Source organism: Kitasatospora sp. cg17-2 (assembly GCF_054031055.1).
The window spans coordinates 1-57,671 of sequence record NZ_CM132923.1; the positions used below are offsets into that span (position 1 = coordinate 1).

General features: G+C 73.5%; 41 protein-coding genes and 3 pseudogenes (1 of these 44 running past the window's edge). 12 read left to right on the forward strand and 32 right to left on the reverse strand.

Going from position 1 to position 57,671, the window contains the following annotated elements:
- The first annotated feature begins 1,906 nt into the window (after window positions 1–1,906).
- Both ACW14Y_RS00005 and ACW14Y_RS00010 read left to right on the forward strand, forming a co-directional pair.
- Window positions 1,907–2,485: a YncE family protein gene (locus tag ACW14Y_RS00005; RefSeq protein ID WP_456985396.1), complete on the forward strand. Its 579-nt coding sequence runs from the start codon at window positions 1,907–1,909 to the stop codon at window positions 2,483–2,485.
- A 297-nt stretch (window positions 2,486–2,782) separates the two neighbouring features.
- Complete coding sequence (locus tag ACW14Y_RS00010; protein WP_456985397.1) at window positions 2,783–3,697, forward strand: RICIN domain-containing protein; 915 nt, start codon at window positions 2,783–2,785, stop codon at window positions 3,695–3,697.
- 477 nt (window positions 3,698–4,174) lie between these two features.
- On the opposite strand, the gene ACW14Y_RS00015 is transcribed toward ACW14Y_RS00010, so the two are convergent.
- From ACW14Y_RS00015 to ACW14Y_RS00060, 10 genes are all read right to left on the reverse strand, one after another.
- Window positions 4,175–6,493, reverse strand: coding sequence for a Helicase associated domain protein (locus ACW14Y_RS00015; RefSeq protein ID WP_456988393.1), 2,319 nt, complete (start codon window positions 6,491–6,493; stop codon window positions 4,175–4,177).
- Window positions 6,379–9,657 carry an AAA family ATPase gene (locus ACW14Y_RS00020; RefSeq protein ID WP_456985398.1) on the reverse strand — a complete coding sequence of 1,093 codons (3,279 nt, stop codon included), beginning with the start codon at window positions 9,655–9,657 and terminating at the stop codon, window positions 6,379–6,381. The genes ACW14Y_RS00015 and ACW14Y_RS00020 overlap by 115 nt, the downstream gene beginning before the upstream one ends.
- Entirely contained in the window at window positions 9,657–10,820 is a 1,164-nt protein-coding gene (locus tag ACW14Y_RS00025) for an exonuclease SbcCD subunit D (RefSeq protein WP_456985389.1), read from the reverse strand. The genes ACW14Y_RS00020 and ACW14Y_RS00025 overlap by 1 nt, the downstream gene beginning before the upstream one ends.
- Window positions 10,821–11,216: 396 nt before the next feature.
- Window positions 11,217–12,713 (reverse strand): ATP-dependent nuclease, encoded by a 1,497-nt coding sequence (locus ACW14Y_RS00030; protein WP_456985399.1) that lies wholly within the window; start codon window positions 12,711–12,713, stop codon window positions 11,217–11,219.
- A gap of 685 nt (window positions 12,714–13,398) precedes the next feature.
- The gene (locus tag ACW14Y_RS00035; protein ID WP_456985400.1) at window positions 13,399–14,097 is read right to left on the reverse strand and encodes a helix-turn-helix domain containing protein; all 699 of its coding nucleotides are present in this window, start codon (window positions 14,095–14,097) and stop codon (window positions 13,399–13,401) included.
- Between the two features lie 853 nt (window positions 14,098–14,950).
- Window positions 14,951–16,318, reverse strand: coding sequence for a hypothetical protein (locus tag ACW14Y_RS00040; RefSeq protein ID WP_456985401.1), 1,368 nt, complete (start codon window positions 16,316–16,318; stop codon window positions 14,951–14,953).
- 7 nt (window positions 16,319–16,325) lie between these two features.
- Window positions 16,326–16,952 carry a DNA-binding protein gene (locus ACW14Y_RS00045; protein WP_456985402.1) on the reverse strand — a complete coding sequence of 209 codons (627 nt, stop codon included), beginning with the start codon at window positions 16,950–16,952 and terminating at the stop codon, window positions 16,326–16,328.
- Between the two features lie 285 nt (window positions 16,953–17,237).
- Window positions 17,238–18,227, reverse strand: a complete 990-nt coding sequence (locus tag ACW14Y_RS00050) for a hypothetical protein (protein WP_456985403.1) — start codon at window positions 18,225–18,227, stop codon at window positions 17,238–17,240.
- A gap of 118 nt (window positions 18,228–18,345) precedes the next feature.
- Window positions 18,346–19,101: an AAA family ATPase gene (locus tag ACW14Y_RS00055; RefSeq protein ID WP_456985384.1), complete on the reverse strand. Its 756-nt coding sequence runs from the start codon at window positions 19,099–19,101 to the stop codon at window positions 18,346–18,348.
- Window positions 19,098–20,648 carry a transposase gene (locus ACW14Y_RS00060; RefSeq protein WP_456988395.1) on the reverse strand — a complete coding sequence of 517 codons (1,551 nt, stop codon included), beginning with the start codon at window positions 20,646–20,648 and terminating at the stop codon, window positions 19,098–19,100. Before ACW14Y_RS00060 ends, ACW14Y_RS00055 begins: the two co-directional genes overlap by 4 nt.
- 926 nt (window positions 20,649–21,574) lie before the next feature.
- Here ACW14Y_RS00060 and ACW14Y_RS00065 point away from each other — a divergent pair.
- Complete coding sequence (locus ACW14Y_RS00065) at window positions 21,575–22,276, forward strand: hypothetical protein (protein WP_456985383.1); 702 nt, start codon at window positions 21,575–21,577, stop codon at window positions 22,274–22,276.
- 1,020 nt (window positions 22,277–23,296) lie between these two features.
- On the opposite strand, the gene ACW14Y_RS00070 is transcribed toward ACW14Y_RS00065, so the two are convergent.
- Entirely contained in the window at window positions 23,297–24,007 is a 711-nt protein-coding gene (locus ACW14Y_RS00070; RefSeq protein WP_456985382.1) for an SMI1/KNR4 family protein, read from the reverse strand.
- Between the two features lie 83 nt (window positions 24,008–24,090).
- Between ACW14Y_RS00070 and ACW14Y_RS00075 the strand changes: the two are divergent.
- Window positions 24,091–24,455 (forward strand): annotated as a pseudogene (locus ACW14Y_RS00075) (transposase); the annotation flags it as partial.
- A gap of 15 nt (window positions 24,456–24,470) precedes the next feature.
- On the opposite strand, the gene ACW14Y_RS00080 reads toward ACW14Y_RS00075, so the two are convergent.
- Window positions 24,471–24,764 carry a hypothetical protein gene (locus ACW14Y_RS00080; protein ID WP_456985404.1) on the reverse strand — a complete coding sequence of 98 codons (294 nt, stop codon included), beginning with the start codon at window positions 24,762–24,764 and terminating at the stop codon, window positions 24,471–24,473.
- 580 nt (window positions 24,765–25,344) lie between these two features.
- On the opposite strand from ACW14Y_RS00080, the gene ACW14Y_RS00085 reads away from it, so the two are divergent.
- Both ACW14Y_RS00085 and ACW14Y_RS00090 read left to right on the forward strand, forming a co-directional pair.
- Complete coding sequence (locus ACW14Y_RS00085) at window positions 25,345–25,731, forward strand: hypothetical protein (protein WP_456985380.1); 387 nt, start codon at window positions 25,345–25,347, stop codon at window positions 25,729–25,731.
- Window positions 25,732–25,998: 267 nt separating this feature from the next.
- Window positions 25,999–26,535 carry a DUF6884 domain-containing protein gene (locus ACW14Y_RS00090; RefSeq protein ID WP_456985405.1) on the forward strand — a complete coding sequence of 179 codons (537 nt, stop codon included), beginning with the start codon at window positions 25,999–26,001 and terminating at the stop codon, window positions 26,533–26,535.
- 1,771 nt (window positions 26,536–28,306) lie between these two features.
- Here ACW14Y_RS00090 and ACW14Y_RS00095 read toward each other — a convergent pair.
- The 4 genes from ACW14Y_RS00095 to ACW14Y_RS00110 form a co-directional block, all read right to left on the reverse strand.
- Window positions 28,307–28,579, reverse strand: coding sequence for a hypothetical protein (locus ACW14Y_RS00095; protein ID WP_380300176.1), 273 nt, complete (start codon window positions 28,577–28,579; stop codon window positions 28,307–28,309).
- Between the two features lie 269 nt (window positions 28,580–28,848).
- Window positions 28,849–29,469, reverse strand: coding sequence for a hypothetical protein (locus ACW14Y_RS00100; protein ID WP_456985378.1), 621 nt, complete (start codon window positions 29,467–29,469; stop codon window positions 28,849–28,851).
- A 283-nt stretch (window positions 29,470–29,752) separates the two neighbouring features.
- Window positions 29,753–30,052 carry a hypothetical protein gene (locus ACW14Y_RS00105; protein ID WP_402723929.1) on the reverse strand — a complete coding sequence of 100 codons (300 nt, stop codon included), beginning with the start codon at window positions 30,050–30,052 and terminating at the stop codon, window positions 29,753–29,755.
- A gap of 14 nt (window positions 30,053–30,066) precedes the next feature.
- A complete protein-coding gene (locus ACW14Y_RS00110; RefSeq protein ID WP_456985377.1) occupies window positions 30,067–31,029 on the reverse strand; it encodes an endonuclease toxin domain-containing protein in 963 nt (320 codons plus the stop codon).
- Window positions 31,030–31,307: 278 nt separating this feature from the next.
- On the opposite strand from ACW14Y_RS00110, the gene ACW14Y_RS00115 reads away from it, so the two are divergent.
- From ACW14Y_RS00115 to ACW14Y_RS00125, 3 genes and pseudogenes are all read left to right on the forward strand, one after another.
- Window positions 31,308–31,634 carry a hypothetical protein gene (locus ACW14Y_RS00115; RefSeq protein ID WP_380300160.1) on the forward strand — a complete coding sequence of 109 codons (327 nt, stop codon included), beginning with the start codon at window positions 31,308–31,310 and terminating at the stop codon, window positions 31,632–31,634.
- A gap of 463 nt (window positions 31,635–32,097) precedes the next feature.
- Window positions 32,098–32,843: pseudogene (locus ACW14Y_RS00120) on the forward strand (MBL fold metallo-hydrolase).
- 266 nt (window positions 32,844–33,109) lie between these two features.
- Complete coding sequence (locus tag ACW14Y_RS00125) at window positions 33,110–34,207, forward strand: MerR family transcriptional regulator (protein ID WP_456988397.1); 1,098 nt, start codon at window positions 33,110–33,112, stop codon at window positions 34,205–34,207.
- 489 nt (window positions 34,208–34,696) lie between these two features.
- Here ACW14Y_RS00125 and ACW14Y_RS00130 read toward each other — a convergent pair whose 3' ends face one another.
- The 5 genes and pseudogenes from ACW14Y_RS00130 to ACW14Y_RS00150 all read right to left on the reverse strand — a co-directional run.
- The gene (locus ACW14Y_RS00130; protein ID WP_456985375.1) at window positions 34,697–35,842 is read right to left on the reverse strand and encodes a hypothetical protein; all 1,146 of its coding nucleotides are present in this window, start codon (window positions 35,840–35,842) and stop codon (window positions 34,697–34,699) included.
- A gap of 609 nt (window positions 35,843–36,451) precedes the next feature.
- Window positions 36,452–37,099: a hypothetical protein gene (locus ACW14Y_RS00135; RefSeq protein ID WP_456985406.1), complete on the reverse strand. Its 648-nt coding sequence runs from the start codon at window positions 37,097–37,099 to the stop codon at window positions 36,452–36,454.
- Between the two features lie 31 nt (window positions 37,100–37,130).
- Entirely contained in the window at window positions 37,131–37,727 is a 597-nt protein-coding gene (locus tag ACW14Y_RS00140) for a hypothetical protein (protein ID WP_456985407.1), read from the reverse strand.
- Between the two features lie 1,459 nt (window positions 37,728–39,186).
- Window positions 39,187–39,858 (reverse strand): response regulator transcription factor, encoded by a 672-nt coding sequence (locus ACW14Y_RS00145; protein WP_456988399.1) that lies wholly within the window; start codon window positions 39,856–39,858, stop codon window positions 39,187–39,189.
- A gap of 528 nt (window positions 39,859–40,386) precedes the next feature.
- Window positions 40,387–41,064, reverse strand: a pseudogene (locus ACW14Y_RS00150) (DUF7134 domain-containing protein); the annotation flags it as partial.
- Window positions 41,065–41,288: 224 nt separating this feature from the next.
- Here ACW14Y_RS00150 and ACW14Y_RS00155 point away from each other — a divergent pair.
- A complete protein-coding gene (locus tag ACW14Y_RS00155) occupies window positions 41,289–42,605 on the forward strand; it encodes an alpha/beta hydrolase family protein (RefSeq protein WP_456985408.1) in 1,317 nt (438 codons plus the stop codon).
- A gap of 816 nt (window positions 42,606–43,421) precedes the next feature.
- On the opposite strand, the gene ACW14Y_RS00160 is transcribed toward ACW14Y_RS00155, so the two are convergent.
- The 6 genes from ACW14Y_RS00160 to ACW14Y_RS00185 all read right to left on the reverse strand — a co-directional run bounded on the left by ACW14Y_RS00160 (window position 43,422) and on the right by ACW14Y_RS00185 (window position 50,481).
- On the reverse strand, window positions 43,422–43,655 hold the full coding sequence (locus ACW14Y_RS00160; RefSeq protein WP_380443024.1) for a hypothetical protein: 234 nt from the start codon (window positions 43,653–43,655) through the stop codon (window positions 43,422–43,424).
- Between the two features lie 1,572 nt (window positions 43,656–45,227).
- A complete protein-coding gene (locus ACW14Y_RS00165; RefSeq protein WP_456985409.1) occupies window positions 45,228–46,034 on the reverse strand; it encodes a glutaminase in 807 nt (268 codons plus the stop codon).
- A gap of 59 nt (window positions 46,035–46,093) precedes the next feature.
- Window positions 46,094–46,711, reverse strand: coding sequence for a dihydrofolate reductase family protein (locus ACW14Y_RS00170; protein WP_402725106.1), 618 nt, complete (start codon window positions 46,709–46,711; stop codon window positions 46,094–46,096).
- 75 nt (window positions 46,712–46,786) lie between these two features.
- Complete coding sequence (locus ACW14Y_RS00175) at window positions 46,787–47,629, reverse strand: helix-turn-helix domain-containing protein (protein WP_456985410.1); 843 nt, start codon at window positions 47,627–47,629, stop codon at window positions 46,787–46,789.
- Between the two features lie 255 nt (window positions 47,630–47,884).
- A complete protein-coding gene (locus tag ACW14Y_RS00180; RefSeq protein WP_456985411.1) occupies window positions 47,885–49,030 on the reverse strand; it encodes a TerD family protein in 1,146 nt (381 codons plus the stop codon).
- Window positions 48,931–50,481 (reverse strand): RING finger family 4 domain-containing protein, encoded by a 1,551-nt coding sequence (locus tag ACW14Y_RS00185; protein WP_456985412.1) that lies wholly within the window; start codon window positions 50,479–50,481, stop codon window positions 48,931–48,933. The genes ACW14Y_RS00180 and ACW14Y_RS00185 overlap by 100 nt, the downstream gene beginning before the upstream one ends.
- Window positions 50,482–51,250: 769 nt before the next feature.
- On the opposite strand from ACW14Y_RS00185, the gene ACW14Y_RS00190 reads away from it, so the two are divergent.
- Complete coding sequence (locus tag ACW14Y_RS00190) at window positions 51,251–52,807, forward strand: trypsin-like serine protease (protein ID WP_456985413.1); 1,557 nt, start codon at window positions 51,251–51,253, stop codon at window positions 52,805–52,807.
- A 614-nt stretch (window positions 52,808–53,421) separates the two neighbouring features.
- Window positions 53,422–53,703 carry a hypothetical protein gene (locus ACW14Y_RS00195; protein WP_456985414.1) on the forward strand — a complete coding sequence of 94 codons (282 nt, stop codon included), beginning with the start codon at window positions 53,422–53,424 and terminating at the stop codon, window positions 53,701–53,703.
- 249 nt (window positions 53,704–53,952) lie between these two features.
- On the opposite strand, the gene ACW14Y_RS00200 is transcribed toward ACW14Y_RS00195, so the two are convergent.
- The 5 genes from ACW14Y_RS00200 to ACW14Y_RS00220 form a co-directional block, all read right to left on the reverse strand.
- Window positions 53,953–54,861, reverse strand: coding sequence for a TIGR04222 domain-containing membrane protein (locus tag ACW14Y_RS00200; RefSeq protein ID WP_456985415.1), 909 nt, complete (start codon window positions 54,859–54,861; stop codon window positions 53,953–53,955).
- A gap of 100 nt (window positions 54,862–54,961) precedes the next feature.
- Window positions 54,962–55,348, reverse strand: coding sequence for a VOC family protein (locus tag ACW14Y_RS00205; protein WP_380299921.1), 387 nt, complete (start codon window positions 55,346–55,348; stop codon window positions 54,962–54,964).
- A 375-nt stretch (window positions 55,349–55,723) separates the two neighbouring features.
- Window positions 55,724–56,317, reverse strand: coding sequence for an RICIN domain-containing protein (locus ACW14Y_RS00210; protein WP_456985416.1), 594 nt, complete (start codon window positions 56,315–56,317; stop codon window positions 55,724–55,726).
- A 53-nt stretch (window positions 56,318–56,370) separates the two neighbouring features.
- The gene (locus ACW14Y_RS00215) at window positions 56,371–57,024 is read right to left on the reverse strand and encodes a hypothetical protein (RefSeq protein ID WP_456985417.1); all 654 of its coding nucleotides are present in this window, start codon (window positions 57,022–57,024) and stop codon (window positions 56,371–56,373) included.
- A 394-nt stretch (window positions 57,025–57,418) separates the two neighbouring features.
- Window positions 57,419–57,671, reverse strand: the final stretch of a protein-coding gene (locus tag ACW14Y_RS00220; RefSeq protein WP_456985418.1) for a cellulose binding domain-containing protein. 1,337 nt of this gene lie beyond the right edge of the window; the window shows 253 of its 1,590 coding nt (coding positions 1,338–1,590); its start codon lies off the right edge, out of view; it ends in the stop codon at window positions 57,419–57,421.

The following is a 57,671-nucleotide window of genomic DNA, read 5'->3' on the forward strand; positions in this document are numbered from 1 at the left end:
CTCGGCGTTGACGATGTGTCGCGGACTTCCGGTATCAGTCACACCCTCCCCTCCCGGCCCCTCCCCCTGCACCGGCCGATGGCCGGTCCACTGGTTACTGGGCTGGCAGCCCATCCGGTACCCTGGGGCAGGGCCTGCGGCCCTCGGGGGCCTCGAGACCAGCCGGTCCCGGCTCGAGCCTCCCGGCTCCCGGCGGTGGGCCTCTGCCGCCCTGGCGGCCATCCCCTGACGGCCCCTCAACCACAGACTCGGCCGGGAACCCGAGGCGAATCCGGCAGCGTTTCACCGGCTTCCGCACAGCCCTATCCCACCGGTTCCACGGCGGGCGTCGGAGGAGAACAGACAACCTCGCGGTGACCATCCTTCTACGGATCTATCAGGCCGCACTCGCGACGGGAATCCGAATACCCTCCCTCCCTTTTCGGCGGCAATCCGAAACCCTTCCTTGGCGCAGCGGCAGGGAATCGAATTCAGGCACCCAGAAAAAGGGCCTACGGCCCTCCATGCCGACACGGCGACCGCCCTTCCAGACCGCCCAGGAAATCCCGCACAGCATCACCCAACACCATTCCCGAAGCAGCGACACTCGTTCGAACTGGAAGTTCCCGACTGGCCTACATGCGGCATCCTCAAGATTCGAACAAAATTCGCCAAGATCCAGAAGTCGGCGCGGAGGCTGTCCCCTTTAGCACGATTACGCAGTGGGTGGGCTCGGGGAGTCCCCCGCCAGCCCGAACCAACCACCACGCAGGAGACCCGACATGACGCAGCCCGACCCCTGGAAGCGACGCCGCAAGCCCCGTCGCTGGCCCACCAGCCAATCCCTCGTCAACCGCGCACTGCTCGGCGCCGCTTCCGCCGCTTTGCTGCCCTGCCTCTCACTCTCCTCCTCCAGTGGCTCACCACCCGCTGAACCCTAGGGCACGCCACCTGGACACCCCGCGACAGCGCCACCTTCGCAACGAGCACGGCGACACCAGCTGGCACCCGAAGCCCCGCCCCGTCACCCCACATCGACCACCTCCCGAGCCCGCGCCACACAGCACTCGCCGATGTCCCACACCGTGGCCAACACGTGAAGATTTGACACCCCAGCAATCTCCCAAAAAATCGAACACTCCCACTGGGCCGCCCCAAGTCTGCAAGTTCAATCTGCCTTCATGCCGCTACAGAAATCCGCTCCGCAAAATAGCCGAACGGAGCTATCAGAGGAATTCACCCCGGATACGGGCCCGACAATGCCGCGCCGACCCCGTCGGCGGCCGACACGTCCCGCCACCCCGCAAATAACAACACACAGTCACCAAACCCCGCCCCGCACACCTACTCCGCCATCACCCCGACAGGAACGACCAAAGGTCCAGACAACTCGCTGATAGAGGCCATATCGTGCCCACAACGGCCAACAGGTCACACCCAGCGGCCTTCGCCGGGTGGAGCTTGGCGTGCAGCACGCGGTCCTCCCACCAGAGGTCATCCGGGGTGGAGACCAGCGCAGCCATCTGCTCGCGCCTGGTCGGGGCGGGCAGCATCAGCGGGCCCAAGTCCTTGACGGCGCGGTCCTGTTCGCATTGCGGGCACTCCAGCCGGTCCGGCGGCCTTCTCCCGCAGCTCCGGCTTCGAGCCCTACTTCCCACCGATCGAGCCCCGGCACGTCCAGCACGGGCGCAGCTCGGCGTTCGCCGCCCGGGCCGCCTCCAGCCGCGCCTGGGCCTCCCGCTCCAGGCGCTCCTCGCGGTCCTGGTGGCAGGGCCAGCAGCGGCCACCCGGGGCTTGTGCTGGAGGGTTCACCCAGTGGGGTACGAGGTCCTACCAATTTCGTGGAACGTGCCCTGCTGCCTCTTGTTGATCTTTACGCTGGCGACTGCGCCGATGCACCATGTGTCGGCGGGGAGGGGAGCCGGTCGTGACGGATCTGCGGACGTACCACTACTACGCCCTGCACGAGGCGGACTGGAGTACGAGTGAGTACTGGGCCGTGTCGGCGATCTCCCCGGAGTCGGGCGAGGTGCTGGGCACGCTGACCAGCCGCAACGCGGTCGGAGGCGGGCTGGGGCGGGGCTTCCTGTGCCCGAACTCCCAGGGCACCCACCTGTACGTGGGCCTGAACGACGGCGTCCACCTGGTGGAGACGGACACCCTCACCGAAGTGCTGGACGAGGAGGTGGACCGCGGCACCGGGCAGCTGCTGGACGAGCCGGTGTGGGACGCGGTCATCGACCAGCGGCGCGAGCGGCTCTACGTCGCGGTCGGCACCGGTGACATCGTCGAGATCGACACCACCACCAACACCGTGCTGCGCCGACTGAAGAACGAGGACGTCTACACGAGTATCGCGGTCTCCCCGGACGGCACGCGGCTGTACGCGGGCAGCTCCGACGGCGCGCCCACGGTGAAGGTGCTGGACCTGGCCGACGGGACGGTGACCGCCACCGTCGAGCTGGCCGGTTTCGCGTACGGGAAGCCGGGGTCAGGGTCGTGCTGAGCGAGGACGGAACGCTGCTCTACACCTTCAACAGCTACCGCGAGAACTCCCTGGCCGCGGTGGACACCGCCACGCTGAAGGTGGTGGCCCGAGGGAGCGGGTACACCGCAGCAGTGTGCCCCAGCGGGGACGGGCAGCGCGTCTACGCCGCCATCGGCCCCAGGTACCGCTACGAGGGTGTCGTCCTGGCGGCGCGGACCCTGGAGAAGCTCGGGACCTTCCCCGTGACCGCGGAAGGGGAGCAGTCGGTGCCGGAGGTCGGCGCGATGACGGCCTTACCCCGACGGCGCGGTGTGCGTGGGCACCGTCGGCGGGTTCGTCATCGCCACCCCCGCGGGCGACGGCCAGTGGGAGCACCAGCACGTCACGGCCTCGGGCTCCAAGTGCACCGCAATGGTGGCGGCGGCAACCACCCGCTACCGCGACCCGGTACCCGCGCGGCCCGCCCGCACGGTCGGCGTGATCAAGAAGAGCGCGCCGGCCTACTTCCACCGCGTCGAGTCCGGCCAGATGGCCGAGAACCTCTACGCCGTCAACTTCGAGCCCGGTGAGCGGCTGCCGGAGACCACCGACGTGGTGCAGGGCCGCTACGAACGAGGGGCCCACACGACCGGGTGGGGGGTCTCCTCCAGGGGGGTGGTGGCCAACTACATCTGGTACCCGATGCCCTTCTTCGGCGGCCGCTACAAGTACTTCTACTACGTGCCGTTCTGGGGCATCTACATCGACGGCGACGACATCACCTGGGACGACGCGGCCAGCGCCGCCATCCCCACCCAAGCCGCCCTAGTCGCCCGACACAGCGGCAAGCTCGTCGAGATCGCCGGCACCGGCGCCGAAGGCCTCGCCGACGGAGCCAGGGCGCAGCAGTGGGAGCGCCGCGACGCCGACAACCAGCGGTTCACCTTCGAGAAGGTGGAGGGCGGCTTCTACCGGATCACCGCCCGGCACAGCGGCAAGGTCCTGGAAGTCGCCGACGCCAGCACCGACAACGGTGCCGCCGTGCGGCAGTGGGAGTGGAGCGGCGGCGCCCACCAGCAGTGGCGCCCCGAGCCGGTCGGCGACGGCTGGTACCGCCTGGTCGCCCGCCACAGCGACAAGGTCCTGCAGATCGCCCTCGGCAACGACGGCACACGCAACGGCGCGCCGGTCCGCCAGCAGGAGTGGAGCAACGCCGACCACCAGAAGTTCCGCCTCGACCCCCAGATCTGAACACCACGCTCCGGCAAGGCCATCGCCCTGCCGGAGCCCGCGGTTCAAAACGGGATCGCTCACCAGCACCTACCGATATCGCCCATGCGACAAGTCGTCCACCGCAGGTCAGCGACCGACCCGGACAACCCGGTCAGGCCTCGATGAGACAACCCTCACCCGTCAAACCCCGGCGAGACCCGCCAATCACACCCGACCGGTAACCGACCACGCTCCCAGCCCTGTCCCAGCACCAACGCGCACCGCCTCCACCGGTCCTGCACGGTCCTCGTCCCTGCCCGAGCCGGCACCGGCCCCACCCGCCGCTGGCAGCCGGCCCCTGCTCCTCGAACACGGCTCGGCAGACCGCGTGTGGCACACGTACTGCGCGTACCAGGACACCTTCGGCTGCTGGGTGGTGGTCACTCGTCTCCTTCCAGGGAGCGGGCCGTCCCGGCCCGGGGTGGGCCGGGACAGCGGGCGTTGGTCAGGGGCGGGTCAGCCCGCGACGGTCTCGGCGTGCCGGGTGAGCGCGTCCAGGAGCGCGGCCTGGTGGTCGGTCAGCTTGCCCTCGGTGCGGGCCTTGTCCTGCTTGCGCAGCCAGGTGCCGGGGCGGAACGTCAGGTCGTCGCCAAGGCCGGTGCGGTTCGCCGGGCCGTCCAGGGTGCCGCCGGCGGCGAGGTAGGCGAGCAGGCGGCGGTACGACCTGTTCCAGTCCGGCTCCAGGCGCCACAGCTCGTCCAGGCCGTCGAGCTTCGCCACCTGGTCGCCAGTGAGGTTGTCGGCCTTGCGCTGGCGGCGCATCCACGCGCCCACCGCGTAGCCGTCCAGCTTGGCGGTGGCGGGGACCGCGAGGTGGCCGTGCTGGTGGTGGAAGGCGGCGGCGTAGGCGTGACCGCGTTCCCAGGCGTTGGCGTTCTTCGACCAGATCATGCCCAGCGCGTCCAGCTCGGACACCCGGACCGGGTCGAGCAGGTGCTGGCCGTTCAGGTGGCGCTGGCGGGCGAGCCAGGAGATCAGCTCGGCGTGCTCGGTCTTGTCGGTGGGGTCGAGGTGGCCGTGCTCGATGTGGAACCGGGCGGCGACGGCGTGCATGCGCTGCCACTCGACCGCGCGCGGGTTGAACGCGCGCAGCTTGACGGTCTGGAGGATCCGGGCGGCGTGCTGGCGGGCGTTGATCTTCAGCCACTCGATCGGCGACTCGGCCGGGGCCGGCTGCTGCTCCCCCTCGCCGCCGGGCTCGGCGGCCTTGCCCTCGGCCGGCTTGGCCGCGGTGGTGTGCGCGGTGCCCTGCGAGCGTGCGCCGCGCAGTTCGGTGATCCGGCCGACCACCCGGGCGTCGTGCGCGGCCAGGGCGCGCAGGACCCGCCAGATCGTGCGGAACGAGCTGGCCTCGATCTCGGTGTCGGCCTCGGCCTTCACGGCTTCGCCGGCGTCGTGGACCTCGGCCGGGTCCGCGGTGGCGGTGTCGTCGCCGACCTCCGGCGTCGGGAGGTAGACCGGGATGACGACCCAGGAGACCTTGCCCTGGCGGTAGGACTGGCGCAGCGCGCGGCCGACGGCCTGGACGATGTCGATGACCGAGCTCTTGGGGTCGGCGAAGCAGATGGCGTCCACGGCGGCGACGTCGATGCCCTCGGTCAGGAGTCGGCTGTTGCAGAGGATGCCACACTCCTCGCCGTCCTCGCCGGTGTGGGCCTTGAACTCGGTGAACGCGGCCCGGCGGTCCTTGAGGCGGTCGGTGCCGGCCACCGCCTTCGCCCAGATCCGCTCCGGGCGCTCCGCGTCCTCGAGCAGCTCCGAGGTCTCCAGCAGGGTGTTCGCGAACTCTCGGGCCGCGCTGACGCGGGAGTGGAAGGTGATGACGCGGCGCAGGCCGAGGTCGGCGACCGCGCGCAGCACCGCGATCTGCAGGGCCAGGCGCAGCAGTTCCTCGTTGCTGCGCTGGGAGCGCAGGTCGGCGACGGCCGGGAGGTTGAGGAGCTCGCGCAGGTCCTCGTCGGTGACGACGGGGACCAGGACGCGGTAGTCGGCGAGGTAGCCGTGCTCGATCCCCTGTCCGAGGGTCCAGGTGAACACGGTCCTGCCGTAGATGCTCTCGTCGTCCATGGAGCACAGTGCGGGCAGCGCCTGGCCGTCGGCGTTCGTGAGGTCGGCCAGGCCGTCCTTCGCGCGCCGGTCGTCGGCGATCCGCGGGGTCGCGGTGAAGTACAGCCGGCGCTTCGCCGGGACCTGGTCGTCGGCGTGGACGGCCGCCCACGCCTTCCCTTCGGCGCCGGCCGTACGGTGCGCCTCGTCGATCACCACCAGGTCCCACTGCGCCAGGCCGAAGTCGCGGTGGGCCTGGACGATGCGCTCCAGGCTCGCGTAGGTGGCGTACACGGTCGCCGGCTCGCCGGGCTTCGCGGCGGCGACCAGGTCCGCGATCCGCGGCGCCTGCGTCGACACCTCCGCACGCACCCGCCCGCCCGCCTCCGCGCTCTCCAGCGCCTCCTCGCGCGAGCACGCCGCCACCGCCAGCCCGCGGCGACCGCCCCGCAGCGACCACGCCTCGGCGGTCTGCTCCAACAGCTCGATCGTCGGCACCAGCACCAGCACCCGCCCCCGCGCCGCCAGACGCCGGGCGCAGCCGGCCGCAATGAGGGTCTTGCCGGAGCCGGTCGCGGCCACGACGGTGGCGCGGCCGCCGTCGCGAACCTCCTTCACCGCGGCCGCCACCGCGTCTTTCTGGAACCAGTGCAGCGGCAAGGGGTTGAGCGCCCCGGTCGGCTGCTGCGGGACCGGCTGCCCGGCGTCGGCGCGGAACGCGGCCGGCACATCGGCCTCGGTGGTGGTCTCCACGGCGGTGCTTCTCCTTCGCGGGCTGGGACGGCGGGTGGCCCGCTTGACGACGGGACGAGACGTCGACCGCCCCGATCGGTGTGGGGGTCTCGCCTCGTCCTATCGTGTAGGAAGGTCAGAAGGCCGGGGCGGTGGCCATGGCCTTCACGGTCGAGCCGTCCTGGCTCTTGCGGACCTGCATCTGACTGGGGATGCGCCGTCGCAGATCCGCGACGTGGCTGACCACCCCGACGGTGCGGCTGTAGGAGCGCAGTTCGTCGAGCACGTCGAGGACCTCGTCGAGGGTGTCGTCGTCGAGGCTGCCGAAGCCCTCGTCGATGAACAGGGTGTCGAGCGCTGCCGCCGCCGGCCTCCTGGGCAACCACGTCCGCCAGGCCCAGGGCCAGCGCGAGCGAGGCGAAGAAGGACTCGCCGCCGGACAGGGTGGTGGTGTCGCGGGTCTGGCCCGTCCACTGGTCGAGGATCTCCAGGCCGAGGCCGGAACGGCCGCGTCCACTGGTGCGCGCGTCTGTGTGGGACAGCGCGTAGCGGTGGGAGGACATGCGTTCCAGACGGGTGTTGGCCGCCCGCGCCACCTCCTCCAGCCTGGCTGCCAGGACGTAGGCTTCCAGGTGCATGCGGTACTGGTTGTCGCCCGAGGTGCCTGCGGCCAGCTCCGCCAGGTGTTTGGCGACGTGGTGCTCCTCCAGCAGTGGGGCCAGGCGGGCGATGTGCCGGGTGAGGTCGTCGATGTGGCAGACCAGCGCCTCGCTGCGGGCGCGGCTGGCGCTCTCGGCGATCGCCGCCGCTTGCGCGCGGTCGGCGGCGGCCGTCAGCGCCGCCTCGGCGGCCTGCTCGTCGGCTGGTTCCGTGGCGGCGGCCTGTGTGAGGTCCGGGTCCTCGAGTGTCGCCGCGTGGGTGGCCTGGGCGGTCCGCCAGGCGTCCAGTTCGCTTTCCATCGCTGCCAGTTCGGCGCCGGGGATCATGGCCTGGCGGGCGGCCTCGGCGGTGGCGAATCCCGCGGCGGTGATCTCGGTCGAGGCGGCACGGTGCGCGCGGTCCAGGCTCACCGCGCTCGCCGCGACCTGTTGGATCGCCGCCCGCGCCACCGCGATCGCCTTGGCCTCGGCGATGAGTCCGGCGCTGCGGGCGGCGATCGTCGGGGACCCGGCCAGAGCGTCGGCCAGGCGCTGGGTCAGGATCTCCTGTTCGGTGTTCTGGGTCTCCTGGCGGCCCATGTAGTCGCCGATGCGGCGGCCCAAGGCGGTGAGTTCGGTTGTCCGGGTCGTGTGCGTCTCGTCGAAGGCGCGCAGTTCCTCGGTGGCGGGAACGGCGTCGGCGGCAGTGGCCAGGAGGCCCTTGTGGGTTTCCTGGGCGGCGAGGTGGCGCTGCTGCAGCTCTGCCGTGGCCTGCCCGTCGGCCAGTTCCTCGGCCGCACCGGCCTCGGCCGTGAGCCGCACCAGGTCCTGTTCGGCGTCCTTGCAGGCCTGGTCGGCCTGCTGATATGCCTGCTCCGCGCGGGCCTCGTCCGCTCGGCTCGGGTGATCGGCGGCAGCCGTCGCCGGCCGGGGATGGACGGGCGAACCGCAGACCAGACAGGGCTCCTGGGGACGCAGCCGGGCAGCGAGTTCGCCGGCCATGCCGTCGATGCGCCGGTCCCGGATCTCTCGCGCGTGCGCGGCGCTGCGCACGACGGCGTCCGTCAGCTCGTCGACGCCGGCCTGGGCCCGGGCCACCTCGGTGGCCAGTTCGTCGCGGCGGCGGGCCGCCGCGAGTTGCTGCTGGAGGGCGGGCAGGGTGGCGGCGAGACTGTCTGCCTGGAGCTGAGCCAGGTGGGCGCGCTCGATCCGCGCGGTGTGCTCGGCGCGGCGGGCGTCCGCTTGGCCGAGCCAGGCCGTGATCTCGTCGTGGTCGGTCTGGGCTTCGTCGAGTTCGGCTTCGAGCGTGGCGAGGGAGGCCGCCAGTTCGTCGAAGCGCCGTTCGTCGTGGCGCAGGGCGTCGAGGCGGCCCAGCTCGTTCTTCAACTGGTCCTCGGCGGCGGTGAGGTTCTCCTCAGTGTCCTCGCGCCGCGGTTCGGGCAGTCGCGTCCTGGCTTGGGCTTCTGCCTCGCGGGCCTGTTCGTGGTCACGGTCCGCGTCGTCGAGGGCCCGGACGAGGGGCCGGACCCGCTCGGCGCTGCGACCGCGTTCCAGGTCCGCCTGCAGGCTCTCGAAGTCCGATGCCTGCGCCTGCAGGGCCGTGAGGGCCTGGGCGGTGGTGCGGTGGCGCAGCTGACGCTCCGCCAGGACGCGGACCTGTGCGGTGTGGCTCTCCTGGATCCGGTGATGGGCTCGGGCGTCCCGCAGTGCGCCGGCGGCGGCCTGCTGGGCCTGGGCGGCGCCGTCGTGCACGGCCCGCGCCCAGGCGAGTGCGGCGGGGTGGGCGGCGTCGATGCTGTCCTGGGTGGGGGTTGGTTCCTCGACCGGGTCGGTGATCGCGGCGCCGGCGGTGTCCTGGATGCGGTCGATGTCGCGCAGGACGGCGCGGCGGGCGTCGTCGCAGTGTTGACCGCTCTCCTTGGCGTGGTCGGTGAGCCAGCGTTGGATGGTGCGGAAGCGGTGGGTGCCGAAGAGGCGGCCCAGGACGGTGGCGCGCTCCTCGGCCTTGGCGCGCAGGAACTTCGCGAAGTCGCCCTGTGGCAGCAGGACGACTTGGCAGAACTGCTCGCGGTTCATGCCCAGCAGGGCTTCGACCTCGCGGGCGACCTCCTGGTGGGCGGCGGTGACGGGCCTCCACAGGGGCCGGCCGAGGCTGTCGTCGCCGTCTTGTTCCTCCAGCCGGGCCTTGGCCTGGGAACGCGTGGTGCCGCTCCCGTCGCGTCGGGCGCGTTCCTGCTGAGGGGTTCGCACGATTCGCAGGCGCCGCCCCGCCATGCTGAACTCCACCTCAACCTGGGTGGGTGTGGCGGGGTCGGCGTGGTGGCTGCGCAGCGCCGTCTGGTGCCGCTCCCCCGGCACGTTGCCGTAGAGGGCGAAGCAGACGGCGTCGAAGACGGTGGACTTCCCCGCGCCGGTGGCGCCGTGCAGGAGGAACAGCCCTCCTTGGGAGAGGGTGTCGAAGTCGATGCTCTGCCGGGTACGGAAGGGGCCGAAGGCCTGCAGGACGAGGGTGTGCAGGCGCATCAGCGGGCTTCCTTCTCGGTGTCGTCGTGGCGGGCGAACTCGACTGCCCGGCGCAGCAGGTCGTGTTCGGCCGGGGTGGGAGCGAGGCCGCCCCGGACGTGGTCGACGAACCCGGCGGTGATCTCGAGCGGGGTGCGGTGCCGGGTGCGTTCGGTGTAGGTAGCGCTGTCGCGGGGGCCGCCGTCCTCGGGAAGGAAGGTGAGCTGGACCGTGTGGGGGAAGCGAGTGCGTAGGCGGTCCATTGCGTTGATGGGGCGCTGTGGGTCGGTCAGGACGACGTGCAGCCACGCGTCGTGCAGGTGGTCGTGCTGGTGGTCGTCGAGGAGGTCGTCGAGGTGCCCGGTGAGGGTGGCCAGGGGCCGGGGGCAAGGGCAGGGGACGGCCTCGGTGGTGAGGTTGGCGTCGGCGTCGAGGTCGACGAGCCAGGTGGTCTTGGCGTAGTCGGCCTCGGAGAAGGAGTAGGCGAGGGGGGAACCGCTGTAGCGGATGCGGTCGGTGACCTTCTGCGGGCGGTGGAGGTGGCCGAGGGCGACGTAGTCGATGCCCTCGAAGACGGCGGCGCCGACGGTCGGGATCCCGCCGGCGGTGATGTCGCGTTCGCTGTCGCTGGTGCGGCCCCCGGTGACGAAGGCGTGCGCGAGGACGACGGAGCGGGTGCCCGCCGGGCGGGCGGCGAGGTCGGCCCGCACCCGGTCCATCGCCGCGTCCAGGACGGCCTCGTGGGTGGGCTTGTCGGCTGCCATCTCCTCGCGGGTCAGGAACGGTTCGAGGTAGGGCAGACCGTACAAGGCGACCGGTCCGTGCGCGTCGTGCAGCACAGCGGGTGTGTGGCAGGTGGCGGGGTCGGTGCGCAGGTGGATGCCGGCCCGTTCGATCAGGCGGGACGTGACGCCGAGGCGCTGGGGCGAGTCGTGGTTGCCGCTGATCATGACGACGGGGACCCGCAGGTCGGCCAGGCTGTTGAGCGCGTGGTCGAAGAGGGCGACGGCGTCCAGGGACGGGATGGCCCGGTCGTAGACGTCGCCGGCGACCAGGACCGCGTCCACCTCCCGTTCGCGCGCGACGGTCAGCAGGTGGTCGAGGAAGGCACGTTGGGCATCGATGAGGGACTCTCGGTAGAACGTGCGCCCGAGGTGCCAATCCGAGGTGTGGAGCAATCGCATGGTCGCTGACCGTAACCGTTCGGGTGTGGGGTGCGGGCCGGTTTCGGTGTTCTGGCCCGCATTGGTGATCTGTGGGAACCGTTGGATGTCAGATGCCGTACCGGCGGCGGCAAGGGAGTGAGCGGTGGGCCCGGGGGCGAGAGATTGTCAGTGCGGCGGGAAAGAATAAGGACAGAGAGGGGGAGAGATGACTTCCGAGCAAGGCTCTTTGCGTAGCGGTTTCCCTGCTCCGAACGGGTGCCGGTGGTGTGGCATCGACGAGCGGGTCCACGCACGGCAGTGGGTGGAGGAGGCGGGCTGGCACGCCTGGGCCTCCCCGACCAGTGAACAACGCAAGGCCCGGATGACGGCGCGGCGCACCGCCCGGCTCCGGCAGGACGCGCCGTCAGGAAATGATCAGCCCGCACTCGCCCGCAAAGCCGCGAATACTTCCCTCAACTGCGACGGCACGTCTGCGGCGGAGCCCAAGGACGTGGCCAGCTCGTAAACCATTTCGGGTTTACCGTCCGGACTCGTGCGGCCCTGATCCTTAATCATGCCAAGAATGTCCTTGCTGAATTTCCGGCCGCCACGGTGCGCCTTGAAGTCCGTGGCCTCCCAATGCTGCTGGCCGTCGGGGCGCGGCCACTTGCGGTTGGCCACTTGGGCCCACTGCTCGTCCTCGAAGAGCTCCTCGAGTTCGTTGAAGCCCGTCGCCTCGCCGACGAACGAGACCTGCCGCGCGGGATCGAGGCCGAACTGGCGCAGCCGGTCGTCCCTGAAGAACTTGGCGACGTTGCGGCTGTCGGCATCGACGAGCAACATGACGGTGCGGCGCTGGCCGGCGAGGTAGCGGGCGAGGTGCAGGGCTCCTTCGTTGTTGTTGCAGGCCCACAGGGCAATACCCGCCGCCTGCAGGGACAGGCCCTGTGCGAGGCGGAAGAGCACCGGGATCGCCTGCTGCTCCGTGGGGCCTTCGACGGCGAGGAAGCAGCGCTCGTGGAGCAGGACGGAGTTGCGCAGGCCCAGCGCGACGGCGATCTGCCCCAGGTGCAGGTCGATGCCTTCGTGCGTGTCCTCGGCGAGGCGTTCCATGACGGTGCGGCCCGCTTCCAGGCGCAGGTGGACGACGTCGGCGATGTCCACGCCGTCGATGAGGTTCATCGAGTGGGTGGCCACGATGACGTTGACGGCATCCGTCGCGCACTGGCGGCGGATCAGGTCCATCACGGTCCGCTGGTGGGTGTAGTCCAGGTGGGTGTCGGGCTCGTCGTAGACGACGATCGTCTGGACGGGCGGCATGTCGTCCCCGTCCGGTTGGGGGCCCTCCAGCAGCCTGCTGGTCCACTCCCAGACCGCCAGGGCGATCCGGCGGTTGCTGCCCCGTCCGGACCTGGACAGATCGACCCGCTCGCCGCGGGCACGGGAGATGTGCAGATGCGCCTGCTTGAAACCGTGGGAAAAGGAGACCTCCGGCTCGACGGAGACGTCCACGAGATCCGGACAGTGTGCCTTGATGTGTTCGCACAGGTCGGCGGCGTCGTCCTTGACCAGCGCGGTGACCTCGGACTCGATCGTACGCAGGCGGCCCTGCAGCCCGTCGTCCTCGAGATGGGCCTGGTAGCTGCCGGCCAGTGCCGTGTGGACGGCCCGCTCCGGGCTCTCGTCCTTCCCGCTGAATGACAACAGCCGCGGCAGCCGTCGCGCCAACTGCTTGGGCAAGGATGCCCATTGGTCGACCTGCGGGGAGCGTGCCGCGTGTGCGGCCAGCGCCGCCTGCAGGTCGGCCTTGAGTCCCTTGCCCTCGGCCTGCAGTCCGAGGGCGAGAACCAGCTCCCTGAGCTCGGGTACGAGCAGCGAGTGGATGTCACGCAGCCTGGGGTCGGCCGGAATCCTGGCCCAGTACTCGAGCACGGGCGCGGCATCGCCCTCCACTCGGCGCCGTACCCTCAACTCCGGTGCGAAGCCCGCCTCCTGCTCGAAGTCGTCCAGGGCGAAGCGGCCTTCGACCCATGTCGAGGCACAGCGTCCCGGCTCGGCGACGCCGCGGCTCCGGTCGGGGTGACGTAGGTTCGGTCCTGTTCGGCCAGACGATGGCCGCCGAGGAGGAAGGCGAGGGCGGCGAGCACCGCGCTCTTCCCGCCGTCGTTGTGGTTACCAGGATCGTCGGCGAGCTGACGGGGATGTTCTTGAGCAGCGTCAGCGAGCGGAACCCGCTCACGGAGAAGTCCTTCAAGTGCACAGTCGCAGCCGCTCCGCTCTCCCCTGCCGCCTGCCGTACCGCAGGCAGCAACCATCGTGCGGCATGGGCTTTCTGAGGTCACATCCGCCGCAGGTGAACATCGTAGGCTCATCGGCGCGGCGCCGTGGCGCGGGCGGCGGAAGACCGGCGGGCCACCGTGGGGTGGGCGGAGCACGAAGGGCGCCGAACCCTGGGCGACACCGCTGTGGGTCCGTCCGTCAGGAGGCTGGCCGGGCCCGGCCGTTGAAGCGCACACCCCGGACCAGGGGCCGGGCGCTCGATCGGCTCCCCTTGCGCTCACCGGCCGACCGAACGCTCCCGGCCCGCGCAGGTGCGGCCGAGTCGGGGGCCCACCGACTACTCAGGGGTCCAGCCGCGGACCTCCAGGTAGCGGATGTCCGCGCCCTCGACCGCCCGGCCGGTCTCCACCAGCCACTCGCGCATCGCCTCGGTGACGTCCCCGTGGTGGTCGGCGACGCGCTGGGACCACTCGGCGGCGTCGAACCCGCCGGTGGAGGCGGAGCCGTAGGTGCGCTCCTCGGTGCCGTCCGCGCGCGGGAGGAAGCCGCGTCGGATGCCACCGGAGTCCTGCTCCGAGCCCGCGCCGTAGACGTACTGATCGGCCTTCATCCGGACGGTGAAGGCGAGGCGGCCGCCGGCCTGGCCGGTGGCGTGGACCACCGGCGCGAGGTGGGAGGCACCGGAGTTGATGGCCTGCTTGCCCGCGCGGCCGGCCATCGACTCGCCGGGCTTGCCGACGACGTCCTTGCCGCGCACCCGGGCCTTCTGGCCGGTCTTGGTGCGGCGGCGGGTGGTGTTCGCCTCCGCGATCCCGGACAGCACCTCCTCATCACGCTCGCCGCCGCGCACCGCACGGACCACCTGGCGCAGCGCGCCGACCATGCTGGCGCCCTTGCCCTTGGTGAAGAACTGCGAGACCAGGCTGGCGTCCCTGCCCAGCAGCTTGGCGACCTGGCGCTTGGTGTAGCCCTGGTCCAGCAACTCCTGGGTCAACCGGGCGGCCCCGTTCGGGTTGTTCGGGTCGGCCGGGCTCACTGGCCAGCTCCCTTCGCGGCGGCGGCGAGTTCGGCGCGGCCCAGGCCTCGCAGCTTGAGGTACTGCTCCTGGCTGACCGGGTGCTCCACCGGGCCGGTGAGGTGGCCCTTGAGGAGATAGTCGCCCGGTTCGCCCCGGTACGGCCAGGGCTGGCGCTCCGTCAGGGCGATGCCGTCGGTGCCGAAGTAGACGACCGTGCCGGGCTTGGCGTGCAGGGCACCTGCGTAGCCGATGACCTCCTTGCCCTGGCGGTACTTCATGTCCAGCAGTGCCGCCCTCGCCCCCGACCACACGTAGGCGGCCCACTCGGGGTGCGCGTACGGGTCGCGGGAGAAGCCAGCCTGCCGCTGCCAGGTGACCACCTGGTCGTCCTGGCCGAGGATCTCCACCCCGGCGGGGAGGGTCTCGCCGAGCGGGGTGGTGCCGGAGACCAGGCGCGGGCGCTGGGCGAAGCCGCCGAGGCCGAACAGCAGCACGGAGCGGACGGCGCGGGAGGCGAGGTAGGCGGCGGTGCGCTGGCGCTCGTCGCCGTGCAGCTTCGACAGGTTGGTCAGGTCCGCCCAGGCGGCCTTCAACCGCTTGCCCCACTCGTCGAGCGGCTTACTGTCCTCGAACAGCAGGCCGCCGAGGACCTCGATCCGCCACGGTGCGAGATGGTTCGACAGGGCGAGGTGGACCTCCGCGCCGCCCGCCCAGGTGGTGAAGGTAGTGCCCGGTGTGGCCGGGTAGATCCAGGCCCGGTCACCGGTGACGGGGGCGGGCAGCAGGCCGACGTGGTTCCACCCGGCCGGTACGGTGACGCGCACGTTCCAGTGCGAGCAGGACATCAGCGCCTTCGTCTGCTCGGCCTCGGTCATCGCGGCGAACGCGGCGGCGGTGATCCGGCGCGGGGTACCCACCGGGCTCTTCCACAGGTGCTTGGCGTAGGCGAAGGTGCGGTCGTACTCCACCAGGGCGGGCAGCCGCTCCGGCACGCGGGGCGGCAGGAGCAGCTCGGTGCGGCCCTGCCCGCCGGTGGCGTGCAGCAGGGCGCGCAGTTCCTCCGACAGGACCGGATAGCCCCCGGCCCACTTGCCGCTGGTCGGGATGGTGCGCGACCACAGGTCCCGGCCGGTCTGGCTGGGGAGCCCATCAGAACCGCGTCGTCCCAGTGGCGGCGCAGCGCCTGCCACAGCAGCGTGAACGCCTGGCGGCAGGTGACGACGTCGGCGCCGTCCGGGTCGAACCACTCCCCCATGCTCCGGATCTCGATGCTGCCGCTGTCCGGCGCGGCCGCCGGGGCGTAGCGGCCGACCGGCTGGCGCTGGTGGACGAAGTGCCCGGCGAGCCTGTCCCGGCCGCTCCCGACGGCGGTGGTCCACCGCTCGCTCGGAGCGTTCAGCCAGGCCGCGACCGCGTCCTTGAGCGTGCTGTAGCGCTCGGCGCCGTCGTGCCACGGGGCGCCGGCGGTGACGTAGACCCGCTCCGTACCGGGCGCGGCGTGCAGGACCGCGTCCAGGACCTCCCCGGGCATGCGGGCCCCGAGATCGACCCGGACGACCTGGTCGCGGACGGCGAGCATCCCGGCCGCCGCGTCCAGGAACACCGTCGCGCGGGACTGCTGCGTGAAGTTCGGACGCTTCGACACCAGCCCGGTCGTCACGGCCTCGAACCGGGCACCGGCCGGGCTTTCCGGAAGGGTGGGCAGCTCACGCGGACCGGCCTCGAGCACCGGGCGCGGCGCGGCAACAAAGCCGGCCTGTACGCCGGGTTCTGTCTCCTGCGGTTCCTGCACCGCAGGTGGAACAATCGGGGCAGCGAAGGCGGCGGTGGCCTGGTCGGCGACGTCGATCGGCGCCTCAGTCACCGGGGTGGCCGGGGCGGGCTGCTCGAGTACGGGGGCCGGGCGGGTCAGCGCCGGGGCGACCGCGACGGCGGGCTCGTCGACCGGCTCGGCCACGGATGCCGGGGCAGGCGCAGCGGCGGCGCGGACGGCGGCCGGGGTCGGGTCCAGCAGCGGGGCGATCCGTACCACGTCGCCGACCGACAACCCGGAGGCCTTCGCGACCGCTGCGGCCTGGGCGCCCTCGTACCCCGCGAGCCCGGCCACGCGGCGCGAGCGCTGGGCGGTGAGCTTGTCCAGCTCCTTCTGCGCGGCGGCGACCTGCTTCTCGGCGGCTGTGATCTCGGTGCGCAGCTCGCGCAGAGAGGCGAGCTCGGCGGTGTACGTCTTGCGGTCCATCAGCGGGTCACTCCTCCTCGGTGGTGGGCTGGTCGGTGGTGGTCGGGGTGGTGGTGACGTAGGCGATCGGGCCACCGGACAGCGAGGGCAGGCGGGTGCCGAGCAGCAGGCCCGCCAGGCGGGCGTCCTTGGGGTCGGTGGGGTCTGCGGCGTTCGCGGGGGCGGTGAGGTCGGTCAGGTAGCTTACCAGCCGCGCCTTCGGGAACCGGAACCGGCCCGCGGTGCCCGCGGTGCCGTCGGCCTCCCACTCGGTCAGGCCGGTCAGCACCGCGACGACGAACCCGGCCACCGTCACCGGCAGCACGGCGCCGGCCGCGACCCGGGCCGGGTCGCACCGCCACCAGCCCGACAGCGAGGCCAGCAGCTGCGCCTGGTCCAGGCCGGTGCCGAACCCGATCCACTGGCGGTCCGGCTCGTCCACCTTCGCCGGGGCGTCCGAGCGCAGCACCGCCACCTCCGGGGTGCCGAGCACGGTCAGGTCCGCGGCCTGGCGGGCCTGCAGCTGCTGGAGCGCGGCCAGCGGGAACACCTGCCGGCCCGTGTCGCGCACGCCGGGGACCGCGCCGGTGGCCATCAGCTTCCTCACCGTCGGGATCGAGCACCCCAGGGCCGTCCCGGCCTGACCGGTCGTCACGAACACACCACAACCTCCACGCCTATTTATCTAGCTTGAAACACTAGGGAGACCCTACGCCTCCACGCCGACACCGGTCCACGCCTTTTGAGTAAGTCGTACAAGCATGCCTCGGCGGGCGGCCCGCCCCGGTCTGTCGGTGCCGGGTGAGGCCGTGATCGGTCACCAACCCCGAAAAGGATGTCCGGGAGATGACGGGAATGCAGCAGGGGCCGTCCTGCCCGGCGCGGCCCTCGCCGGCGCCTGAGTCTGCCCACCCGATCCCGATGCTTGGGGCAGGTGCGATCAGGAAGGGATGTGGAGCCCGCACGCGGTGGCCACGGCGCTCAGGCGGTCCGCGCGGACCGTGGTGAACAGCCGGGCATCGGAGCCGGCGCCTTCCAGGCCGCGGTGGTGTGCGGCGGCAAGCAGGTAGGGACGGAGCGGGCGGGGGACGTGGAAGGCCCGCCGCATGCCGTGACGGCCGATACGCCCCGGACCGACCGAGATCACCGTCGGCAGGGACAGTGCGGAAGCATCGGGGGCGACGTCCTGCAGACGCACTCCGCGCAGACGATCCGGTGACGCGCCAGTGATCCAGGCGGCGGCCAGCGCCCCGGCCTGGACCGGGTGCGCGGCATGGCGGCGAATCCGCCTCAGGACCACGGCGGGAGGCAGGGCGGCGAAGGGGACGTCCCACCCCGGGATCAGGACCCGGCCCCTGACGCGGGACGGAGCGGCCGGGCAACACGGTGTGCAGACGGCGGGTTCGTGGAAGGCGTCACGGGCGGCGGCGAGGGTGTCGACGACACGGTGGTCGAGGCTGTTCAGCAGGAGTTCCAGTTCGCGCCCCGGGGCGGGGGTGTGCCAGACGAGGGTGAGGGCGGCACCGGTGGCGGTGTGCAGGTCCAGCAGGTAGTGCAGGTCGATGCGCAGGTGCGAGCGCAGCACGATCACGTGGCGTACGGCCTCGGTCCACATCCAGACCCGTACCGCATGCTCGGCCTGTACCTCCCGTGTCAGGCCCTGGGCCCGCAGCCCGGCCACAGACCGGCCGAGGGCGGTGAGGTGGTCGTGCAGGAGGACGGCTGTGCGGGCCGTTCCCACGGTGGGGTGGACGGTGATGGTTCCGGCCCGGGGCCGGTGGGCGGCCAGCGCGGCGGCGGTGAAGCGGGCGTCGTCGTCGCGGTCCAGTACCACCGTCACCGGCGGCAGGACGCGCCGCTGCGAAGCCGCCAGGACGGTTGCGGGGTCCAGCAGCAGGTCGACGGCCAGGTACCGCGCCGTCGATGCCACCTTCCCGGCAGGTGGCCGCGGCACTGCGGACAGTCGGCGTCGGCCACGCCCGCCGACGTGCCGGCACCTGTAGGGCTTCCCGGGCGGGGCGCGCCGTCCGGGGACGGCTGGCGGTGGTTCATAGCCGGCTGAAGGCCCAGCCGAGGACCTCGCGGTCCACCCGCTCGCGGCCGGTGCGCTCCAGGCCGAGGTGCACGTGCGCGGTCAGCTGGGCCCAGGCGCGGAAGTTGCCGTGGGCGGCGTGCTGGTCGGCGAAGGCGATCTCGGCCGGGTCGGCGTCGGCCCACACCGGGTGGAACAGCGGGATAACGGCCTGGACCTCCTCGGACGTGAGACGGGTGAAGTGCTGCCAGATGAAGATGCGCGAGGAGAGCATCGGCTCGCGGCGCAGCACCTGGTGGCAGCCTTCGCCGCCGACGAAGACGATGGCGAGCCGGGTGTAGGGGTCGTCCCAGAGGTAGCGGAAGTACTCGAAGGCCTCGCCGCCGAGCCACTGGGCCTCGTCGACGACGAGGGTGCGGGGTGTGCGGGCGAGGGCTTCGCGCAGCAGGGCGTCGAACTCGCTGGGGCCGCGGGGCGGGGTGCCGGGGAGGTCGAGGGCGGCGAAGAGCTCGTGGCGCACGGCGCGGGGGGTGGGGCGTACGCGGAAGGTGATGCGGCGGACGTCCTCGGCGGGGTCGAGGTCGCGCAGGCAGGTGTTGACGGCCAGGGTCTTGCCGAAGCCGGCGCCGCCGTGGACGCACATCATCGCGCGGGCGTCGATGGTGTCGGCGAGGTTGTCGCGGGCGGCGAGCAGGGCGCGGGTGGTGACGACCTGGGCGCCGGGCAGGCGCAGGTACTGGTCGCTGGCCTGGGGCGGGAGGAGTCCGGTCACAGGGTCTGCTTTCGGGTCGCTTCGGTGACGGGGCGGGCGGTGGTGAGCAGTCCTGGCGGGGTCCTCCAGTGCCCGGGCGGGGCGGTGGGCGGGACGAGGTCGGGCCGGGCGAGATCGGTCAGGTCGGTGTGGGTGGAGGTGGCCAGTTCGCAGCCGGCCTCGGCAGCGGTGAGGGCGTCCAGCGTTCGCGGGGCCTCGGGCCGGGTGGCGGCGGCGTAGCGCTCGTAGCGCTGGGCCTGGGCCTGTTCGAGGTCGCGTCTGAGGCGGCGGGTGCGGGCTGTGCGGGCGCGGCGGACCGCGGCGATCTGCTCGGGGGTGGCTTCGTCGGCGAGGTGGGCGGTGGCCAGGTGGCGGCCGGTGGTGGGGTCGAAGAGTTCGATCTCGTGCAGGTGGTGGGGCATGTGGCGCACCCTCACCCGGGTGCCGGTGCGGCCGGTCATCCACGGGGCGACGTAGTAGCGGTTCTTGAACTTCACGCCGCGACCGGTCACCGCCCGGGGCTCGGCGCGGTCGTCCTCGAGGGTGAACGTCCACAGGTCCCCGGGCGGGATGTCCCTCACCGGCGCGGCATCGTCCTGCCACGCCTGGAGCGGAGTCCTGCCCTTGAGCGGGGCCGGGCGGTGCTCGGTGTTCCACCACACCACCCAGGCGATCAGGCCGGTGGTGAACTCCTCGAAGGACAGCAGGCCGTGGCGGTCCGCGGGGCGGGGGCGGCGGCCCGGTCGGGGCTGGTGCACGTAGCCGGGCAGCGCGGCCAGGTGCATCCGCTCCACCGAACGGTTCAGCCCCTCCACCGTCCCCTTCAGGTGCGGGGTGTAGGCGGGCAGGTCCTCGACCTCGACCTTCAGCAGCTCGAAAGCGGCCATCACCGTGCGGGACAGGAAGTCGCGGCCCCGGTCCATGCGGACGGTTGCGGGCAGGCCGCCGACGGGGCCGTAGGGGTCGGTGCGCAGCACGGCGGAGCGCAGCGCGGCCAGGACGGATTCGCGGGAGGGCTGGCCGGGTGTCACGGCGCCGGCGATCGCGTTGGTCGCGCAGTCGACGTACCAGGTGATCCACGGCTGGCGGGCCCGGCCGTCGACGTCCACCAGCACGGGGGCCTGTTTGTGGTCGGTCTCCCACACGGCGTTGCGGTGCCCGCGCGGGCGGGTGAGGAACACGTCGTGCTTGCGGGCGGCCCGCTCTCCCGCCGCCAGGCCCGCCCGTTCCCCCGCGCTCAGGTCCCGCCGGATCGCCCGGTGCAGGGTGGGCAGCGACGGCGGGCGGCCGGGCGGGTCCTGTTGGGTGGCCAGGGCGGCCAGCTCGCGGTGGACCGCGGCGACGTTGCCCTTCCACAGGGCCAGCAGATGGCGGACCTCGGGTGTGACGGTGAAGCGGGTGCTGGTCCCGGCGCGGGAACCGGGGTCACGGGCCGCGGCCGGGTCGCGTTCGGCCGCGGCGAGCCAGCGCCACACCGTCCGCTCGGTCACCGCCAGGTGCTGGGCGGTCAGCCGGACCTGTCGGGCCGTCAGAGCGCGCTCCTGCCGCAGGGCCAGCAGACGGCGCACCGCCGGTCCGCGCAGAGCGGCCAGGGAAGCCGCGGGAAGAGCGGCACCGGCCGCCCCACCGGCGCCAGCAGCGCCGCGGGCGGCCCCGCCGGATCCGGGCTCGGGATTCGGGCGCTCGCTCACGCTCTCCTGCCTTCCTCCAAGCCGGGGTGAGGGCCTGCCCGGCCTTGTTTCACGTGGTGCGGCGGCGGTGCCGGCATTCGGGTCCGATGGGCCGGCGGTGGCGTCACAACGGGCCGGTGAGGCGGAGCAGTCGGCGCTCGACCACGGGGCGGGCCTGGCCGTAGACCTCCGCCGTCAGACGCGAGGCCACCTTCGCCCAGGTCCGGAAGTTGCCGTGCCCCAGACATTGCGTAGCCCTGGCGGGCGGGTTTGCCGTCCACCGCGCCGGTCGCGTTCACCACCGCCACACCGTCCGCACCGACACACCCACCGTGTCAGCCACCGCCCGCACATGCCGCGACGTCAGCTCACCAGCCGCCTGGCGCTCCACCGGACGCCGTACCACCAAAGCCCGGGGCAACCACCGCCCCACACCCCCACCGTTGTCACCCATGAACCAGATCCAAGCGGCACCGCCCCGCAGAGGGCATCAGATCTCTCGAACCCAGGACAGCGGCAGCCACGGTGAGATACAACCCCCACGACAGCGCCCGACCGCCGGAACTCTCACCCCCACGACAGCCAAACCCACCACCCCCGACCACCCACCCGACCAGCCCAAACCCGGCCCTCAGACCGGCGCCGCCATCAACCTCTCACCAGTACCGACACCAACCCGAGGAATCGCAGCCGGTGGTTGCGTGGGCGAGTGGCTTCCCGAGCACGTCGGCGGTGGCGGCCAGGGTGCCGCCCGTGGGTTCCGATTGCGTCCGCTCGCACCGGAGGGCTTGTCGGCCGGGGTGCGGAGGGTCACGCTGTGCGCCATGGGGGATACGTTCCGGCGCCGCGTTGTCGGCGTCCTGTGGGCCCTGGGGCGGTTCGTGACCGCGGCCCTGGCTCCGGTCGCCGCGGTGGTGGCCGGCTCGTGGGTGACGGCCGCGGTGTACCGGCACACCGCCGACGAGCTGTTCTACCTGGCCATGCTGGTCGTCGGACTGGCCGCCCTGACGGTCCATGTCACGGTCCTCTACTACGGCTCCGCTCGGGAGTCCCTCCCGCGGGGCGTCATGGCGGCCGCCGCGACCGCCGTGCTGCTGGGAGCGTCCGTCTACGGCACGGTCACCCCTGGCTGGACCGACGTGCAGGTGAGGCACGAGCGCGGGGTGGCGGTCACCGGCGTCGTGGAGCGGCGGTGGAGCCGGGGCTCCGACGACACCGGTGGCCTCGGGCCGCCCCCCAGCCACTACCTCACCGCCCGCGCCCCCGACGGGACCCGCTGGACCCTGGAGGCCGACCCCAGCGACAAGCACCTCGACGTCGGCCGCCAGGTGCTCTTCACCTACGACCCCCGCCACGAGGTCCGCCCCGCTCTCGGCCCCGTCCCCGGCGCACCGCCCTGGACCGTGCGGACGGCCGCCCTCTTCCTGCTCTGCGCCGGATCCCTCACCGCCGCGGCCGCCTGCGCACTCCCGGGCTCCCGCCGTCCGGAGCAGCAGCCGGAAGATCCCCGACCGACGCCCGAGTGATCCCGACCGGCACGGTCGAGCGCCTGCCGGTACGGGCTGTCACCGTCCTGGCGTACGGTCCCCCGGGGCCGAAAGGACCGGCCGGCCCCGCCCGGGACTTCCGGCCCCGGCGGCGAGAAGGGGTTCGGCGCGCGTGAGCCGGGACGTTGCCGCCGAGGAGCAGCGGGTCCGACGGACGGCGGAGCCGCTTCACGGTGTGGGCCCGTTGCGGTTCGGGATGACGCCGCAGGAGGTCGAGGAGGCACTCCACGGTAGGAGGTGGAGGAGGCGCTCCACGGTGTGTCGGAGCTCCTCCCGTGGAGGAGGGACAGGCCGTACTCGCCCCACGGGCCGGTGTTCGGCCGCGAGGACAACCCCCGGCACAGCCACGCCTGAAAGTCGGCTGTCACCGGGTACTCCAGCGCCGGGCACCCGGCGGGCGCGGCCGTCGACGCGTTGCACGGCCCCAGGTCCTGCTGGACGGGATCGCGCTGGTGGGCCGCGCGCCGTCCCGGCTCCGTGCCGGTCCCCTCACGTGCACGGACGCCCGCGGCATCTGCGTGCCCTGCAACTACCCGGGTGACCTCTCCTCGGAGGAGCCGGGGTTCTTCGGCCGCTCCCAGCGGGCCGGCGACATCCTCCTCACCAGGCCGGTGCTCGTCGGTACCTGCTGGGCGGACCGGATCACCGACCGCACGGAGACCCACCTCCCCCGGCGGAGCGGCCGGACCGGAGGCAACGGCCGGCGGCGGGCGGCGGGCGGCCCAGCTCCGTTCGCCGTCGGCGCGAAAGGCAGCGGCGAACCCGGTCGGGTCCCGCGCGGGGTGCTCCGCCGCAACCCGACCCGCCGTGATCCGCGCGTGCAACCGGGCCAAGGCCCCAGGCGCCGCGCCCGCCCGGAACGGGTCCGCACGTGACGGTACCGGGAACGCCCCGGCCCCTCGGCGCTGTGAGGTACGGGCAGGAGGAGACCAGCCGATACCGCCGGGCGTCAGCGGATTCACGGGACAGCGTCAGCGCTCCGGCCCGGGAACGCCGTACTCACCTGTGGTCCTCCCCTCCGCAGCCACTGCCCCGGAGCCGCCACCACCGGATCCCGGCATCGCACCGCTTCGCTTCGGGGGCGGGCTGTCGCGCCACCCGCCAGTCGAGGCGGTGTTCTCCGGAGGTGTGCCGGTGGGTGTCGGGGACGAAGTGGCGGAACGGCCGGCCGGTGGTCAGGCTGTCGGTCAGGGCGGCGAACATGTCCGCCGGGCTGGTGGCCCACAGGCTGCCCTCGATGTCGCCCGAGCCGATACCCATCTCGTACACGTGCCCGCAGGTGGGGCCCGGGAGGTGGTCCACGAGGAGCACGCCCCCGTCGAGGGGAAGGGCGATGGGCACCCACCAGCGGGCGTGACCGGCCGGCGTGCCCCGGCCCCCGGGATCCCGGATGTCCGCCGGGAACAGCTCCACGTACCTCCGGTGGCGCGCGAGGATGTGCTCCGCGGGGAGCAGCCGGTGCGCCAGTGGCAGGAAGGACCCCGCGGGGAAGGTGTCCCCGGCGGGTCGCGGCGCGACGCCGTCGTGCAGTTCGAGCAGGGCGCGCACCTGGGGGTGCAGGGCGAAGCCCAGTCCGTCCTCCAGGCCTGCGATCCGCCCGGCGTCGGCCGCCGGGCGCAGGGCTGCGTGGTCGGCCGGAGAGCGAGCGGCCAGCCGGGCGCTGAAACCCCGCCAGGCCGGGACGAGAGCAAGGGCACCGGTGTCGGTCATACCGCGACCGTAGGGCCGCGCACTGACGGGCCGGCCAGTGCGGACGCTCAGGGGCACTCTGCTCCACCGCCCCGCCGGATCCAGGCGTCGGAACCGAGACCGCCGGGCAGCTGCCGGTCACCGCGGCGACAGCCCCGACCGGCTCGCGTCCGAAACCTCCTTCGCCCACCCGTGCGCCGCCGCACCCGTCCCGGCCTCGTCCGGGCGCACCGACCGCCACCGGCCCGACCGTGGCGGAGACCGCCGGGCCGACCGCGCGCCGCACACAATCGTGCCGGTCCGCATGCGTCACGACCCTCGAACGCGCGGCTGCGTGGCACGGCGCACCCTCGGCGGACTCAGGACGAAGGACATCTTCGGATGCCTCGAGCGCTTCGTCACGAGAGAGGTCCGCCGCTGCCTCACCGGCGCCTTCGGCGACGCGACCGGGCCGTCTCCTGCAGCCTGACGGTCTGCAGAGGCTTCAGAGCCGAGCCGAGGGCTTCAGTCCCTCCCGCCAGTTCCGGTACTCGTGCGGGGGAAGGTTCCAGGAGTCGTCGCTGAAGGGATTGGGCAGCGCCCCGTCCAGAGCACCGGCGAGAAACTCGCCGAAACCCGTCCCGTACCGGCGCCACCGGGCGGTTCCGTACGGCACCTGGCGCCTGAAGACGACGACGTCCCAGCTCTCGGGATCGAGCGAGTCGCAGATCCAGAACACCACGTCACCGTTGATGGTCGTCGCGAAGGGAAGAAGCCTGCCCTCCTCGGACAGCTCCACGGCGCCGGCGCCGCCGTCCGGCTGCGGTTCCTCCCGCGGATCGAACCCGAGTCCCTCCAGCAGCCGGCTCTCGGGGCGGCCTTCCCGGCGGGATGCGGACCGCGAGGTACTCGTTCAGCTCGCCGCCGCCGAACACCGCGACGAAGTCCCGGTAGTCCGCCGGAACCCGCAGGCCCGTGCTCCGCGCAATTTCCTCCCAGTCGACGACATCACCCCGAGCCTCCGAAATCCCGAGTATGCCGGACAAGCGACCGATCATCTCGTGCATGAATCCTCGTCCTCCCTCGTCACCCGTCGCCGAACAACCCGGCGTCCTCGCCCGATCGACCGTCTGCCGACAGGCCGAGATTCTTCCAGCCGCCTCCGACCGTGCGGACCGGATTCGAAACGGTGTCCGAACCCGGCGCGGCCGGAAGCAGCGGCCGCCCGCAGGTCCGGAGGCGGGCCGTGCGGGCCGGCCGCGGCCGCCGGTCGGTTCGTCGGCGGATTCCGCCTCCCTGCGGCCCGGGTGGTGGCCGATGATGGGGCCTGCCGGGTCCGTGGAAGCGGCCCGGCCAGGGGCGGGGGGAAGGGGTCGTGCGTGGAGTTGACCGGTACGGGCCTGTGCGGCTCGCCGTGGCCGGAGCTGCTGCCCGACCGGCGCCCCGTCCTGGTCGTGCCCGCCGCGGCCGCCTCTCCGGTGGTGGCCGGGGAGGGCTGGACGGCGCACCCGCCCGGGGGCGACCCGGCCCCCGGATGGACGGCCGTCCTCGACGGGCAGCACCTCACCGTGCGCCGGCCCGGCGGGCACCCCTGGTACGAGGGTCCCGTCGCCGCCGGCCGCCAGTGGCAGCGCGCGATCCGCGCGCACCGCACCCTGCTGCTGGTCACCGGACCGTTCACCGGCGTCCTGGACTTCAGGACCGCCGCCGCCGCCGGCGGGCTGCTGCTCCTCACCGTCGCCGCCCGCCTCGCCGAACCGCCCTGACCCGTCGTCCGCCGCGGGGGCGTACCGGCCCGCTCCCGCGGTGGGGGTGGACCGCCCGGTCGTGCGGGCCGGTGGCTGCGGATCCGCGCAATGCGGTCCTCCGCACGATCCGCCCCCGGGAGAGAGCCGCCCCGGCCGGCCGGGGCACGGCCGGACATCACCCCCGCACGCCCGACAACACCACCCACTCCCTGGAGAGCCGCGACCTCCCGCCGGGCACCTCCGTAGGATGCACGGCGGCACAATCACGACGAAGAGGGGCTTGCCATGGGGGCGGCGATCGTCAGGAAGCTGTACGTGGTCTCGTGCGGGGAACAGAAGGACCCGCTCGCAGAGATCGAGCCCGTCCCTGCCGGGCTCGTCTACACCGGACCTCTGCACAAGGCGCTCCGGAGAGCGGTCGAGTCGGTGATCGACGAAGAGGTAGGCGACCGACTGCTGATCCTCTCGGACCACTACGGCCTGTTGGACCTGTCGGACCCCGTGCGCGGCTACAAGGGCATCAGGTTCAAGAACAAGCACCCCCGGTCCGCGACGGAGGACCACATCTACACAGACGCGGTCAAGAAGGGTGTCGACACTGCGGCAGAGGTGATCGTCGTCGCGTCCGGGGAGTACGTCACCCGCTGCCGCCACGTCTGGCCGCACGCGGCCAGTGCGATGGAAGGCGTCCACAGCCCCGGCCTCATGATGGCCCGGGCCAAGGAGATGTACACCAGCCCGGGCCGGCTTGCCGAGTTCCTCACCTACGCACACGACCACCACCCCGGACGACAGAACCACACGGCACGACGAGACCGATGACGGCACGCAGCACGGCCGTGCCAGGGACACCGACCACCACTGCCGGCGCCCCGGGCAGCGCGGGACCCAACCGGAAACGGGTGCGCGGACGGCGGCAACCCGAACACCGTCCTCACCGGCCTCGAACGCGACCCCTGCCCGGACCGGGCCCCTGAACCGCCCCACCACGAACTCGACACTCCCCGGGCCCCTGCCCCGACGAGGCTCCCCGGCGCTCCCCGCCCCACGCCCGGACGCTCCCCGGACCTGCCCGCGCGATGGCCCACCCTGCGGCACGCCGGCCTGCCGACGGACGCCGCCCGGAAGGGGCCGCCCGCTGGCCGGCCAAGGGCGGGACAGGCGGTCCGGGTGGCCGGGGCCGGATGTCTGCAACGGCTGGCTGCGGCCCCGCTCGTGCGGGTTCGGCCGGCCCGTCCGAGTTCCGGGCCGGCCACCGAGTCCTGGACCGCGAGGGAGTTCGCGGCCGTCGTCAGCAGGCGGCAGGGGATCGTCGCCATGCCCTGTCCGGCGCTCCCGATCGCCTTGACCACGCTCCTGGCCGCGGGCTCGTACTTCCGCGCGAAGCCGTGGGCCGCCGAGTCGTCGCCCGCCGTCCCGGCCGTGGACGCCAGGTCTCCGGCCACGCCGGAGGCGATGCTGCAGACGAAGTCCTTCGATCCCATGAACTTCACCGGTGCCCGGAACAGCACGTCGGGATCGACCTCGAAGCCTGCCCCCGAAACGGCGCCAGCCACTCCCCCGCCTCCCCGGAGCCCGTCCGGCCCACGCCGCGCACGCACCCCGGCCCAGGTACGACCGTCGCGGGAGGACCGGCTGCCTCACCGGGCGATGACGAGAAGAGGCCTTCGAGTCGTCACCGACCGGTCATCAGTCACTGCCCCGGTCCCCCGGCCGCATGTCCGTGGCCCTCGGTTCGAAGCCGGCACGGCCGCCGGGGGCGAACGCGCCGATCTCCCGCGTCCGGGGCGCGGGTTGCTACCACCACCCGGATTCGACCGGCACGCAGCCGTCGGGGGTGACGTGGTGCGTGCGGCCGGAGCAGCCGACGACCCGGCAGTGCCTGCCGACCGCGAGACGGGCCGTGCCCCGCTCCTCCTCGGGCCGGACGCCGAAGCCCCGTACATGCCGGGCGCCGAGAACCACAGTGCCGGGTCGGGCAGCTCGGTCAGCACACAGACCTGCGGGAGCACCAGCGTCACCGTGACGTTGAAGTACTCGTGCGGACCCGGATCAGGGCGTGCGGGAGGTGCTCCATCGCCCGCAGACCGGCTTCCGGCACCGGGTGCAGCGGCACCGGGTGCGGAACCGGCACCAGGGCCTCGTGTCCGAGGCGGGTGGCGAGGTCGACGGGGCGTCGCCGCCGGCGGAGCGCAGCGGGCGCCGGCCGCCAGCAGCCGCTCGACCGCCTCCGTGGGGGCGTTGTGCCCGGCGGCCCGGTGCAGCGGCGCCCAGCCGCTGCGCCGGCGACCCGCCGGATGTTGACCAGGCCGGCCGGCTTTCGCACCGCCGCCAGGACCTGCGGCCGGTCGCCCCGGTGCGCGGCGTCCGCGGCTGGTCGCGCTCCGCCCGGTGTTCGTCGTGGTGGACGCCGCGGTCCGCCGCACCGTGCCGCTCGGCCGTGTCCCCCCCGCTTTCCTGCCGCGCATCGTAGCCAGGGTGTTCGGCGTGGAGCCCGGCGATCGGGCCGCGGCCCGGCGGACGGCTGTCACGGTGTGGAGGCGGCCTGCGGCCAGGATCGTCGGCGCCGTGGGCGGAGCGCGGTCGTCGTTCTTCAGGCGCTGTCCCCTGCCCAGTCCCATCGCTTCGGATCCGCGGGGCGCGGTTCGTAGTGGGCGCGGCCGCCGGGGCCGAACGCGCCGATCTCCGTGGGCAGTGCGGCTCCGTCCGCGAGAGCGCCGTTGTCCCAGCCGGTGACATCGAGCAGGAGGCCGTCGAGCGGACCGCCGCACAGCTCCCGGTAGGCGCGGCCGGGCCGTGGTCCGGGATCCGGGTCGTCGTGGTCCGCCCCGTACACCCGGCCCCGCATCAACGCCTCCTCGTCCATGCCCGCCAGCATCGCAACCAGCACTGACAACCGAGCGACTCGGTGCCGGCCCGTGGGGCCGGCACCGGAGCCGGGACGTCGATCTGCCATGGCGGCAGCGGGTCGTTCCCGTGCGGCGTGTCCCGGTCCGGAACCGGGACCGGGACACAAGGCACGAGGCACGAGGCACGCATGCGGCCGCTGCCCGCGGATGCGGGTCCGCAGTCAGTGGCCGGCGTGCGCCGAGGCCGTGCCGGGAGGTCCGGCGGCCGGTCGTCGGCCCGGGGGTGTCAGTCGCCCTCGTCGGGAGACTCCCCGATCCACCACAGGTCCAGCCGGTAGACCTCGGCGCCGGCGTCGTCACCGGCAGTGTGCTCGCCGACGGGCTGCCGCAGCTGTCGGTGGGCGAGCGGATCGCCCTGGTCGCCCTCTGCGCGCTGGCCGCGGCAATGCCCCGCACGGTGCTCGGCGACCTCGGCCGCGGGCTGCCCGTCCTCGCCGCCACGATGGACGCCGCCGTCGAGGCCGGCCGCACCTCCGCCCCCGGCCCGCCGGTTCAGCGCCCGGTCGGTCGTCTTCGCGCGGCGGCCTTCCTCGTCGTACCAGGTGCGAGTGGTGCGGCCGAGGGGGTCGGTGACGGCGATGATGCGGTGGAGCCGGTCGTAGGTGTAGGTGGTGGTGCGGCCGTTGGCGTCGGTGCGTTTGGTGCGCTCGCCGGCTGTGTTCCAGGTGTTGGTGGTGACCGCTCCGGTCGGGTCGGTGACGGAGGTGACCCGGCCCGCGGCATCGTAGGCGGTAGTGGTGATCCGGCCGAGCGGGTCGGTGACGGAGGTCGGGCGCCCTAGCGGGTCGTAGCTGGTGGTGACGGTGTTGCCGAGCGGGTCCTTGACCGTGACGACGTGGTGGCGCACGCTCTGCCACGCGCAGGCCGTGGGGCTGGGGGTGGCCAGGACGTCGGGCCATCGTCGGGCCAGGTCGTCGAAGGCGTCGTGGACGGCTTGGCGGGCGGTAGCGGGTGGTGGTCCTGACAGACCGCTCGGGCGCGAGGGCCCACGGCTGGCCTCGACCAGGCCCCCCGGCCACAGGGCGGCTACCGTGGCGAGAATGTCACCCGACCCTGGCCGCACGGCCTCCCGGCTTTGTGAGAGGTCCGGTGTGGTGCCCGCGCCATGCTGGCACCACACCGGAGTGCTCTTATTCGTCGTCGCCCACGACAGCAGCGTTCAACTGTGAAGCAAGGCCTTCGGCGATTCCCATCACCCTGTCGGTGATTATTCCGGAGATATCGACTCTTCCGATCCTCCAGGAGAACGAGATGACTTCCCCAGAAATTGCGTAGACCGGCTGGCGCCCAATATCATTCCAGTCGAAAAAGCCATCCTGGAGCAGCTCGGAATGGCCATCCGCCACCGCCTCCCATTCCCTTCTCTCGATGGGAGATTGTTCGCTCTCCGGCCAGGATTCCGCACGCGTGATGTGGAAGTCGTAGCTCACTCCTCACCCTTCTTCTATCCCCTGGATGCGCCGAATACCAGAACCACGCCCTTGGTTTGGGCATATTCGACCGCTCGGGTCATCTGCTCGATTTGAATTTCGGTCAGCGGAACGTTCGCATTGGTGATTACGTAGACGACGCGATGCTTGATGTGGCTCGGGTCGACGCCCCCATTGTAGGCGGGCCGTTGATCGCCGTTGTACCCTGCGGCGTCGTCGACAACACTCTTCAGGCGGGTCAAGAACGCACCTGGATTGTTGATGGTCTTGAGGCTGGTGTCCATCGACTTGAGACTGATGGCAATGCCGCTGTCGGGCTCGAAGTGATCCCAGGTCAGCGATCCCGCCCGGAGGTTGTCAAATCCCATCTTGTCTTCGAAGGCGAGTCCCTTGTCTCGCGAGGAAAGCTTCCACAGGTTGTGCTCGACAATCTCGGTGACCTTGCCGAGATTTTGGACGTCAGGGCCGTTCTTCTTGGCGAGGGTTCGCCGCGCCCAGACATCCAAGGCTCCGATGGCGACCTGGGCAGCAAGACTATCGGCGTCTTTCTCGACCTCGTCCGCGACCTTGTTGCAACCGAACTCACGAAGTTTGGCTGCGGCGACGTACATCGCGTAGGCGGGGCGGACGGGGAAGTACTTGTCGATGAAGGCGCCGACGCCACCGTTGCGGCCGGTGGCGGCGTTGAATATGTCACCTACTACTTCGAACGGCGCCTTGGCGCCCTGACCGAGCCACTTGGCGATGTTGCCGGGAGTGATCTCGTCGTCGCTGTCCTCCGGGGACATGCCGCTGGGGTCGGTAAAGACGGTCGGTGCGCCGGCGGCGTAGGTGTAGGAGGAGACGGACGGTGCGCCAGCGGGGGTGGTGAGGGGGTCCTGGGCGGTGAAGCGGCCGAGGGAGGGGTCGTACTCGCGGGCGCGGAGGTGCTGCTTGCCGGGGAGGGCGGGCGCGCCTGCCGTGGTCCGGTCGGACATCCCGTTCGACGTCGCCGCTCGCACGGGGCAGGGTCTGCGTCGGTGGCGTACCAGCCGTAGTCCGCTGCGGCTGGCGCCAGCGCATCACGGTACGACACGCCGGTCGATCCCGGCCCATGCGCATCGCCGTACTGGCCCACCGCCCACTGTCCGGCCAACTCCATGACCAGGTGCGATTGCGAGTTCTGCGCCGTCCACGGTCCCCTGCCTTGACACACCACTCGCGACACCCCTGAGCCAGTCCCGGCCCTGGCTCAACGTGTGGATGTTCCAGCCGGATGCGCCTACCGCTCATCACCGCCGCCTGCGGCCTGCCCGACAGGGCGATCGAGCTGGCACTTGCGCTCCCCGAGGGCGACACCTGGTACGCGGCCGACGAGATCGCCCGCATGCTCACCGCGGCCGGCCGCCCCGAGGAAGCCCGCGCGGTCCTCGAACCGCACCTCGCCTCCAGCCCTGTCCGCCTCGCCGAGCACCTCATCGACGCCGGGCGCATCAAGGACGCGACAGCGGCTCTCCGGCGGCCGCCGAAGGACCCGGTCGACAGTCCCTGGAGGATGACGAGCCGCTGCGGCGACTGGGTCTCCGCCGCACCACCGCTCTGACGGTACTCGTGCGCGACCCGCCGGCGAGCCTCGATGCTCGCCGGCGGCTCCGGGAGGTCGGTGACAGTCGACTCGAACTCAGCTCCGACGGGTACCGGTCCTACGGGAGCCGGGCCGGGACGGGCACCAGGTGGTCTCGCCGGCCCGGAGACCGGTACGCCCCCGCCGGCAGACCGCCTCGGCGCGCCGAGGATGCCCACCGGGCCGCCGGCAGGCCGCGCCGATGACGGGGGCGGGTGACGTCCCGGCTGCTCCCCCGTCGGCCTAGCCGGGGCGAGGGGCCGGCGTCCGTGGACGGCGGGGCCGGCACGGGTCGGTCGGCCCGGGGAAGGACCCCGGGCGCCAGGGCAGTCGGGGCGGGGAGAACTCCATAGCGCGGGACGAAGAAACGCCGACCTGTCCCAACACCCCGGCCCGGTGGTCCTGCTGGGCGACGGTACCGCGTCCGGGCTACCGTCGCGGCATGGGAACACAAGGGGAAACGGGCGGCGTCGAGGCGCGCTGGGAACGGCTCGCGCCCGGCGTCGCCCGGCGCAGGATGCCGGGATGGGACGAGAGCGTCGGAGCGATCGCGGGCCGTACGGGTGTGCTGGTCGTCGACACCGGGGCCACGCTGCGCGCGGGGGCGGAGATCCGGCACGAGGTGACGCAACTCTTCGGCCTGCCCGTGACGCACGTCGCGCTCACACACCCGCATTTCGATCACGTGCTCGGCACAGCGGCGTTCTCGCACGCGCAGGTGTACGGGGCCGCGGGCGTCGAGCGGCTGATGGCGAGCGAGCGGGAAGAGATACGGAGCACCGCGGTGCGGCTCGGGGTGGACCCCGTGGAGGCGGCCGAGGCGGCGGCCGCGCTCGTCGTTCCGCAGCACCTGGTCTCCGGGGAGTTCGTGATCGACCTGGACGAGGACGGGCAGCGGGTGCTGCTGGCGAACGTCGGCCCCGGGCACACCGCCCACGACCTGGCGGTCCTGGCGGTCGGCCGGGACGGGGCCCCGGACGTCGTCTTCTGCGGCGACCTGGTCGAGGAGTCGGGCGCGCCCAAGGCGGGCTCCGACGCAGAGCCGCATGCCTGGTGGCGGCACTCGACCGGTTGCTGGCACTCGGCGGGCAGGACGCGCTCTACGTACCCGGGCACGGGGCCGTGGTGGACACGGGGTTCGTACGCAAGCAACGTGACGAGCTGGCCGCGCGGTTCGGCACCGCGTGAACCACCGGCCCCGAAATGGACCCGGTCCCGAGCCCCGCGAGGCCGTGCCGTTGGTTTGTGCCCGACGGCGCCGGTTATGTGCGCTCCACGGGCGTCCTCCTTGGGGGAGGCAGCCCCTCTGCGGCCCTGGTTCGATCGTGGCTCGGGTTCGGTCGTGGTGGCGGTCGGCCGCTGCTTGGCGTTCGGCTCCTGCCGCCGTGAGCGGGGTTCTTGACCCTCACGTGGCGTCAGGCCGCACAGTCGGTGCCGTGGAAGACCACTGGACCGTGGGACGCGTGGCCGAGCCGGCCGGCGTGAGCGTCCGCACGCTGCACCACTATGACGGGATCGGGCTCGTTCGGCCGTCGGCGCGGACCGCGGCCGGGTACCGGGCCTACTCGGCGGGCGACGTGGAGCGGCTGCGCGAGGTACTTGCCTACCGGCGGTTGGGCTTCGGGCTGCGGGAGGTCGCGGAACTGGTCGGCGACCCGTCCACCGACGCGGTCGCGCACCTGCGCCGGCTGCGCGGCCTGCTGCTGGAACGGCGTGATCGCGCCGACGCCATGGCGGCGGCCGTCGACAGGGAACTCGAGGCACGGGCGAAGGGACTGACGGTGACACCGGAGGAACAGTTCGAGATGCTCGGTGCACGACTGTACGACGCGATCGGCGGCGCCTACACCGCGACACGGCGTACCGATCCGCGGATCGCCGCGCAGATCCGGGACGCGCTCGGCGAGGCGCAGACAGTCCTGAACGTCGGAGCCGGCACCGGCTCCTACGAGCCGACCGGTCGCGACGTGACCGCGGTGGAGCCGTCGGCGGTCATGCGGGGGCAGCGGCCTGCCGGCTCGGCGCCGTGCGTGGCCGCCGCCGCGGAGAACCTGCCGTTCGGGGACCGCTCCTTCGACGCCGCGATGGCCGTCTCCACCGTTCACCACTGGGGGGACCCGATGGCGGGGCTGCGCGAGATGCGGCGCGTGGCCCGCCGCGTGGTGGTGCTCACGTTCGACACCGACGAGCCGGGATGGCAGGACCGGTTCTGGCTCACCCGCGACTACCTGCCCGAGTTCGCCGCCGTCCTCGCGGAGTTCCCCTCGCTCGCCCGGATGGCCGACGCGGTCGGCGCCCGCACCGAGCCGGTGCCCGTCCCGTGGGACTGCGCCGACGGCCTGTTCGAGGCGTACTGGCGCCGACCGGGGGCGTATCCGGAGGACCACGTGCGCCGTGCGATGTCGGTGTGGACGAGGGTCGGGCCGCAGGCCGAGCAGCGGGCGGTACGAAGCCTCGCCGACGACCTCGACTCCGGCCGGTGGGCCGAGCGCAACAGCCACCTCGCCGACCACGACACGGCAGATCTCGGCCTGCGCCTGCTCATAGCCTGAACCGCGTCGCAGCGTCAGCGCCGTGGCGGCTCCCGGACGGCCCGCCGGCCGTGTACGGCGCTCAGCGGGCACGGCGCTGCGGACAGGTGTCGACGATCACGAGATTCGGCCGACGCGCTCGAGCAGGCTGCGGGGCGGGAGGTCTCCCCGGGCGGCGACGGGCAGTTGGACGAGGAGCTGGCGCACGACCTCGGCGCCGGCGTCGTCACCGGCAGCATGCTCGCCGACGGGACACCGCAGCTGGCGCCGGGTGAGAAGGTCGCCCTGGTCGCCCTCTGCGCACTCGCCGCGGCGACGCCCCGCACGGTGCTGGGCGACCTCGGCCGCGAGCTGCCCGCCCTGGTCACGACGACGGACGCCGCCGAGGCCGACCGGTCCGGCTACGGCCGCGCCCCTGGGTCGGCCCGACGATCCGCAAGAAGCACCCCCGCCAGGACCACCGCTGGACCGTCCGACCCGGTCGGTGGATCGGCTGCTCGGACCTGCTGGTCACGCGGCGGCCTGGGCCGAGGGTGTCCGACCGTTCTGTGCCTGTTGCGCGCGGTCGGCGAGCAGGCGGGCGAGGAGGGTGAGCTGGCGCGTGTTGATCTGGTTGAGGGAGGCGTACTGGACGGTGGCGGTGATGGTGCCGACGCGGAAGTTGACGAGGCCGTCGTAACCGGGGTTGATGCCTGTGGAGTCGTGGAAGGACTCGGCTTTGCTGCTGTCGCCGACCTTCGGCACGGAGATCTCGTGCGAGGGGTTGTCGGCGGTTGCCGGGCTTCTGGCGGTGTTGTGCTGGTAGGCGGCCGCGGCGTTCTCGACGCTGTCGTAGCAGCCGTAGGCGAAGGTGACCCGGTCGTTGCTCGAGTCGCTTGCGGCGAGGCCTTCGAACGTGACCATGCCGATCTGCAGCCTGCCGTTGCAGTCGGAGGGGCACGGGACGAGATCGGGCCCCGCTTTCGTGACCCAGCCGCCGGGCATCGACCGCAGGTCGGGGGCGATGGCCTGCACCAGGGCGTCGTCCCGCACGACGGCGGCCTTGTCGCGGTCGCCGCCCGCCGTCGGGTCCGCTCCGCGCCCGCCGGCACCGGAAGCGGGAGCGGGTACCGCGCCCGTCGGTGTGCTGCCGGCAGGGCTGTTGTCGCTGTCACCGAGATCGGCAACGCCTTTGACGGCCAGGGCCAGCACGATCACCACGACGGTGATCAGCACGGCGATCGTGCCGGGTTTCCTGCGGATGCTCACCGGGCCGATCGCGATCACGCCGTTCTTCACGTCGCGGCCGACATGGACGTGCTGGCTGACGGAGCCGGGCGGCCCGGGCGGCACGCCCGCGGCCGCGCGCAGGCGGGATGCGAACTCGGCGTCCTGCTCGATCACGGCCAGCAGGCGGGCCTGCAGGTCGTCCCGGGCTCCTGGCGCCGCCGGGTCCCCGTCGAAGCGCTCCAGCACGCGCCGGCTCTCCTCGTCCGCGGCGAGCCGCTCACGGGCGGCGCGGCCGATCCGCTCGGCGGTGGCCGTCCCCAAACCGGTTCCCGCGCCGGTGGCGATCCCGCCGATCACCGAGGCCACCCACGCCGCCAACGCCGCCGCATCCATCGCACTCCCCCGTGCAGACGATTCCCCGACCGGTAGTACTTCCCGCCCGTCCACACCGGTACACGGGCCTCCACTACCGCAGGTCGGCCCCGGCCGCACCCGTCGGCCACCCGCCCGGGTCCGGCCGCAGACCGCCGCCACCCGGGCAGACGGGGGCGCCGTGCCCCGGGAGCGTCCCAGCAGACCGGACACAGCACGCGGGCCGGGACGGGACGGGGCGGGACGCGCAGCCGGTCAGGCCGCTCCGGCCTCGGCCGCGGTGATGCGCCGGTGCGGCGCGGTCGGGAACTTCGGGTACCTGCCGGCGGCGCGGGCCTCGTCGAAGACCGGCCGGGAGTCCGACGGCTCACGCGCGGGGGGGGTGAGCCGGGCCGCCGGCGGCGCGGGTCGCCGTGGTGGGTCCGGCCGGCGCCGTCCGGGAACGCGACGGTCAGCGTCACGCTGCACCCCGGGACGTCCTCGCGGTGACCGGGCGCCCGGGCCGGGGCCAGGGGGCGGCCCTCGGCCCGCCGGGCCCGGCGGCACCGGTCGGCGCCGGGCCGGGGGCGCAGCACGGCCCTGACGTGTCGCACCCCGCGTCACGTCAGGGCCGGGACACCGGGAGCAGCCGCCACAGGCCGCACCGCCAGGACGGCGAGGCGCACCCCGGGACGTGCCGGTGGTTCAGGTGCCGAGGAGGCGGTCCAGCAGTGACCGGTACTCGCGCAGGGCGAGGCGCAGGTCCTCGGTGCTGGCGGCCGGTGTGCCGTCCGGTGCCGCTTCTGCGCCGCGCAGCCGGTGGCGCCGCTCGGTGACGGCCTCGGCCAGCAGGGCGACCGACTTCTCGATCAGGGCGTCGGCCTGCTGCACGGACCGGCGGGGATCGTCGACGAATCCCGCCTGGACGGAGTGCCATTCGGCCCGCAGTCGCCGCGTGCGCTCGACGCCGAGCCAACCGCCCGGTCCGCTCTGCGCGGGTGCCGCCGACGCCGGTTGCGGGTCGCCGGTCCGGGGTCCCGGCAGGGGGCGGGCGGGCTCGGACGGCCGGTCCGCGGCCCGGTCGCCTCCCGGTACGACGGTGAAGCGTCCTGCGGCGGCGCCTCGTTCGGGGGAAGCCGGCGGGCGGCCGGCCTCCGGGCGGGCCGGGTCCGGGCGGGGCGGGTCCGGGCGGGGCGGGTCCGGGCGGGGCGTGCCGGCGCGGGCGGCGTCCGGGGGGGCGCCGTGCGGGCGGAGGGTGTCCGCCTTGGCCGGGTCCGCCGGACCGCCGCGGGGGTCCGGGGCCGGCGCGTCGTCGCCGGGGTCGTTGCGGGCTGCAGAACCGTGCTGGGACATGGTCGTCCTCTCCTTCGTGGGGTCGCCGGCGTCATCGGGTGGCGTGGCGCGGGCCGGAGCGGTGGACGGCACCGGTGGAGTTGCCGGCACGGGCCGTCCTGCCCTCCTCGTCGCCGGGGCGGGCCACCTCGAGGCACAGGTCACGCACGGCCAGCAGCGCGGTGCGCAGTTCCTCGGTGCCCACCCGCTCCGACCGGCTGCGCTCCAGCACCTGCCGGGCGCTCCGGTAGCCGGGCACGAGGGCGGCGTGATCGACCGAGAGCACGGCAAGCCGGTCCCCGGCAGGGAAGCCGATCTCGTCGAGCGTGCCGTCGAGCAGGGTCACGGCCTCGTCCAGCGAGCGGGCGGGGTCGTCGACGAACAGTTCCTGGAGGGCGGCGAGCCGGTCGGCGACCTCCTCGGCGCGGCGCTGCGGCAGCCGGGTGAGCGCCAGCCGCCCGGCCTGCCGCAGCCGGCCGGCCAGCTCGTGCTCGGCCTCCCCGGTGCGGCCGCCGTGCGCCCGCACCGTCCGGTCGTACTCCGGACCGAAACGCTGTTGCAGCCGGCGGGTGTTCCACTGCGGCAGCAGCACGGCGAGGGCCGCCGCGGCTGCCAGCACGGCCACTGCCAGAACGATCCAGATGCTCATACCGCTCCTCCTCGGGTTCGACCGCGGCCCGGAGTGGCTGGTCGGTCCCGTCCTTCGGGTTCCCGCTCAGACGATTTCAAACAGCCGGCCCCGGAAGCGTCGGCCGGCCGGGTCCGGGGAACCCGCCCTGGCACCCCGATGGACGCTCATGTCACCTGCGGGTCGGCGGAGTTCACCGCGAGGAGGCAGGTCGCCGTGTTCCGCCGCCCCCGCGCGGAGCCACCGCGGACACCCGAGCACCCGCACGTGCACGCGTGCTCGCAGGCCGCCCTCTCCCCCGGCACGTCGGTCTGTCGATCACTTCTCCCGCGGCTGCCGGTGGTCCCGGTCGCCGCGGCGGCCGCCGGGGTCCGCCGCACGGTGGCGGGCCCGCGCCCGGCCGCCGGGGAGAACCCGGCCGCCGCCGAACCGCTCGCCACCGTCCCGGCCTGCGCCACCCGGATCGAGGACCTCGTCCGGCACGGACCGTCCGCACCCGTCCGCGGGCCCGCCCAGCAGCCGCGGGCGGGCCCGCGGACGGACGGAGCCGCAGGCGGGCGGACGCGGCGAAGGGGCGGGCCCCCGCGGACCCGGCCCCTGCCGTCGGGGACGACCGTCGCAGCGACCGGAGAGCCGGTACGGCGAACCGCTGCACGAGGTCCGCAGCGAGCTGCCGAACGAACCGCTCCCGCTTGCCCGCCGGGGACACGACGTCGGCCGGCGGCGCCTCGGCGTTCGCGGGCACGATGCGGCGCAGCGTGATGCCGTTCGGCACGGGCTCCGGGTGCCCCGTTGTCCGGTGCCCGCGGACGGGGCGTACCGGATCGGCCTTGTGGATCGGGGCGGTGGGGACGGTCCCGACCCGGCCCCGGGACGTGCCGTGCGCCGCGCGGCGGGACGCGTGCAGGGCCGCGACCGTCACCGGGTCCCGGACGCCCCTTCTCCGGCCGTTGCCGCGGTACCTGCCGCTCGACCGGGAGAAAGGCGGGGCCGCAGTGGCCGGCGGCCGGTTCCGTCGCGCCGGCGAGCGAACCGTCGTGGAGCAGTTCGAGGCGGGCGGCCTCGCCGGTGCCGCCGTAGGGGTTTTCGCGGCCGGCGGCGGCGCGGCGCAGTCCGGTCCGCGGGCGGGCGGTGGCCGCGTCGAACGCCTGCCTCGGCCGGTTGCCGCCCGGGAGGAGGTCCGGCGCCCGCACCGGACCGGGCTCCTGCCGGTTCGGGTCGACCGCGTCCGCGGTGTCGGCGGCGGACGGCCCGGGGTCCGGGGCGCGCCCCTGTTCCCGTCGCCGCCCGCAGGCCTGCGTCCGGCCGGTACTCCCGGGCGGTCCGGGCAGCGGCCGGGCGGTCCGGGCAGCGGCCGGGCCGGGCCGGGCCGGGTGTCCGGACTGCCCGGGTGTCCGGGTGTCCGGCCGGGCCGGGTGTCCGGGCGGGCCGGGTGTCCGGGCGGGCCGGCCGTCGGACACCGCCCGACGGCCGCCCGTGGCTACCCCGGCCCGACCAGCCCGCACTCGTACGCGAGGATCACCGCCTGCACCCGGTCCCGCAGACCCAGCTTGGACATGACCCGGCCGAGATGCTTCTTCACCGTGGGCTCCGCGAGACCGAGGGCGGCGGCGAGTTCCGTGTTGGTCAGGCCGCGGGCGGCCCCCAGCAGGACCTCCCGCTCGCGCGCGGTCAGCACGCCCAGCCGCTGCGCGTCGCCCCCGCCCCCGTCGTGCCCGGCGGCGGGGAGGCGGTGCGCGAAGCGGTCCAGCAGCCGCCGGGTCACCCGGGGGGAGAGCACCGCGTCCCCCCGGGCCACGTCGCGGATCGCCCCCAGCAGTTCCTGCGGCCGGCTGTTCTTCAGCAGGAAGCCCGAGGCCCCGGCCCGCAGCGCCTCGAAGGCGTAGGCGTCCAGGTCGAAGGTCGTGAGCACCAGCACCCGCGTCCCGGGCACCTCGCGCCGCAGCAGCCGGGTCGCCTCGATGCCGTCGGTGCCCGGCATCCGCACGTCCATCAGCACCACGTCCGGCCGCAGCCGCCGTGCCAGCTCCACCGCCGCCGCCCCGTCGGCCGCCTCCCCGACCGGCTCCATGTCCGGCTCGGCGCGCAGGATCATGGCGAACGCCAGCCGCAGCAGCTCCTCGTCGTCCACCAGCAGCACCCGGACGCTCACGACGCGCCCCCCGGATCCAGCCGTACGAAGACCCGCCAGCCGTCGCCCGGCCGCGGGCCCGCCTCCAGCACCCCGCCGAAGGCCGCGGCGCGTTCCCGCATCCCCGTGAGACCCAGTCCGGCCCCCGCGGATCCGGGACGCCCGGTCCCCGCGGCCCGCCCGTCGTCGGTCACCTCGACGGTGACCGCCCCCGGCGCGCAGGACACCCGCACCTCGGCGCGCGTCCCCTGCGGCGCGTGGCGCAGGACGTTGGTCAGCGATTCCTGGACGAGCCGGTGCACTGTCAGCTGCGCCGCCGCCGCGCACCCCGGCGGCCTCGCCGTCCACCCGCAGCCGGGTCACCAGGCCCGCCGCCTCCATCCGCGCGCACAGCGCCCCCAGCTGGCCGATCCCCGGCGGCGACCGGCGCTCGCCACCGGACCCGGCACCGGACCCGGCGTCGGTACCGGACCCGGTGTCGGGTCCGGCGTCCTGGAGCAGGCCCAGCGCCCGCCGCATGTCGCCCAGCGCCTGCCGACCGGTCTCCGCGATCCGGGCCGTCACGGCGCAGGCGTCGGCCGGCCGCGCGTGCCCGAGCGCGTCCGCCAGCGCCACCACCACCGACAGGCCGTGCGTCACGCTGTCGTGCAACTCCCTCGCGATCCGGGCGCGTTCCTCCTCCACCGCCCGGCGCTCCCGCTCGTCGCGGTCCCGTTCCAGGCGCGCCAGCCGCTGCGCCCGCGCGGCCCGCCGGACGCGGGTGTTCGCCCCGAGCAGCGCGCTCGCGGCGACCGCCGCCGCCATCGCGGCGCCGGAGGCGAGGAAGCGTCCCTCGGGCGCCCAGCGCGCCGCCGCGAGCACCGCACCCGCCGCCGCCACCAGACCCGCCGCCCACGCCGACCGGTACGGCGCCCGCGCGGTCACCGTCCCGAGGGCGACCAGCAACGCCGCGTCGGCCGGCAGCTGAACACCCAGCAGCCACTGCACGAGCGCCGCGGCCGCGATCACGCCGAACACGGACCGGGGCGCCCGCCGCCGCCACACCAACGGGAGCACCAGAGCGCTCTGCAGCGCGAAACCCCTACCGTCCGCCACCCGCCCCGGCCCGAGCGTCAGCAGGAACAGGGCCGCCGCGAGCGCGGCGTCCGCCACCAGGGGCGGCACCCGCCCCGGCAGCCGCGCGAGGGCACCCGGCCGCCCCGTCCGTACCGCACCGGTCCCGGTCATCGTGTCCGTCCTCGCCTCCGCGTTCCCGCGGCGTCCTCGCCGGATCCCCACGCTAGGACCCCCGCGCCCGCGAACGCGTCCGCCCACCGGCGGAGACCGGGGAGACCCCGGGACACCGGGGCCTCCTCCGCGCGCAGGAGCGCACGCGCCCCCGGGGCGACCCGCGACCACCCGCGGGACCGTCCCCCCGCAGGGCGCCCCGCACCCCCGGCGGCGAAACCCTGGTGACGACCCCGCAGCCGCACCCGCCCGAGGAGCCCGCCCATGCCCCAGACCCGCCGCGCCCTGCTCCGCACGCTCGGCACGCTCGGCGCCGCCGTGCTCGCCACCGCCGCCGCCCCCGCCCCCGCCCCCGCCCCGGGAAGCCGCCCCGCCGCCCCGGCCGCGGGGGCCGGCCCCGCGCACACCCCCGGCACCCCCGTCCCGCTGCGGCTGCCCGCGCCCACCGGCCCCTGGCCCGTCGGCACCGTCGCGCTGCACCTGGTCGACGACAGCCGCCCCGACCCCCTCCTGCCCGCCCAGCCCTACCGGGAGCTCATGGCGGCCTCTGGTACCCGGCGGAACCCGGCGCCTACCACCCGAGGGCCCCCTGGCTGCCCCCGGCCGCGGCGGCCGACTGGGACACGCACTCCGCACCGGCCCTCGGTGTCCCCACCGGCGCCGCCGACTGGCGGGGCATCAGGACCCACGCCCGCACCGGCGCGCCCGTCGCCCGCCGTGCCGGCCGGCTGCCCGTGGTGCTGTTCTCCTCCGGCGACGGCGGCTCGCGCGCCCTCGGCACCACCCTGGTCGAGGAACTGGCCAGCCACGGCCACCTCGTCGTCGCCCTCGACTCCACCTACGAGGCCGAACAGGTCGAGTTCCCCGGCGGCCGGGTCGAACGCGCCCTCCCGCTCCCCGACGACCTCACCCCGCAGGTCATCGCCGCCCTCCTCGCCGGACACTCCCGGGCCCGCCTCGCCGACGCCCGCTTCGTCCTCGGCGCACTCGACCGGCTCGCCCGCGGCCACCGCCCCGACACCGGCACCGACCCGCTCCCGGACGGGCTGGCCCAAGCCGCCGACCCGGCCAGGACCGGCGTGCTCGGGCAGTCCCTCGGCGGCTCCGTCGCCGCCCAGCTCGCCCACGACGAGCCCCGCGTCCGCGCGGCGGCCGACCTCGACGGCGCCCTCCTGGGACCCGTCGCCGACAGCGGCCTCGCCAAGCCCTTCCTCCTGATGGCCTCCGGAACGAAGACCCTGACCACCGAACCGGACTGGGCCTCCTGCTGGGCGGCGTCCACCGGCCCCCGGCACGCCCTGCGGCTGCGGAACGCCGCCCACGGCTCGTACACCGACCTCCAGGTCCTCCTGCCCCAGCTCGTCCACCGCCTCCCGGTCCCCGACACGGCCGCACTCATCGGCACCCTCGACCCCCACCGCTCCCTGGCCGCCCAACGCACCGCCGTCGCCGCCTTCTTCGCCCAATACCTGATGGGGCGGCCCACCGGTTTCCTCGACCGGCCCGGCGACCACTGGCCGGAACTGGAGGTACTGCACTGAACCCACCCGCCCCACACCCCCCGGTCACGCCCGGTCACGCCCGACGGCACCACCGTGCGGCCAGGAACGCGACCCACACGGGACAGACCCCGACACGCAGCCGGCACAACCCGAGAACCGACGGAGAACGGACGGACCCCCTGCCCCCCGCTACCTTTTTCGTGGCCCCGCAACGGGGCTCCCGGCCTCCGGCTCGGCAGGACTGTTCCCCCCTGCAGTTCGCATGACCCGGGGGGTGGTGCCACCGGGCCGGAGGCACCGGTGGACCGCTGATAGGGGCAGGACCACCAGCTCGTTGGGAGGCTCTTCGTCACGTGGATGCCGGCGACCGGTGCCACGCCAACGAGGCCGGGACAGCACGACCTCGTAAAGGATCAGCGTGATCGACACCCGTGACACCGGAACAACCGGACCCCGTACGGGGGGCGCACACCGGTGACACCGGAACAACCGGACCCCGTACGGGGGGCGGACACCGGTGACACCGGAACAACCGGACCCCGTTCCGGGCAAAGGCCCACGGGCCCCACCCCCCGCACCACCGAACCCCCCGGCCCGTCAGACCTCCCCACCTTCCCACCCGTTGGACCGCCGGCCCCGCACAGGAAGATCTTCGGCACGCCCCGGGCCGGGCAAGCCGCTTCCCGCCCCGCCGACCGCAAGATCTCCCGCTCCCCGGACACAGGGACCGCACCGGCCGCACCAGACCCCCGCCTCGCCAGACACCGGGCCGACGTCCCGTTCGCGATGCTCCGCGACAGGACCTTCTACAAGCCCGAACCCGCTGCGGCCAGGCGAGGAGTCCAGAGTGCTCGATCAATCCTCCGGCCGAAGCCGCTGACGAGCGGCCTCAAGCCGCTGGTCATAGTCAGGCGCGAACAGCTCAGGAAGCGACTTGTCGAGTGTTCCAGCGATCCGATGGATCGGAGCCCAGACCGCCGGATCGTCGACAACGCGGCTGAGGTCCGTCATCTGGAGCTTCTCCAGCCAGTACGACAGCACCAGTGCCTCGTCACTCGTGAGCTGGATCATGACCTGGCTATCACTCATGCACACCCCTACGACTCGGCCCGCCCCTGCCCGCACGAACCTACTGGCCTCGGACCTTGACCACACACATAGGGGCACCCGCAACACCGACACCCCACCCCCCGCCACCACAACACGCCAAACACCCCGACCGCGGCCGTCACCGCGCCGACCCGGCCAGCCGGGCCGACGAGCGGACCGACGAGCCGGGCGAGCGAGCCGGGCGAGCGACCTGCCAGGCGACCTGCCAGGCGGCCGGGCGGACGAGCGGGCCAGCGGGGCCGGGCGAACGGCGAGCAGGCGGGCGGGCCGGGCGAGCAGGCCGGGCGACTGGAGGCGACGTCCGGTCACAGCCGCACACCGACAACCCGGACCGCGTCCGGGGAGGCCGGTGAGGCGATCCATGCCGCAGGACTCATCCTCGTCCCCAGCGGAGGCCGGGACCCGATCACAGACCTTCTGATCCGGATCAACGGAGAGACGGATCCCTTCCGGCACTGACCGCCCGTCACGCTCACGGCCGCCACAACCACCGGGGCGAGCCGTAGTGCAGAGAAGGCCGAGGCGGGGCGCGCCGGTTCCCACGGTTCGGACGTACGACCCGTCCGCCGCAGTCGGACGGCAGAGGCCGTCAGGACCCGCGCGGTCGTGGGAGCCCGTCCGCACGAGGACCACCGTCCGGTCGACGCCCAGCAGGCCCTGGGCCGCAACATCCTGCCGCCCGCGCTCTGCGGGCGAGCGACAGGTCCACCGCCGAGCGGGCGTTCTCCCCGGTCAAGGCCCTGCTGCTGGAGCACCCGCCGGGCTCCACCAGCACGGACGTCCTCAACGATGCCGGCTGGATGCCGATCGTGGCAACTCACCGCGATGCCACGGCTGCGGAGCCCGGCCACCGCGGGCGGCCGGGCCCCGGGACAGCGCGCACCGGTCCGAGTACGAGAACGCCCCCGCACGCCGAACCCGGCCGCACCGCCAGCGACCGTGACCCGCCAGCGACCGTGACCCACCTGCGCGCCACAGGCCGCCGCCCCGCAGGGCCGCGACCCGCAGCACCGACAGCCCGACCGGGCACGGCGCGGACCCGCGCCACGAGCCCCCCTGATTGCCTACCCGTCGGAGGACAGTGCAGGCGAACGCGGGCAGGGGGATAGGGAACGGCACCGCGGACGGTGAGCCCGGGACCGTCGTCGCGGGCCGCCGTGCCGACGCCCGGGGCCAGAGCCCCGTCGCAGCCGGCGTTCGTCACAGCCACGGACCGGCCCCGCTGACTCAACGAACCGTCCCAGAACTCCGAAACGGACGCGGAGGCGGAGGCGGAGGCCGAGGCGGAGGCCGAGGCGGAGACGGAGACGGAGACGGACGACGCGGCGCCGCCCGCCCTCCCCCGCCCTCGCCCTCCCTGCGGCCACGCCGCACGGCGCCGCACGGCGGCGCACGGCGGCGCACGGATCCCGGGTGAGCCGCCGGACACCCCCCTCGACGACAGCACGGCCAGGACCGTGACCGTCGAGGAGACCCGACCGGGAGCCCGTCGTCCCGCAGGTCACGGAACCCCGCCGCCGCCCGGCATCGACCGGACCCCGCCGCCGCACGTCACGGCCCGCAACCGGCCCCGGCAGACGGCCCGCTCCCGCCCTCCGCAACGGGCGGGCCGACGGGCAGCTCGCCTACCAGGAGCTGATCCTCGCACCAGGCCACCGCGTCGTCCCGGTAGGCGAAAGCCCGCCAGCCGGAGTACCCGCCGACGCCTACCAGGAACGGCTCCTGGGCAGCGACGACGATCCGGTGACCACGCCGGGCGACGTCCGCCAGACCCGCGGCGAGCATCGCCGCCGAACCCGGCCGGATCCCGGTGACAGCCATCAGGTCCAGCACCAGCCAGCCCGGCGGCTCGGGAACGGCCCCCTCGACAGCCCCCAACAACTGCTCCGTCTCGGTGAACTCCAGCTCGCCCTGGGCACCGACAACGACAATACGCCGACTGCTCGCGTTGAGCAGCGCGCTCTCCTCCGGACTGCGGGCACGCGAGGACCGGGCACCGTGCCCGGCGTCCGTGACAGTCGCCGTCAGGTGCACCGGTGCGTGCATCAGGTGAAGAGCAAGCCGTTCCGACATCGCAGTCAGCGCAGCCACACCCCGCACCGAGTTCCCCGCCGCATCCAACGGCGGACTGTAGACCGCGACACCGAACCGACCCGGACCCACCGCGATCAACCCACCCGACACCCCACTCTTCGCCGGCAAACCAACACTCAACAACCACTCCCCGGCGCCGTCGTACATCCCACAGGTGGCCATCACCGCCAACGTCCGCACCGCCACGCTCCGCTCTACGACCCGCTCGCCGGTGACCGGGTTGCGGCCCCCGGCATGCCCGCCATCCCGACCGAGCCGGCTCAACCCGGAGCACCCCACCGGTACCGGAGAAATGCCCGGTCCCGGACCTTCCGGAACAACCTTCAGCGACGCACCCTGAACCTCAGGTGCAGCACCCGGTTGCCCTGGACGACCACGTGGGGATCCTCCAGCAGCTGCTGCCCGTCGAAGCTACCGAAGAAGCGCCTGCCAGAGCCGAACACCACCGGCACCACGTCCATCGCCACTTCGTCCACGAGGCCGGCGGCGAGGATCTGGCCGCCTGCTTCACCGGCGCTCACGGCGACGACCCGGTCGCCGGCGAGCTCCTGGGCCTTCGCGATCGCGGCCTTCACGCCGTCGACGAAGTAGTACGGCGCCTCGGGGTGCCAGCCCTCGGGCTTGGGCCGGTGGGACACCACGACCACGTGGTCGCCCGCGGGCGGCCGGCCCTCCCAGCCGTTCACGAGGTCGAACTGGCGGCGGCCCATCACGATCACACCGATCGAGTCCCACACCGGCTGGACGTACGCCGCCGAAACACGTGAGAGCTTGAAGCCGCCTCCCCCCTCGGAGTGGTCGTACGCCCCGTCCCCGGCGCCGGTTTCCGTGAGCCGGGTGTCCCCGCTGAAGTACCAGTCGTGGAGCGGCCCGACCCCGTCGTTCCTGTCGGCGATGAAGCCGTCCACCGACACCACGTTGTGCATGATCACTGTGCCCATGAGGGTCTCCCCGGAACGTCAGGAACGGTCACCCCCGATTCTGCGGGCCTCCGGAAGGGCTGCGCTTGTAGAAAATCAAAGTGCAGGCATCGGACCCTCGTCCGGCGGGAACTCCCGCTCGGGAGGGATCCGGCGTCTCAGCGCCAGGTACTCCGTCGGGGTGTGGCCGGTGAAGTCCTTGAACTCCTTGCCGAAGTGGGACTGGTCGAAGTAGCCCGCGAGGAGAGCGAGCTCCGACCAGTCGACCGGGCCCGTGGCGTCCACGGACCTGATCAGCTGTGCGAAGCGGTACATCCGGGCCACCTTCTTCGGGGTGACCCCGACGTTCGCCTTGAACTGCGTGGCCAGGGTGGTGCTGCTGACTCCGGCGGCGTCGCTCAGCGCACCGACGGGGACCGTGCCGTGGGAGGTCTCCAACCGTCCGCCGGTGTGCTGGACCAGGTCGAGCCCGCGCGACGGTGCCTCGATCAGGCGCGAGCGCAATTCCTCCTCCAGGATCCGCAGCGCCTCGGCGGTGGAGGTGGCCTCGCCGACCCGGTTGCGGATCCGATCCACGGACCCTTGCCACACGGCGTCGACGGGCACCCATCGGTCCCGCAGCTCGGTCGCCGGCACGTCGACGAACGCCGCCATCCCCCAAGGCTTGAAGTGCACCCCGACAAGCCTTACCCGTGTGGGGTACTCATAGAGGAAACGCCTGGTCCACACACCCACGAACCACCCGTCCGACACCACTTCCGAGGGCACCGAGGGGTCGGAGTCCCACAGGCGGGCTGGTTCGCCCAGGTTGACGACCAGGTGCGACGACGGCATCGGCGGGACGACCATACGGCGGTGACCCGGCACCCCGGTCAGGCAGTAGATGTCGTCGATGAACCCGTCGAGCGGCGGGGCGGGCACCCGACCGACGTACTCCATGGACCCAGTATCGCCGACGAGCGTTCGGCCCGCCCCAGGCGATTCGCATGCGACGTTCGCCCGGGTCGCGGAGTTCGCCGGCCTGTACGCGGAGGGTGAGCGGGAGCTGACGCTGTTGCCACCAGCAACCTCGCAGACGCCTCCGGAGCGCCCCGCCGAAGCGGGGCGCCCGAAGCGGGTCGAGATCACGATGTGGGCCCACGAAACGCGCCGTGTCCTCCCCGGAGCCCCGACCGGCTGCCGGGCGACGTCCCACTACTGCGGGGCGAGCGCGGCCACCAGCTCGGTGGCCGCCAGCAGCCGGACCGCACCCGCGTCCAGGGCCGCCGGGTGCAGCGCGTACACCTGGGCTCCGGCGGGGAGGGCGAGGTCACCGCGCAGCAGGAACGCCAGCTGCGCACCCGTCAGGTCCACGGCGCCGACCGCCCGGTCGGTGTCCGGGGTGCCGATCCGGGCCGCGAACGCGGGGACGTCCTCGCCCGCGCGGCGCCGGTAGCCGCTGACGGTGCCGTCGAGGTGGCGTACCGCCACGGCACGGGCGCGGGCGGCGGCGTGCCAGAGGGCGACCTCGCCCAGGCCCACGCGGGCGCCGGTGGCGAAGTGGCCGGTCAGGTGCCGGCCGAGCGCGGCCAGGGCGTCGGTGTGGCGGTGGACGGCGTGGTGGGTGCCGCTCACGCCCTGGACGACGTCGAGCCAGCGCATGGTCCGGCCGGCGACGTCCAGGACCATGGGGATGCTGGCCCTGGCCGGGCTGGTCAGGTCGAAGCGCTGCTCGACCTGGCGCGGATCGAAGACCGGGCCGGTGGTGCCGTGCTCGTCGCGGACCATGACCCCGGCGAACGCCTCCGCGAGCCGGTCGAAGGGCACGTTGTTGTAGCTGAGGACGACGGCGACGACGTAGCGCACCCCGGCGGCGGCCAGCAGGTCCAGGTCGAGGTCGGCGAACTCGCTCGAGCCGTTCGGGGCCGGGGCGCTGGTCAGGTCGCCGGAGTGGACCGCCGCTTCGTCGGCGAAGCGCAGGTGGGTGAAGTCGCAGGTGCCGATGTGGTTCCAGTCGGCGTCGAACATCGCCGCGGCCAGGTCCAGGTCGGTCCGGCCGGAGGTGTCCGACTCCGTCCAGTGGAGGAACAGGCGCAGCGTGCGGCCGTCGGGCAGGGTCAGCTCGCTGCCGCGCGGGAGGGTGACCAGCGCCCGGGAGGCGGTGCGCTCGGCGAACGGCGCGGTGATGCCGTGCAGTTCGGCGTCGACGACGGCCAGGTCCACCGGCGGGAGCTCGGCGGCGCGGCGCAGCGCCTCGCCGGTCAGGACGGCGGTGGCCCGCTCGACGACGTCCGCGTCCAGGGCGGGGCGGGTGTCGTCGGCCAGGTACGCCTTCGCGGCCGGTCCCTTGGGGAAGAACACCCGGGCCTGGTGCGTGGTGGTGCGGGTGCGCAGGGCGCCGAGCGCGGACAGCAGCACCGCCGAGGCGACGCGCGGCGCCGCCAGGGCGAGGGCGTCCAGGACCTGGGCGGCGCCGGTGGGGCCGGCCAGGCGCAGCAGGTGGTCGGTGCGGCGGACCAGCTCGCCGGGACGGGCCGCGAGCAGCGCGAGCGCGCGCGGCAGATCGGCGTCGCGAGCGCCGTCTCGACCGGCCAGGGCGTGACCCGGACCGTGGTCCCGGTCGCGTCCACGCCGGGTATTCCGGCGGCCGCCTCGCGCAGCAGCCGGGTGAGGCGGTCGCCGGTGAGCCGGAAGGAGCGCAGTGCGGCGAAGAGGAGAGCTGCGCGCGGGTAGGCGCGGGCGTGCTCGAACGTGTGCAGGAGCTCGCCGGTGTGCTTGGCGAGGTCCTCGTGGCGGCGCAGCTCGGCCGCTGCCTGGGCGATGTCGAGCGTGTCCAGGGCGGCGAGCAGTGCGCGGCGCAGCGGCCGCGGCACGGGTGCCAGGCGCGGGATCGTGAGCAGGCCCGCGTCGCCGCCGGAGTGCACGGCCAGCAGGCGCAGCACGTCGGTGGCGGTGGTCAGGCGGGCCTGGACGGCCGCCAGCACCGCCGGGCCTGCGGCCTTGTCGCGCAGCAGCCAGGCCAGCACGTGGGCCTTGGTCTCGCGGGCAGGGATCCGGTCCGGCAGCCATGCGAGTGAGGTGCGCGAGGCGGCCGCGTCCAGGAGGGTGTGCAGGTCGTCGGTGTCGCTGGGGCTGAGCGCGCCGGTGCGCGCGAGCAGGCCCGCCAGCTCGGCGCCGGCGTGGTCGGCCAGGTCGGCCGGGGTGCCGCCGTGGGCCAGGACGCGCAGCCGCTGCGGCAGCGCGCGGCGGGCACCCGCCGGCGGCCGGTGCGCTGCGGGGAGCAGGAACGGGTCGCAGGCATCGATGCGGCGGTGGCAGACCGGACAGGCGGAGAGCTCGGTGCCGTCGAAGCAGGAGCGGCACACCAGGTGCGCGCACGGGGCCACCGGGTGGACGCTGCGCTGCTCGCCGCACAGCACGCACGGCTGGTCCGGCTCCTGCAGCAGCACCGTCAGGACGCGGTCGACCCACAACGCCAGTGTGTCGGCGGGGGTGGTCGCCGGGAAGCCGCGGAACAGCGGCGTGTGGTCGCGGTCCGCGCCCAGGAGGCCGTCGACGTCCGCGAGGACGGCCCGGCCCGCCGCCGCCAGGGCCTGCTCGCTGCGGCCGGCCAGCGCGTGGCGCAGCGGCGCGGACAGCAGGTAGCCGCGCTCCAGCAGGTCGCCCTCCAGCAGGGTCACCCCCGCCAGCGTCCCCTCGGTCGCCTCGGCGCTCGCCTCGGTCAGGTAGAGGGCGCCGCGGCGTGCCAGCATCACCGCCGCCGGCGAGCGGACGGGACGGACGGTGACGGTGGTGGTCTTCAGGGTCGTCATCGAGGGGTCCTCCAAGGGGCGTGGAACGGCGAGGGAGCCCAACGGGTTCGGGCCCACGATGCGCGGCCGAGCCCCCGGTCGGGGGCCCGCGCCGCCGCGCGGGAAGACGGGACGGGTGCCGGGTCGGGCGTGGCGTGTCCGTCGCCGTGCAGGTCCGGATACATCCCGGGCATGCGAAAGCGGGGCGGGAAGTGAGCGCGCTTTGAGTTCTTTGCAAGAAGAGTTGAGAAGGAAGCACGCTGCGGAGCCGCCCCGCAGGCACAGACACTAGCGCCCTGACCGGTCCGGCACACCCGGATTTCCCGGGCACCGGTTCGGGGCGGGTTCGGGGCGGGTTCGGCAGCCTTCGCAGTGCCGGTCCCCGACCGGCGAGGCGGCCACCGCATCCTCGGGCGAGCGCGGGAACCCGGCGTGGGTCTCGGCCCCGTCGCCGTCCGGAGTGCCCACGACGGAGGCGGTCGCGGGGAGCACGCGAGGGCCGACGGACGGTGGACGGCGGCCTACGCCCCGTCGTCGGAAGCGGAGGGGCCCGCCGAGCCGGGGGCAGCCCCTCCACCGGCGAGATCTTCATCGGGCTTCCGGGCCGGCCCTCGCTGAAACACGTTCGAGCGGTTGCCGTGGTGCGCCTGAAGCACGGGTGAAGTCCGGCCGATACCACCTGCGTTCAAGATCGTGGCCATGCGGAACGGCCCGGTGCCGTTCCTCCGTACATGCCCGCCCGGCCTCATGGCCGGCGGCGGACGAACGGGAGTCACACATGCGCACGTGGATGAGCCGAAGGACGGCCGCCGTCCTGGCGACGGGGGCCGTGGCGATCACGAGCCTGGTCACCGCCTTACCGGCGCAGGCCATTGTCGGGGGTACCGAGTCCACCCAGCCGTACTCGTTCATGGCCTCGCTCCAGTACGACCCTCCCCGCACGGACGGACACCGGTGCGGGGCCGTGCTCATCGCTCCGCAGTGGGTGGTGACCGCAGGACACTGCGCCAACACCCCGACGGGCCAGAAGGCGGGTGTCCCCCGCGACTGGAAGGTCCGCGTCGGATCGCTGGACGTCACCGACGGCGGCGAAGTCGCCGAGGTCGACAGGTTCTACCGGCGTACGGCCAAGTACGACCCCCCGGGCGAGGACATCGCGTTGCTGCACCTGCGCAACCCGGTGCGGGCAAAGCCCGTGCGGCTGGCCGACACCACGCCCGCCGCGGGGACGCCCGCCCGCATCCTCGGCTGGGGCCCGTCCTCGGCCGACTGCGAAGACTTCGGCGACCCCACGTGCTTCTCCAGCCGACTGCGCGAGGCCGACACCGAGGTCGTGCCGCTCGGGGTGTGCTGGGACAACGTCGACGCCATTGCGCCCTTGTGCATCGGCCGCCTCGATCCTCCGGTCGGCCCGGGGACGACGGACTCCGGGGGGCCCGCCCTGGTGCGTGCGGGTGACGAGTGGGTGCTGGCGGGAACGGTCGTCGGTGCCGGCAACAAGGACGCCAGCTTCCCCGGCCTGTACACCGATGTCGCGAAGAACTCCGCCTGGATCAACGGCATCGTGACCGGAACCGATGTACCGCCGTTCGACCCTGTCCCGAACGTGGAGGGCGCGGCCAAGGTGGGCAACTGCCTGGGGTCCGTGGTGCGTCCCCCCACCGCGCGCCCCAAGGACCCCGCGTTGGTGCTGACCAACGGCCACTGTGTGCCGAGCGGTCGGCCCGCGCCCGGGACGGCGTTGGTGGACCGCCCCGCCGATCTGAAGAACCCGGTCACCATCAACGACTCCGCCGGCTACACCCGGACCACCGCCCGCGCGACCCGTCTGGTGTACGCGACGATGTCGGGCACCGACATCGCGCTGTACCGGCTGGACAAGACCTACGCACAGTTGGCCGAGGAGGGCGCGAAGGTCTTCCGCCTGTCCACCACCCCGATGCGCAGGGGTGACCGGCTGTCCATGGCCTACAGCTTCAACCGTCCGGCGTGCACGGTGGAGGCCGTGGTGCCGCACCTGCGGGAGGGCGGCTACCAACAGGACCACGCGGTGCGGTACGCCACCAGCGACAACTGCGTCAGCAGGCCGGGCCACTCCGGCAGTGCACTGCTGGCACCCGACGGGGAGACCGTCGTGGGCATCAACAACACCCACAACCGCGACGGCGAGCAGTGCACCGACAACAACCCCTGCGAGGTGGGCCGGGACGGATCCGTGACCGCGGTGCAGGGCCGCAGCTACGGCCAGCAGGTCCATCGGATCGCCGCCTGCCTCACCGCGGGCTCGCGACTGGATCTGAACCGCCCGGGCTGTGCGCTGCCCGGTGCCGCAGCAGGGCCTCGCTGACGCTTGCCGCGAGGGTCCGGTCGGGGCAGTTCGGTGTGTGGTCCGGCCTGCCGGTTCCGTCCGATGTCGGGCTGGGTTGTTGTCCATGTGGGCGACGGCCCCCACCGCACGGATGCTGTTGGCGAATTCCGCCCCGCTGGCGCTCGTCCAGCGGGGCGGGGCGCCAGCGGGGCGGGGCACAGCTCCTGGCGAGTGGTCCGCCCGTCGAGCCGGGCATCGATGCGGGCGAGGTGGACGACGGCCCCGGTGCCGCGGTGTCGCAGGCCGGTCCCGGAGAGACCGCAGTAGCGGGACCCGCGTAGGCCGAACGGCGGGAATCCCTCGAGGACGGTGCCTTCGACTGCTCCTGCGTCACCCGGTACGGCGCTGTGGGCACGGAGTTCGGAGAGCCCCTGCCAGGTAGAGCTGGACCTGCTGCCCGACCGGTCTGCCGTCTCCCCACAGGAAAATCTTCGGCACGCCCGGGGGGCCTGCCAGCCATTCTCCGCCCCTTTCGCCGCAAGATCTCCTGTTCGCCGGGCACAGGGGTCGCGTCGGCCTTGGCGGCCAGCCGCTCCCCCGCTGCCCCGCTCGCCGCGACCACTCTGACAGCCGGCCAGACCGGCACACTGAGTGTGACGTTCGCCAACCGCCAGGACCAGCCGGTGACCTTCTGCTACGCGACGGTCAACACCGGCGACGTGAAGGCCTCGTGGCTCGCGGTCCGGCACGAGTTCGTGGGCTGCGCGGGCGGCGCCAGCTGGTGCAGCGCCGTACCCGACAGCGCAAGCTGCAACCTGACGTACCCGCAGGTTGCGATCCTGCCGGGCGAGAGCCGTACCGTGGCCTTCGGCTACCGCTTCACCGCGGAGTCCGACTGCACCACCGGCGCCCGGTTCGGCTCCTGGGTGCAGTAGTACTTCTCCTACGAGTACGGCGCGAGCACCTACCGGTCCGCCCAGAGCCTGACCCCGCCCACCGTCGTCACCCTGGTCTGCCCGGCTGTGGCGTAACGCCTCCTCAGCAAGCGGCCTCCCGGCGAAAGCGCGCTCCCGCGACCTCCGACCACCTTCCAGGACTACCTCGACCAGCAGGGCGTCCGCGCCTACGTTCCTGGCGAGCCGTCGCCTGACGCAGCAGCGACCAGGATCCCCGACAGAGTCACGTCAGAGCCCGCCGCCGCAGCCCCCACAGCCCCCGCAGCCGGACCCGCAGCCGGATCCGCCGCCGCACGCCCCACCCAGGCCCACGCCGCCGCTGCCGGAGAGTTCGGTGGTGGAGCCGGAGGAGGAAGCGGCGCGCCGGGCGTCCCGGGCCTTGGCCAGGGCCGCCTGCTCGGCCCGGGAGGCGGCCAGCGCGACGGCGATCGGGTGGGTCACCGGCAGGGCGCCCAGGCCGTCGAGGGCGACGGCGAGCGTGTGGTCCTCGCGCCGGGCGCCCGCGCGGGCCCGGTCGACGGTCTGCACGCCGAGGGCGGTGGTGGTGCGGCGCTCCGGGACGCGGCTGCGGGCGATGACGAGTACCGCGCACCCGAGGGCGAGGGCGAGCGACAGCAGCGGGACGGTGCGGGCCCCGCCGTGCTGGACCGTCCGTCCGGCGCAGTACCAGACCACCGCGACCGCGAGGACGGCGGTGGTGCGGGCGACGGCGGCGGCGCGGACGGCGGCGGCGCGCAGCGCGGGGTCCTGCAGCAGGCCCTGGGCGCGCAGGCGCTTCTCCAGGTCGCGCTGGACCTGCTGGTGGCGGAAGTCCGCGACCACGAGCGAGAGGTCGCGGGTGCGGGCGGGCCCGACGGTGCGGACGGCGCACTGGTCGAGCGGGACGGGGGTGTCGGGGCGGGTCACGGTGAGCTGGCCGGTGCGGGTGAGCACGACGTGGCCTCGCTGGTGCAGGCCGAACACCGCGAGGTCGCCGAGGTGCCCGGTGAGACAGGCCAGCGCCTGGGCGTCCACCCGGGCGGGGCGGTGCGCCGTGCGCTCGGCGTGGCGCAGCGCGGTCAGAGCGAGGTGCAGCCGGACGGCCGTGACGGCGACGGCCGCCGCCGCGAGCAGCAGTGGAACCAGGTACCCCCGCATGACGCCCCCTTGCCCCCGAACTCCCGCCCAGTGTGGGGCGGTTCCGGCCGGGGTACAAGGGGGTGCGGGGGTGGGCGCGGGGGTGCGGGGGCGCGTGGGGTCAGCGGGGCTGGATCAGGTCCCAGCGGTTGCCGTAGAGGTCCTGGAAGACCGCGACCGAGCCGTACGCCTCGTGGCGGGGCTCCTCCAGGAAGACGACGCCCGCGGCGGCCATCCGGCGGTGGTCGGCGGCGAAGTCCTCGGTGTGGAGGAAGAGCCCTACCCGGCCGCCGGTCTGGTCGCCGATCCGGGCGAGCTGTTCGGGCTTGGTGGGCCGGGCCAGCAGCAGCCCGGTCTCGGTCGCCCCGCGGGGCGCCACGACCACCCAGCGGGCGCCGTCGCCGCGCGGGGTGTCCTCGCGCAGCTCGAAGCCGAGGGCGCCGACGTAGAACGCGATCGCCTCGTCGTAGTCGCGGACGAGCAGGGTGGTCAGACCGATGTGTGCCATCCTGCGATCGTGCCACAGGGACCCCGGCAGCCCGAGAAACTGTCGCAGCGGATCCGGCAGGCCGTGGACGCCGGCCGGTAGGGCCGCCCCGGGTCCGGGTGTTGCCGATGATGAACCCCCGCCCCCTGGTCGTGCTTCCCGGCGGCAGCGGCCGAAGCGAAGTGCCACCGTCGTCGCTGCCGCTCCTCGGTGCGGCCGGGCCCGCAGCGCGGGCGAGCAGGGCCGGGAAGGGCTCCGGCACCGCCGACGACAGTCTCGTCCGCGCCGCCGACCTCCTCCTCATTCTCCTCACCCCGCTCCCTGACCCGGCCGACCCGGCGGCCCCGTCACGGCGACCCTGTGACGGGGCCCGGCAGCCGGTGCGACGCGGTCCGGTCAGGGGGCGTAGCTCAGGTAGAAGAGGTCGGGCTGCTGCTCCTGGACCATCTGGAGGATGTCGTCGGTGTGGTTGGAGGACGAGATCCACAGACCGGAGTGCTGGGCCTGGAGTGCGAACCGGTTGGTGCCCGGCACCTTCGCCATCCAGAACTGCTGGTTCAGGGGCACGTTCTCGTCCACACAGCCCAGAGTGATGATCATCGCCTGGGGCTGCAGGCTCCACCGGTCGACGGCCATGCACCAGTGGCGCCAGGCGTCCTTGAGGTACACGATCTCGCGGCCGTCGGACGCCGTCCTGCGGCAGACGTTCCACTTCTGGTTGGACTCGTTGGTCCAGTAGTACTGGAGGATCGAGCCGTAGTTCCCGGAGGAGAGTGCAACGGTCAGCGGGCGGCTGTTGCCCGAGGTGTTGATGGTGTAGGTCCCCGGGTCGCAGGTGTAGTTGCTCGCGGGATCGGCGGCCAGGGACTCGGCGGACGCGGGCGCCGCCAGGGCGACGGGGGCGGCCGTGAACAGCAGGGCAACGGCGCCGAGGAGCGTGCCGAGGAGGGTCAGCGGACTGCGGGTGCGTCGTTCGTGCGGACGGGGCATCGTGGACTCGCTTCCGCGGAGGAGGGTCGGGGCGGGGGCGGTGGTTGCGGGCATCAGCAGAAGAGGCGTGCCCGCGCGGTCGCGCGCAGCGAGCCGGCGGGCTCCGGGGAGGCGCAGGAGACGGTGCCCACCTCCGGGATGTCGAATGTGGTGAAGGCGCCCGGCCCGTTCGGCGTGGTGTTGATCCAGTAGCCGGTGCTGCCCGAACGGGCGCAGACGTAGCGGACGTACTGGCCGGTGACCTTGCGGGTACCGCGGAAGACCCCGTAGTAGCCGGGGCTGTTGAAGTTCACCGTGCTGGTGACGGTGCTGCTGTGGGTGGTGGACTTGGTGTCGGACACGGAGAAACCGACCTTGACGGTCACCTTGGCGAAGAGTGCCTTGAAGTCGGCAGTCACCTCGGCGCTGGCGTTGACCGTGGTGGTGACCGAGTCGGTCTCGGTGAGCGTGCTGGTGCGGGTGCCCGTGGTGCCGGGGGTGATGGCGACGGCCAGGAAGTCGGTCACGACCGGCTCGACCTTGGTGGAGACAAGGCCGTACCAGAAGAGGTCCGTGGAGGAGTACGGGTCGCAGGTGGTGGTGGATGGAGCGGGGAGCGGGTCGGCGTGGGCGGGGGCGGCGCCGAGGCCGAGGCCGGCCGTCACGACGAGCGCGGCGACTCCCGAGGCGGCGGCGGTCCGCGTGGTGCGCGTGGTGCGCGAACTCATGGGGGTGCTCCTCCGGTGGATGGAGTGAGTAGCAAGGTTTCATGCACATGACCAATGCCGTGCGCGGAGAATTCTCTCGTTCACGGCCGGCGCCCTCTATCCCAGGAATCTGGGGGGGCTTGAGCACCCTGGCGGAGGGCGGGAATCAGCGCGCGGAGGTAGTGCGCCGTGCGCGCGTGCGACCCCTGCCGCGCCCGAGGCGCCCGTGCATGGAAGCCCCCGCCGAGTGACCCCGTCGCCGCGCTCTTGGAGGGTGCGGTGAGCTGTTGGACGCGGGCTTTGAGGGTGGTGTTCGCTGTGGTGCGCGCCACGGGCCGCCGCCCCGGAGGGCGGCGACCCGCGGCACCGACGGCCCGGCCGGGTTCGGCGCCGGGCCCTCCTGGTTGCCTACCGGTCAGAGGACGGTGCAGGTGAGCGTGGGCAGGGGGTAGGGGACGGCGCCGCGGGCGGTGAGTCCGGGGCCGTTGTCGCGGGCCGCTGTGCTGACGCCCGGGGCGAGGGCGCCGTTGTAGTCGGCGTTGGTGACGGTGACGGACCGGCCCTGCTGGCTCAGCGGGCCGTTCCAGAACTCGGAGACGGTGACGGGGCCCGGCCAGGTCCAGCGCAGTTGCCACCGCTGGATCGCGGCGGGGCCGGTGTTGGCGACC

Excerpts from the sequence above, each read along its gene's own strand:
- ACW14Y_RS00215 (WP_456985417.1), bottom strand. The coding sequence starts at position 57,024 with ATGAGTTCGCGCACCACGCGCACCACGCGGACCGCCGCCGCCTCGGGA.
- ACW14Y_RS00090 (WP_456985405.1), top strand. The coding sequence starts at position 25,999 with ATGGGGGCGGCGATCGTCAGGAAGCTGTACGTGGTCTCGTGCGGGGAA.
- ACW14Y_RS00185 (WP_456985412.1), bottom strand. The coding sequence starts at position 50,481 with ATGACGACCCTGAAGACCACCACCGTCACCGTCCGTCCCGTCCGCTCG.
- ACW14Y_RS00115 (WP_380300160.1), top strand. The coding sequence starts at position 31,308 with ATGCGCCTACCGCTCATCACCGCCGCCTGCGGCCTGCCCGACAGGGCG.
- ACW14Y_RS00110 (WP_456985377.1), bottom strand. The coding sequence starts at position 31,029 with ATGTCCGACCGGACCACGGCAGGCGCGCCCGCCCTCCCCGGCAAGCAG.
- ACW14Y_RS00210 (WP_456985416.1), bottom strand. The coding sequence starts at position 56,317 with ATGCCCCGTCCGCACGAACGACGCACCCGCAGTCCGCTGACCCTCCTC.
- ACW14Y_RS00200 (WP_456985415.1), bottom strand. The coding sequence starts at position 54,861 with ATGCGGGGGTACCTGGTTCCACTGCTGCTCGCGGCGGCGGCCGTCGCC.
- ACW14Y_RS00190 (WP_456985413.1), top strand. The coding sequence starts at position 51,251 with ATGAGCCGAAGGACGGCCGCCGTCCTGGCGACGGGGGCCGTGGCGATC.
- ACW14Y_RS00175 (WP_456985410.1), bottom strand. The coding sequence starts at position 47,629 with ATGGAGTACGTCGGTCGGGTGCCCGCCCCGCCGCTCGACGGGTTCATC.
- ACW14Y_RS00205 (WP_380299921.1), bottom strand. The coding sequence starts at position 55,348 with ATGGCACACATCGGTCTGACCACCCTGCTCGTCCGCGACTACGACGAG.
- ACW14Y_RS00095 (WP_380300176.1), bottom strand. The coding sequence starts at position 28,579 with ATGGACGAGGAGGCGTTGATGCGGGGCCGGGTGTACGGGGCGGACCAC.
- ACW14Y_RS00065 (WP_456985383.1), top strand. The coding sequence starts at position 21,575 with ATGGGGGATACGTTCCGGCGCCGCGTTGTCGGCGTCCTGTGGGCCCTG.
- ACW14Y_RS00040 (WP_456985401.1), bottom strand. The coding sequence starts at position 16,318 with ATGGACCGCAAGACGTACACCGCCGAGCTCGCCTCTCTGCGCGAGCTG.
- ACW14Y_RS00020 (WP_456985398.1), bottom strand. The coding sequence starts at position 9,657 with ATGCGCCTGCACACCCTCGTCCTGCAGGCCTTCGGCCCCTTCCGTACC.
- ACW14Y_RS00140 (WP_456985407.1), bottom strand. The coding sequence starts at position 37,727 with ATGAGCATCTGGATCGTTCTGGCAGTGGCCGTGCTGGCAGCCGCGGCG.
- ACW14Y_RS00160 (WP_380443024.1), bottom strand. The coding sequence starts at position 43,655 with ATGAGTGATAGCCAGGTCATGATCCAGCTCACGAGTGACGAGGCACTG.
- ACW14Y_RS00135 (WP_456985406.1), bottom strand. The coding sequence starts at position 37,099 with ATGTCCCAGCACGGTTCTGCAGCCCGCAACGACCCCGGCGACGACGCG.
- ACW14Y_RS00170 (WP_402725106.1), bottom strand. The coding sequence starts at position 46,711 with ATGGGCACAGTGATCATGCACAACGTGGTGTCGGTGGACGGCTTCATC.
- ACW14Y_RS00025 (WP_456985389.1), bottom strand. The coding sequence starts at position 10,820 with ATGCGATTGCTCCACACCTCGGATTGGCACCTCGGGCGCACGTTCTAC.
- ACW14Y_RS00070 (WP_456985382.1), bottom strand. The coding sequence starts at position 24,007 with ATGACCGACACCGGTGCCCTTGCTCTCGTCCCGGCCTGGCGGGGTTTC.